General features: G+C 69.8%; 54 protein-coding genes (2 of these 54 running past the window's edge). 10 read left to right on the forward strand and 44 right to left on the reverse strand.

What is annotated here, in order from left to right:
• From OIU81_RS40940 to OIU81_RS40980, 9 genes are all read right to left on the reverse strand, one after another.
• On the reverse strand, window positions 1-94 hold the 5' portion of the coding sequence (locus OIU81_RS40940; RefSeq protein ID WP_329156035.1) for a hypothetical protein. It extends 620 nt beyond the left edge of the window; 94 of the gene's 714 nt are visible here — the first part of the coding sequence; the start codon lies at window positions 92-94; its stop codon lies beyond the left edge, outside the window.
• An 83-nt stretch (window positions 95-177) separates the two neighbouring features.
• A complete protein-coding gene (locus OIU81_RS40945; protein WP_329156037.1) occupies window positions 178-1,386 on the reverse strand; it encodes an acyl-CoA dehydrogenase family protein in 1,209 nt (402 codons plus the stop codon).
• Between the two features lie 54 nt (window positions 1,387-1,440).
• A complete protein-coding gene (locus tag OIU81_RS40950) occupies window positions 1,441-1,968 on the reverse strand; it encodes a GAF domain-containing protein (RefSeq protein ID WP_266554951.1) in 528 nt (175 codons plus the stop codon).
• Window positions 1,965-2,582, reverse strand: coding sequence for a GTP-binding protein (locus OIU81_RS40955; protein WP_329156040.1), 618 nt, complete (start codon window positions 2,580-2,582; stop codon window positions 1,965-1,967). The genes OIU81_RS40950 and OIU81_RS40955 overlap by 4 nt, the downstream gene beginning before the upstream one ends.
• Window positions 2,560-3,030 carry a DUF742 domain-containing protein gene (locus OIU81_RS40960; protein WP_329156041.1) on the reverse strand — a complete coding sequence of 157 codons (471 nt, stop codon included), beginning with the start codon at window positions 3,028-3,030 and terminating at the stop codon, window positions 2,560-2,562. The genes OIU81_RS40955 and OIU81_RS40960 overlap by 23 nt, the downstream gene beginning before the upstream one ends.
• Window positions 2,927-3,385, reverse strand: coding sequence for a roadblock/LC7 domain-containing protein (locus OIU81_RS40965; RefSeq protein WP_329156042.1), 459 nt, complete (start codon window positions 3,383-3,385; stop codon window positions 2,927-2,929). The genes OIU81_RS40960 and OIU81_RS40965 overlap by 104 nt, the downstream gene beginning before the upstream one ends.
• Before the next feature lie 46 nt (window positions 3,386-3,431).
• Window positions 3,432-4,961 (reverse strand): ATP-binding protein, encoded by a 1,530-nt coding sequence (locus OIU81_RS40970; RefSeq protein ID WP_329156043.1) that lies wholly within the window; start codon window positions 4,959-4,961, stop codon window positions 3,432-3,434.
• Window positions 4,954-5,412, reverse strand: a complete 459-nt coding sequence (locus tag OIU81_RS40975) for a hypothetical protein (RefSeq protein WP_329156044.1) — start codon at window positions 5,410-5,412, stop codon at window positions 4,954-4,956. Before OIU81_RS40975 ends, OIU81_RS40970 begins: the two co-directional genes overlap by 8 nt.
• Window positions 5,413-5,529: 117 nt before the next feature.
• Entirely contained in the window at window positions 5,530-6,045 is a 516-nt protein-coding gene (locus OIU81_RS40980) for a DUF6302 family protein (protein ID WP_329156046.1), read from the reverse strand.
• An 850-nt stretch (window positions 6,046-6,895) separates the two neighbouring features.
• On the opposite strand from OIU81_RS40980, the gene OIU81_RS40985 reads away from it, so the two are divergent.
• From OIU81_RS40985 to OIU81_RS40995, 3 genes are all read left to right on the forward strand, one after another.
• Complete coding sequence (locus OIU81_RS40985) at window positions 6,896-7,384, forward strand: ATP-binding protein (protein ID WP_329156048.1); 489 nt, start codon at window positions 6,896-6,898, stop codon at window positions 7,382-7,384.
• Entirely contained in the window at window positions 7,381-8,439 is a 1,059-nt protein-coding gene (locus OIU81_RS40990; RefSeq protein ID WP_329156050.1) for an aldo/keto reductase, read from the forward strand. The genes OIU81_RS40985 and OIU81_RS40990 overlap by 4 nt, the downstream gene beginning before the upstream one ends.
• A gap of 576 nt (window positions 8,440-9,015) precedes the next feature.
• Complete coding sequence (locus OIU81_RS40995) at window positions 9,016-9,312, forward strand: hypothetical protein (RefSeq protein ID WP_329156051.1); 297 nt, start codon at window positions 9,016-9,018, stop codon at window positions 9,310-9,312.
• Window positions 9,313-9,371: 59 nt separating this feature from the next.
• Here OIU81_RS40995 and OIU81_RS41000 read toward each other — a convergent pair whose 3' ends face one another.
• From OIU81_RS41000 to OIU81_RS41030, 7 genes are read right to left on the reverse strand one after another with little or no spacing between them, the layout of a single operon-like run.
• The gene (locus OIU81_RS41000; protein WP_329156052.1) at window positions 9,372-10,256 is read right to left on the reverse strand and encodes a bifunctional diaminohydroxyphosphoribosylaminopyrimidine deaminase/5-amino-6-(5-phosphoribosylamino)uracil reductase RibD; all 885 of its coding nucleotides are present in this window, start codon (window positions 10,254-10,256) and stop codon (window positions 9,372-9,374) included.
• A gap of 11 nt (window positions 10,257-10,267) precedes the next feature.
• Complete coding sequence (locus tag OIU81_RS41005; RefSeq protein WP_329156054.1) at window positions 10,268-11,671, reverse strand: hypothetical protein; 1,404 nt, start codon at window positions 11,669-11,671, stop codon at window positions 10,268-10,270.
• A 34-nt stretch (window positions 11,672-11,705) separates the two neighbouring features.
• Window positions 11,706-12,464 carry a 2'-5' RNA ligase family protein gene (locus OIU81_RS41010; RefSeq protein WP_329156055.1) on the reverse strand — a complete coding sequence of 253 codons (759 nt, stop codon included), beginning with the start codon at window positions 12,462-12,464 and terminating at the stop codon, window positions 11,706-11,708.
• 9 nt (window positions 12,465-12,473) lie between these two features.
• A complete protein-coding gene (locus OIU81_RS41015) occupies window positions 12,474-13,856 on the reverse strand; it encodes a hypothetical protein (protein WP_329156056.1) in 1,383 nt (460 codons plus the stop codon).
• 29 nt (window positions 13,857-13,885) lie between these two features.
• Window positions 13,886-14,350 carry a PPC domain-containing DNA-binding protein gene (locus tag OIU81_RS41020; protein ID WP_329156057.1) on the reverse strand — a complete coding sequence of 155 codons (465 nt, stop codon included), beginning with the start codon at window positions 14,348-14,350 and terminating at the stop codon, window positions 13,886-13,888.
• A gap of 23 nt (window positions 14,351-14,373) precedes the next feature.
• Window positions 14,374-15,384 (reverse strand): asparaginase, encoded by a 1,011-nt coding sequence (locus tag OIU81_RS41025; RefSeq protein WP_329156058.1) that lies wholly within the window; start codon window positions 15,382-15,384, stop codon window positions 14,374-14,376.
• A gap of 48 nt (window positions 15,385-15,432) precedes the next feature.
• Window positions 15,433-16,935 carry a transcriptional regulator, XRE family protein gene (locus OIU81_RS41030; RefSeq protein ID WP_329156059.1) on the reverse strand — a complete coding sequence of 501 codons (1,503 nt, stop codon included), beginning with the start codon at window positions 16,933-16,935 and terminating at the stop codon, window positions 15,433-15,435.
• A 203-nt stretch (window positions 16,936-17,138) separates the two neighbouring features.
• Here OIU81_RS41030 and OIU81_RS41035 point away from each other — a divergent pair, with 203 nt between their 5' ends.
• From OIU81_RS41035 to OIU81_RS41050, 4 genes are all read left to right on the forward strand, one after another.
• A complete protein-coding gene (locus OIU81_RS41035) occupies window positions 17,139-18,008 on the forward strand; it encodes a helix-turn-helix domain-containing protein (protein ID WP_329156060.1) in 870 nt (289 codons plus the stop codon).
• Window positions 18,005-18,235: a DUF397 domain-containing protein gene (locus tag OIU81_RS41040; RefSeq protein ID WP_329156063.1), complete on the forward strand. Its 231-nt coding sequence runs from the start codon at window positions 18,005-18,007 to the stop codon at window positions 18,233-18,235. The genes OIU81_RS41035 and OIU81_RS41040 overlap by 4 nt, the downstream gene beginning before the upstream one ends.
• Window positions 18,236-18,298: 63 nt before the next feature.
• Window positions 18,299-19,084, forward strand: a complete 786-nt coding sequence (locus OIU81_RS41045) for an SAM-dependent methyltransferase (protein WP_329156303.1) — start codon at window positions 18,299-18,301, stop codon at window positions 19,082-19,084.
• Window positions 19,085-19,204: 120 nt separating this feature from the next.
• Complete coding sequence (locus OIU81_RS41050) at window positions 19,205-19,987, forward strand: hypothetical protein (RefSeq protein ID WP_329156064.1); 783 nt, start codon at window positions 19,205-19,207, stop codon at window positions 19,985-19,987.
• 300 nt (window positions 19,988-20,287) lie between these two features.
• Here OIU81_RS41050 and OIU81_RS41055 read toward each other — a convergent pair whose 3' ends face one another.
• Window positions 20,288-21,022: an A24 family peptidase gene (locus OIU81_RS41055; protein WP_329156066.1), complete on the reverse strand. Its 735-nt coding sequence runs from the start codon at window positions 21,020-21,022 to the stop codon at window positions 20,288-20,290.
• Window positions 21,023-21,251: 229 nt separating this feature from the next.
• Between OIU81_RS41055 and OIU81_RS41060 the strand changes: the two genes are divergently transcribed.
• Window positions 21,252-22,661 carry a DUF2637 domain-containing protein gene (locus tag OIU81_RS41060; protein WP_329332125.1) on the forward strand — a complete coding sequence of 470 codons (1,410 nt, stop codon included), beginning with the start codon at window positions 21,252-21,254 and terminating at the stop codon, window positions 22,659-22,661.
• 39 nt (window positions 22,662-22,700) lie between these two features.
• Here the strand turns inward: OIU81_RS41060 and OIU81_RS41065 are convergent, their stop codons facing one another.
• A complete protein-coding gene (locus tag OIU81_RS41065; protein ID WP_329156070.1) occupies window positions 22,701-23,087 on the reverse strand; it encodes a hypothetical protein in 387 nt (128 codons plus the stop codon).
• Between the two features lie 445 nt (window positions 23,088-23,532).
• Between OIU81_RS41065 and OIU81_RS41070 the strand changes: the two genes are divergently transcribed.
• Entirely contained in the window at window positions 23,533-24,300 is a 768-nt protein-coding gene (locus OIU81_RS41070) for a hypothetical protein (RefSeq protein ID WP_329156072.1), read from the forward strand.
• 173 nt (window positions 24,301-24,473) lie between these two features.
• On the opposite strand, the gene OIU81_RS41075 is transcribed toward OIU81_RS41070, so the two are convergent.
• The 10 genes from OIU81_RS41075 to OIU81_RS41120 all read right to left on the reverse strand — a co-directional run bounded on the left by OIU81_RS41075 (window position 24,474) and on the right by OIU81_RS41120 (window position 38,575).
• Window positions 24,474-25,352: a M48 family metalloprotease gene (locus OIU81_RS41075; RefSeq protein WP_329156074.1), complete on the reverse strand. Its 879-nt coding sequence runs from the start codon at window positions 25,350-25,352 to the stop codon at window positions 24,474-24,476.
• A gap of 101 nt (window positions 25,353-25,453) precedes the next feature.
• Window positions 25,454-26,773: a hypothetical protein gene (locus tag OIU81_RS41080; RefSeq protein WP_329156076.1), complete on the reverse strand. Its 1,320-nt coding sequence runs from the start codon at window positions 26,771-26,773 to the stop codon at window positions 25,454-25,456.
• A gap of 103 nt (window positions 26,774-26,876) precedes the next feature.
• Window positions 26,877-28,112 carry a hypothetical protein gene (locus tag OIU81_RS41085; protein WP_329156078.1) on the reverse strand — a complete coding sequence of 412 codons (1,236 nt, stop codon included), beginning with the start codon at window positions 28,110-28,112 and terminating at the stop codon, window positions 26,877-26,879.
• 151 nt (window positions 28,113-28,263) lie between these two features.
• On the reverse strand, window positions 28,264-32,001 hold the full coding sequence (locus tag OIU81_RS41090) for a hypothetical protein (RefSeq protein WP_329156080.1): 3,738 nt from the start codon (window positions 31,999-32,001) through the stop codon (window positions 28,264-28,266).
• A gap of 432 nt (window positions 32,002-32,433) precedes the next feature.
• Complete coding sequence (locus tag OIU81_RS41095; RefSeq protein WP_329156082.1) at window positions 32,434-33,351, reverse strand: aminoglycoside phosphotransferase family protein; 918 nt, start codon at window positions 33,349-33,351, stop codon at window positions 32,434-32,436.
• Window positions 33,352-33,399: 48 nt separating this feature from the next.
• A complete protein-coding gene (locus tag OIU81_RS41100) occupies window positions 33,400-34,239 on the reverse strand; it encodes a DUF6292 family protein (protein ID WP_329156084.1) in 840 nt (279 codons plus the stop codon).
• Window positions 34,240-34,486: 247 nt separating this feature from the next.
• Window positions 34,487-35,242 (reverse strand): hypothetical protein, encoded by a 756-nt coding sequence (locus tag OIU81_RS41105; RefSeq protein WP_329156085.1) that lies wholly within the window; start codon window positions 35,240-35,242, stop codon window positions 34,487-34,489.
• 5 nt (window positions 35,243-35,247) lie between these two features.
• Window positions 35,248-35,619: a fic family toxin-antitoxin system, toxin component gene (locus OIU81_RS41110; protein ID WP_329020759.1), complete on the reverse strand. Its 372-nt coding sequence runs from the start codon at window positions 35,617-35,619 to the stop codon at window positions 35,248-35,250.
• 14 nt (window positions 35,620-35,633) lie between these two features.
• Window positions 35,634-35,855 carry a hypothetical protein gene (locus OIU81_RS41115; RefSeq protein WP_329156088.1) on the reverse strand — a complete coding sequence of 74 codons (222 nt, stop codon included), beginning with the start codon at window positions 35,853-35,855 and terminating at the stop codon, window positions 35,634-35,636.
• Between the two features lie 209 nt (window positions 35,856-36,064).
• The gene (locus OIU81_RS41120) at window positions 36,065-38,575 is read right to left on the reverse strand and encodes a hypothetical protein (RefSeq protein ID WP_329156089.1); all 2,511 of its coding nucleotides are present in this window, start codon (window positions 38,573-38,575) and stop codon (window positions 36,065-36,067) included.
• Window positions 38,576-39,270: 695 nt separating this feature from the next.
• Between OIU81_RS41120 and OIU81_RS41125 the strand changes: the two genes are divergently transcribed.
• The gene (locus OIU81_RS41125) at window positions 39,271-39,705 is read left to right on the forward strand and encodes a hypothetical protein (RefSeq protein ID WP_329156090.1); all 435 of its coding nucleotides are present in this window, start codon (window positions 39,271-39,273) and stop codon (window positions 39,703-39,705) included.
• A gap of 95 nt (window positions 39,706-39,800) precedes the next feature.
• Here OIU81_RS41125 and OIU81_RS41130 read toward each other — a convergent pair whose 3' ends face one another.
• From OIU81_RS41130 to OIU81_RS41205, 16 genes are all read right to left on the reverse strand, one after another.
• A complete protein-coding gene (locus OIU81_RS41130; RefSeq protein WP_329156091.1) occupies window positions 39,801-42,011 on the reverse strand; it encodes a hypothetical protein in 2,211 nt (736 codons plus the stop codon).
• Between the two features lie 165 nt (window positions 42,012-42,176).
• Window positions 42,177-43,481 (reverse strand): helix-turn-helix domain-containing protein, encoded by a 1,305-nt coding sequence (locus tag OIU81_RS41135; RefSeq protein ID WP_329156093.1) that lies wholly within the window; start codon window positions 43,479-43,481, stop codon window positions 42,177-42,179.
• Between the two features lie 299 nt (window positions 43,482-43,780).
• Entirely contained in the window at window positions 43,781-44,737 is a 957-nt protein-coding gene (locus OIU81_RS41140; protein ID WP_329156094.1) for a hypothetical protein, read from the reverse strand.
• A 56-nt stretch (window positions 44,738-44,793) separates the two neighbouring features.
• Window positions 44,794-45,189, reverse strand: a complete 396-nt coding sequence (locus OIU81_RS41145) for a hypothetical protein (protein WP_329156096.1) — start codon at window positions 45,187-45,189, stop codon at window positions 44,794-44,796.
• Window positions 45,186-45,827: a hypothetical protein gene (locus OIU81_RS41150; RefSeq protein WP_329156098.1), complete on the reverse strand. Its 642-nt coding sequence runs from the start codon at window positions 45,825-45,827 to the stop codon at window positions 45,186-45,188. The genes OIU81_RS41145 and OIU81_RS41150 overlap by 4 nt, the downstream gene beginning before the upstream one ends.
• 180 nt (window positions 45,828-46,007) lie before the next feature.
• A complete protein-coding gene (locus OIU81_RS41155) occupies window positions 46,008-49,805 on the reverse strand; it encodes a LysM peptidoglycan-binding domain-containing protein (RefSeq protein WP_329156099.1) in 3,798 nt (1,265 codons plus the stop codon).
• Between the two features lie 8 nt (window positions 49,806-49,813).
• Complete coding sequence (locus OIU81_RS41160) at window positions 49,814-50,269, reverse strand: pilus assembly protein TadG-related protein (RefSeq protein ID WP_329156100.1); 456 nt, start codon at window positions 50,267-50,269, stop codon at window positions 49,814-49,816.
• Window positions 50,266-50,700 (reverse strand): TadE/TadG family type IV pilus assembly protein, encoded by a 435-nt coding sequence (locus tag OIU81_RS41165; RefSeq protein WP_329156102.1) that lies wholly within the window; start codon window positions 50,698-50,700, stop codon window positions 50,266-50,268. The genes OIU81_RS41160 and OIU81_RS41165 overlap by 4 nt, the downstream gene beginning before the upstream one ends.
• A complete protein-coding gene (locus tag OIU81_RS41170) occupies window positions 50,697-51,101 on the reverse strand; it encodes a TadE/TadG family type IV pilus assembly protein (RefSeq protein ID WP_329156103.1) in 405 nt (134 codons plus the stop codon). Before OIU81_RS41170 ends, OIU81_RS41165 begins: the two co-directional genes overlap by 4 nt.
• A complete protein-coding gene (locus tag OIU81_RS41175; protein WP_329156105.1) occupies window positions 51,101-51,328 on the reverse strand; it encodes a hypothetical protein in 228 nt (75 codons plus the stop codon). The genes OIU81_RS41170 and OIU81_RS41175 overlap by 1 nt, the downstream gene beginning before the upstream one ends.
• Window positions 51,329-51,351: 23 nt before the next feature.
• Window positions 51,352-52,251, reverse strand: coding sequence for a type II secretion system F family protein (locus OIU81_RS41180; RefSeq protein WP_329156107.1), 900 nt, complete (start codon window positions 52,249-52,251; stop codon window positions 51,352-51,354).
• A complete protein-coding gene (locus tag OIU81_RS41185; protein ID WP_329156109.1) occupies window positions 52,248-53,147 on the reverse strand; it encodes a type II secretion system F family protein in 900 nt (299 codons plus the stop codon). The genes OIU81_RS41180 and OIU81_RS41185 overlap by 4 nt, the downstream gene beginning before the upstream one ends.
• A 2-nt stretch (window positions 53,148-53,149) precedes the next feature.
• On the reverse strand, window positions 53,150-54,688 hold the full coding sequence (locus OIU81_RS41190; protein WP_329156110.1) for a CpaF family protein: 1,539 nt from the start codon (window positions 54,686-54,688) through the stop codon (window positions 53,150-53,152).
• Window positions 54,675-55,538 carry a hypothetical protein gene (locus OIU81_RS41195; RefSeq protein ID WP_329156112.1) on the reverse strand — a complete coding sequence of 288 codons (864 nt, stop codon included), beginning with the start codon at window positions 55,536-55,538 and terminating at the stop codon, window positions 54,675-54,677. Before OIU81_RS41195 ends, OIU81_RS41190 begins: the two co-directional genes overlap by 14 nt.
• Before the next feature lies 1 nt (window position 55,539).
• Window positions 55,540-56,220 carry an SAF domain-containing protein gene (locus OIU81_RS41200; protein ID WP_329156114.1) on the reverse strand — a complete coding sequence of 227 codons (681 nt, stop codon included), beginning with the start codon at window positions 56,218-56,220 and terminating at the stop codon, window positions 55,540-55,542.
• Between the two features lie 28 nt (window positions 56,221-56,248).
• Window positions 56,249-56,284, reverse strand: the final stretch of a protein-coding gene (locus tag OIU81_RS41205; protein WP_329156116.1) for a hypothetical protein. 966 nt of this gene lie beyond the right edge of the window; the window shows 36 of its 1,002 coding nt (coding positions 967-1,002); its start codon lies off the right edge, out of view — the gene reads right to left on this strand; its stop codon occupies window positions 56,249-56,251.

The following is a 56,284-nucleotide window of genomic DNA, read 5'->3' on the forward strand; positions in this document are numbered from 1 at the left end:
CCGCATAGGGAGCGATGAAGAGCAGGGATTCCGCCCGCCCGCGGTCAACGGCGGGGGCCTTGTGTGCGGCGGCGGGGAGGGCGAGGTGCGGCACGTGCTTCTCCTGGGAGGCTGGAAGGCCACCGGGCGAGGGGATCTCAACTCGACCCGGGGCAGGACGGCTTACTGCGAGCGGTGTCAGGTCAGGGCAGTGGGGGCCGGGCCGGGAGAGAGCACGGTGGCGAGCCGTTGCGACCACTGGCCCTTGCTCTGGCCGAGCGCGACCTCGGCGAGGCGCAGCAGCTGGATGTCCGAGGTGCCGGCGGGGGCGAAGATGTGGTGGGCGTCGCGCAGGTAGCGGCCGATGGGGACGTCGGCCAGCAGTCCGGCTGCGGCGTGGATCTCCATCGCGGCCCGGGCGGAGTCCAGGGCCAGCTCCACGTTGATCAGCTTGGCGTTCATCAGCTCGGCGTCGCAGGCCGCACCGGTGTCCAGGAGGCGGGCGGCGTGGTAGGCGGTGAGCCTGGCTGTCATCACGCGCGACTGGATCTGCCCGATCTTGATCTTGATGTTGGGCAGGTGGTGCAGCTGGTTGTCGTAGCGGACGCGTTCGCTGGCGAAGGCCGTGGTCTGTTCCAGGATCGCCTGGTGGATGCCGAGAGCGACGGCGGTGAGGTTGGGGCGCCCGTACAGGACGCTGGAGGAGTAGGCGACGTCCCGGCCCTCTCCCTCGCTGCCGAGGCGGTTGCCGACCGGTATTCGGCAGTCGTTGAAGTGCAGCTCGCCGAAGCTGAAGCCGTGGAGTCCGAGAGTCTGGCCCGGTGGGGGCAGGGTCAGGCCGGGGCGGTCCGCTTCGACGAGGAACGCGGTGAGCCCCTTGGAGCCTTCGCCGGTGCGGGCGACGACCCCGTGTAGGTGCCCGATGTGGGAGTTGCCGATGTAGATCTTGCGGCCGTTGAGGACGTAGTGACGCCCCTCGCGACGTGCCGTCATCTGCATGCCCAGCACATGGCTGCCGGCTTCGGGTTCGGTGACGGCGATGGTCGGCAGGCACGACCCTTCGGCGATCTTGGGGAGCCAGTCGCGCTTCTGCCGTTCGCTGCCGAAGTGGATGATCTTCGCGACGCCGAGCTGGGAGGCCTGGACCATGGCGCCCATGGCGCCGCTGATCCTGGACAGCTCCTCGATGATGATGGTCTTGGCGAGGTGGCCGGCGCCCATGCCGCCGTAGGCCTTGTCGACGGTGACGCCGATCCACCCCTGCCGGGCGATGGCCGCCGCGAGCTCTGTTTCAACCGCGCCGGTGCGCTCCATGTCCGCCACGCGCGGTGCGACCTTGGACTCCGCGAAGGCACGGACCTGTGCGCGGAGTTGATGGTGGCGCTCTTCGAGATAGGCATCGGACACTGTGGGCTCCCCTCCCTGTTAGTCGCTCGTGACGTGCGGCGGCGCGGGTTCGGGCTACGGCTGGATGCCGGCGCGCTGGTAGAGGAAGTTCATGACGTCGTCGCGGCGCTGCTTGATCAGGGCGAGGGACTCCCGCCCGGTGCTCAGGTCCCGTTCCACAGGGCCCACGAAGCACACGGTGCCGAGCACCGTGTCGCCGTGCAGGAGGGGAGCGCCGGCGTAGGTGCGAATTCCGATCAGGTCGACGACCGTGTTCCCGGCGAACCGCGGCGAGGAGAAGACGTCCGGCAGGACCAAGGCCTTCTTACGGTCGACGACCTCGGGGCAGAACCCGTGGTCGAGGGGCATGCTTCGGCCGACGGTCGGCAGCTCGCTGTCGTCCCCGGGCGTGTGGAGTCCGAAGAACTGCTGCTCGGCCCCGAAGATGTTGACCATGGCGTAGGGGACGCCTGCCTCCTGGGCCAGCTGCGTGGCGAACGCGTCGAGCTCCGGCTCGGGGCCGGTCAGGCCGAGGGCGCGCAGCACGGCGTCCCGTTCGGTTTGCGGCGTGCCCGCGTGCGGGGTACCGGTGGGGAAGGTCATGCGAGGGCTCCAGAGGTGAGGTGACGGCGGCGCCGGAGACTGTGTTCCACGAGGCGGATCAGAACGGTCATGGCGGACGCGCGATTGCGGACATCGCAGGTGAGGACCGGGACTTCGGGGTCGAGCTCGAGCGCCTGCCGCACTTCGGCAGGCGTGTAGCGGTACGCGTTGTCGAACTCGTTGACAGCGACGACGAACGGCGTCTTGAGCTGCTCGAAGTAGCTGACCGCGGCGAAAGAGTCCTCAAGGCGCCGGGTGTCCGCCAGGACCACCGCGCCGACCGCGCCGTACGAGAGGTCGGGCCAGGCGAACCAGAATCGCTCCTGTCCTGGCGTGCCGAACAGGAAAAGAATCATGGGGCGGGGCGGCTCGTCGAACGTGATCCGGCCGAAGTCCATGGCCACGGTGGTGGTCGTCTTCTCCGCCACGCCGGTCAGGTCGTCGATGTCCCGGCCGGCGTCGGTAAGGACTTCCTCCGTCATCAGCGGCTCTATCTCGCTGACTGTGGCGACCATCGTGGTCTTGCCGACGCCGAAGCCGCCGGCCACCACGATCTTCAGCTCCGCCACGGGGAGCGCCGCGCCCCCAGGCTCAGAGCCGAGTGTGTAGGCCATGAAGAAGTGCCTCCAGTAGGTGTACGTCGGGATCGGCTCCGGCGCCGACGGGGTTGGCCCGAGCCAGCGCGTCGCAGTCGAGAAGGTCCCCAATCAGGACCTTCACCACTTGCACGGGCTGGTGCGTCCGGGCGGCGAGTTCGGCAACGGAGCGGGGGACGCCGCTGCAGTGCAGCAGCAGCGCCTCTCCCTCGGGACTGGGGTGGGCCGTCCCGGGGGCGGCAGGTCGGGTGATCAGGCAGGTGGTGAGATGCAGGGTGTGGTGCGATCTGGTGCGGCCTCCGGTGATCGTGTAGGGACGGACGTCCGCTAATGAGCTGTCGGCCCATCCGCCGGCCTCCACGTCACAGCCCCTGCCCGCTGAATGAGTTGGGCCGGGCCGCCACGACCAGGTGCTCGTCCAGGCCTCCGATGAAGGTCTCCATCTCGTAGCCGACCTGGCCGGCATCCGCGGTGGGCGTGGCCACGACGGCCAGGACGGTGTTCACCGCCTTGTTGTCGGTGAACTCGGCGCCGGCGCTCATCACGAAGAGGCTGCCGCCGTCGTGCTCGACGACGACCTGGCGGATGCCGCCCTGCGTGTCCTTGAACTGCTGGCGCCCGAGCGAGTACAGCCCGGAGATGACGGCCGCGAGGTTGTCGGCGTCGTCGATCGGCTGTTCGGTCCAGGCCAGCTTCAGCCCGTCACCCGAAGCGAGGAGGGCACGGGTCGTCCCGGGTGCCTTGTCGAGGAGCCCGGCGAGCAGTCCGCTCAACTGGTCTCGGGCGGACGTGGCAGGGGTCGGGAAACCGTCGCTTTGCATGGATTCTCCTGGTAAGGGATGGGGGGTGGGCTGGACGAGATATGTCTCAAACGGCGGGTGGCTGAGACTCGGGGGAGTCTCCAGACGGTCTGCGAGAGCGGAAGTTCGCCATCAGCCCGCCGGTGGCGCGTCCCGCCGGTGCTTGCTGAACCAGAGGCGGGATACGCGTCTCGGCCTCGCCACGCCGGGGCAGTTGCGGTCGGCTTCCGTTCTGACCGGGAGAAGCCGCGGGTGCGCTGCCGCCCTGCAGAGCAGGCCGGATGCGCCGGGGCAGCTCAGCGGTGTCGTCCGGGTGAGGCATCATGTGCTCCCGTCGCGCCGGGCCGGGCGTGTGCGCGGAAGGACGTGGCCTTTGTGGAGGGGGCTTGGGTGAGGGCTGCCGGTCGGCGGGGACGAGCAGTTCCCTGGGGAGGACCACGACGGCCTGGGTCCCACCGACGATGTTGGGCCCCAGCTGAATGGTGATCTTGTGTCGTTTCGCGAGGAGGGCAGCGACCAGGAGGCCGATCTTGCCTTCCCGCAGGCGGGCGCGAGGGTCCTCGCTCTCCGGCGCGGCCAGCAGGCGGTTGAGTGATTCCCGCTTCTGCTGCGACATGCCGGCGCCGCGGTCGAGCAGTTCGATGGCTATCCCGCCGGCGGCCTCATGGGTGTGGACCTCCACTCGGTCACTCGAGAAGCCGGTCGCGTTCTCCATCAGGGCAGCGAGCAGGTGCACCACGTTCGGGCTGACGTATCCCGGCAGGGCGGCAGCCGTGTGCTGGGACGAGGCCACGCGCACGCGGTGATACTCGGGGATCTCCGCGACAGCGCGCCGGATCGCAGTGGCCAGCACCACAGGTGCGCTGTCACGGGGAGGGGTGTTACCGCCCAGGACAGCGAGGCTCTCGACCGCGCGCCGGATCTGGGTCAGCAGGTGATCGACCCGGAACAGCTCGGCCATCAACTCCGGATCCTCGATGTCCCTCTCGACCTCGGAGATGACGGTGATGCTGCGGTTGACCAGACTCTGCAAACGCGGCGAGATCGACTTGAAGATCTCGGCGAGCTCCGCCTGCGCGTTGAGGTGCTGGTGCTGGCGGGTCGCGGCCAGCATCACCGTCTTCCACGCCTCGTCGAAGGCCTCGTCCAACAGGACAACGGCGTCAGCGCACGGGTTTCCTGTGCGTGGCGGGGCAGCGGTCGGCGAGAAGTTGGTGTGTGCGGTGCCCTGTTCAGCTTGCTCCGCTGCCCAGCGGACGTGCTGCCGGCCTCTACCGATGGCGGTGATGACCTCATTCAGAGCCTGAAGAGCGGCGTCTCGCTCCCCGCGGACTTCCCCCATCCGGGTCAGGCCGCGGCGCGCGCGAAGTGACCGTGCTCCGGTCCACCACAACGTGCAGGCGGCCGCGGCGACAGCTGTCGCGATGCCGAGCGGGGTGGGCAGTACGTCGAACCCATCGAGCAGCCAGCCACCGGCCACCACCGCTCCCGTGAGAACGCTCCCCGCGAACGCGGGCGGAAGAGCCACGCTGTCACTGGCGTGAGCGCGGTGACGCCGGCTGGAGGGCATCGAGACCTCGGCTGTGTGATCAGACATGGCACATCTCCCGAGCACGAAGTCCGTTTGGCTGCCGGGCGACGTCACGCATCTGGGCCCGCATCAGGCTGAGGCTGTCGTGCAGTACCGCCGCGTCAGTGGTCGGGTGGGCCAGCGGGTCGGGCGGGACGGCCCAGAAGCGGTCGTGGCAGAACGACTGGGGACCGCCCTGTGTCGAACACTGCAGCGACGGCCCGGCGTCGCAAACCGAGTGCGCGGCCCCCCACAGGTAAGCGGTACCGGAGACGACCGGCACCAGCAGCCTTCGGTGGGTGATGCAGCACAGCAGCGGCCCGACCCGGTGTCCCGAGTCCAGCATCGTGTCGAGCGTGGCCATGCCGAGTCCCATGCTGACGCGGACGGCATCGGTCGTCCGCGGCAGCATGGGAGGCAGCGGGGTCTCGCCGAAGTGCAGTCGCCAAGGATGGCGAGTGCTCAGTAGGGGAGTCATCAGCTCTCCGGTCAGGACGGTCTGTTTCCGTCGGGGCTTCAGGGAGCCGTCCTGGTGCCGCGCCATAGCGGGGGTGGCCGGCGCGGCACCAGAACGGGGACGTGACGTCGCGGGCGGCTAGGGGAGCGCCGTCGCCGCGACGGCCGGCACGGTCTCGCGAAGAAGCGGGATCCAGCCGGGCGGCTGCTCGGGGGCGGGAGGCCAGCGTCCCGTCCCCGAGCCGTGCCCCCTGTGTCCGGCAGGGGGCCACGTGTGACCAGTAGGTTCTTCGGCCGGATCGCGCAGGCCGTAGAACTGGTGGCATTGATCCGGGCGGCAGTGCGCTGGCCGCTTGTCGCCCCATTCGACGATCGGGCCGCTGTACGACAGCTGCTCGAACCCCGGCAGCCCCTCCAGGGCCAAGGCGGCTTGCTGGGCGAAGACTTCTGCGCCCATGTGCAGCTGACCGCCCTGTCGAGCGGCTCCTGTGGGTACGGCGAGGAGCGGTGCTTGAAAGATCGCCACTGCCACGGCCCCCAATAGGAGCTCGGGCTGGATCAGGCGTCGAGCCCAGTACTCATAGTCGTAGGCCTTCTGCGGAGGAAGGAGCCGAACTTCTGGAACCTTGGGAAAGGAGACCGTGCGCGCGCTCATGCGTTCAATCGCCTCCGGGGAAGGGGGAGCGGCCGGCGCGAAAGGCCGAACTCCCCATATGGCTGTTTCGAATGCGGAACTCTTCTGGAACTAAGCGTGATTGCCTCGGCGCCGCACCGGTACGCCAAAGCGTGGCCACTTCATGGCCATGTCGAAGGCGCCCGACAGTGCGTCCCGGCGGCCTTATGGCCTGCGTCAGGGGTGCGAACGAGGTGAAACCGGACCATATTGCAGCGGCCTGATGGCTCGCATGGAGCTTGGCCATCTCGTGGCCATCTTCCCGGAAGCGCTTGACAACATCGGACGAACTGCACTCGCGGGGTATCTATTTGTGGGTATTTGGTCCCTTTGGTGCCGCTGTCCGTCGTGCTGCCAAGCCATCGCTGGGTGCAGAACACGGTCGGTAGTAGCCCCGAGCGTGGTCTCCGAGGACATGACGAGGGCATCACGGAAGAGGCAGGTGACAACTGCCGGCATTTTCGACGTCGGGAACGCCGTCGATCTTGGTGCGGGCCCCATCCGAGCGGCGCAAGGAGCCAAGACGGCGAATCTCCTCCACGTGGAGGGAATGCTCGGTCCACCGCCCCGCCAGCCTGCTGCCGGCCCGCGTTGTGGCAGGTCGTCCCCCAAGAAGGCCAGGTGCCGTCATGTTGCTGTCGCTGCCGAGCGCGCGGTCGATGGCGGTCGCCTCAGCTCTCCTGGGCGCCACGAACTAGATCCGGACAGTCGAGATGGCCACAACGTGGCCAAGGTTTGGCGTACCGGTGCCACTACCCGTCGCGGCAGGGTTAGTGCCGGGTCGGATTTCCGGCCCGCGCCACAAGGCGTCTCGAACCGCAAGGAGACGAAGGTGCCGCCGACAGCAGCCGAACTGATCCGGGACCTGACCCTGGGGCCACTGGTCGACCACTACGCCTTTGCGCTCGTCTCCAAGGAGGAACCACTGGCGTGGGCCCGCGAGACGGTCCGCATACTGCTGAAGGGCCGGACCGATCAGGGCCGGATCGACGATGCCGTGTTGGTCGTATCCGAGCTCCTCACCAACGCAATCCGGCACGCGGGCGGGCCTGTGTCCCTCACCCTCGACCTCTACGAGAAGGGCGTCACCGTGGGCGTCGTTGACCGCGGAAGGGATACCACTGTCATTCCGACTGTTCCCGTTAGCCTCTTGGCCAGTCTGCAAGACGAGGAGGCCGCCGAGATCAGCGGAGAGGACCTGCCCGAGAATGGCCAAGGTCTGTATCTGGTCTCCTCATTTGCTACCGCCTGGGGGGTCGAGCCTGCCTACGAGGGCAAGGTTGTGACCGCCGCCTTCTGCCTGGCGGGGAGCACCGCGTGACCGCTCACGACCTCGGAGTCCGCCATTTGTGCCGTGGCATCCTCACCCACCCGCTCGGCCTCCACTGCGACGTCTCTACTGGGCACGCACCCCCGGATCAATCGAACAGGATCAATCGGTTCCTTGGCGGTCTCCACCGTGCGGTCGAGCAGGGTGCAACCTTCTTCGACACCTCCGACTCCTACGGCAGCGGGCACTCGGAACGCGTCGTCGGCCAGTTCTTGCGCGAGTACCCGGACCTGTCTCTCCAGTTGAGTAGCAAGGTGGGGCAGATACGGGGCAGCGCAGAGCATCCGTACGCCGGTCGGCACATCAACCACCAGCTCGAGCAGACGTTGGAGAATCTCTACGTCGAGCAGCTCCACCTGTATACGTTGGACAGCTTCGACTTCGGCCCTGGAGATCGCTACCTGGGCAATGCCATCGACGCGATGCGCACGCTCCGGGAAGTGGAGTCCATCAATGCGATCGGGATGCGGGGACCTTTCACGCACTACGCGGCTTCTCCTGAGGAGTGGGCAGCTGAGGCGGAGAGGTTTTTGTACCTTTTCCGTCTGATCAAGCCGGACGTGGTCTGGACCCGGTTCAACGCTTTCACTCCCGCGGTCTTGCTCGAAGGGGAGGACCTGTTCTCCTTCACGGCTCGGCACGGCGTCGGCCTGGTGCTGGCGGCTCCACTGGCCCATGGGGTGCTTGCTGGAAAGAACGCGGATAGATCACGGTCACGCGCGAAGATGATCTACCCCCGACGTACAGGGGCGATGCCTCCGCTCATGGAATGGGTCGATGAGGGACTTCATGTTCTCCGCAGCCACTTCGGTGAGGGTCCCGGCACGCTGACGCGGTTGGCCCTTCGCTCGTGCTTGCAGCGCGGCGATCAGTGCGTGGTCGTCGTCGGCTTCAGCAACGAGGAGCAGGTGGAGGAGAACTACAGCTGCTTGGGCGATCCGCTCACGGCGCCGGAGCTCGCCATCGTTGACGACGTCTATGCAGACCTCCGGGGTCATCTCCACGAGGTAGCGACACGTTCGCCCGTCAAGCAACTGCAGCCATGAGCAACGCCTTCCCGGTCGGCGAGGTCCCGATCGGCGCTGCGGAGTCCGCTCCGCGCAGCCGGCCGGGCCGGCGAGAAGCATGCCGCACAGAGACCTGACCGCGCCGCGAGACACAGGACCTTCCATGAACGAACCGCCAGAGCCGAAGCGCTGGATAAGCCTGGGACTACTGTTCGGAGGGCCCACCCCGAGCTGCGAAGTCTTGTCGCCCACGTCCGCGGCGAGCAGCCAGCCGGTTCTGCCCGCGCCGCCCGCCCCGTTGACCACTGAGGAGCGCGAGGGCGAGGAGGCGATGCGCGCCGCGGGCTACGAACCGAAGGTACGGTTCCCCGGCGCCCGTTCCATGCCCTGGCCGAGCGAGTGCACCACCTGCGGCGCGCCCCGCAAACCCTCGCTCCAGGACGTCGAGCGAGGCGTGCGGTGTCAGCACGTCCGGGGGCGCAGGTCCGCCCCCTCCCGCGCATGAGGCGGGCCCGCGCGCCCGAGCGGCACGAGGTATTCGAGTGCAAGCTGTGCCCGTGTAAGGGGACCAACCAACAGATTCGCGGCGTCGGCGCGCGGATGGCGGCGTACCACGTGTGCAGCTCATGTGACTTCTGGCTGACGTGCCTGGGCTACTTGATGCTCGGCGACCAGGACCCCGACGGGCGTCGCGTGCTGAGGATCGACAGCCGCCACTACCTGACCTGGACCGAGGAGCAGGGCTTCCCGCCCGAGATCGGCTACGCCGGGGCAGAGCGGCGGCACTACGTCCTGCTGAACGACCCGGAGGGCACCGCGCACGCGACCCATCGGGTCTGGCTCATGGGCACCATCCCGGGTGCCTTCCGGGACCGGATGCCCGACAATGCCGTCTTCGTGCCAGCACCGTAGGCGTCGCCCGGCCGCGCGTCGGCCCGGGGGCCCGGGGCCGTCCGTGAGCATGGCGCCGGTCAGCGCCGCTCGGCGGAGACGACAAGCTGCCCGCCCGCGCGACTGATCCGGGACAGGACGAAGCCGTCGGGGAACAGGGGTGAACCGGCAGTCGTGGCCTGCGAGGACTCCGGAACCGGTTGGAGGAGGGTGAAGCGGTCCACCAATGCCGCACTGAGCAGCCGCTCGCCCAGCTTCGAGGGCCCGACGAGCAGTACCGTGCGGGCGCCGGCCTCGGCGAGTGAGGCAACCGCATCCCCTGGCTCGTCGGGCACCGGACGGGCGGGCACGCTGAAGGCGCGCCCATGACTGCCCGTCCGGCCCTCTTCGGCCGAGCCGTCGACGGAGATCACCAGATCGTATGCGTGGCGCTGGAGCTCGATCTCGGCGAGCGCCTCTGACGCAGGGGCGATGGGATTGCCCGCGGCGTCCGCCTGGATCAGCAGGTGCAGGACGGGACGCTGGCGCGACAGGGACGCGTGCCAGGGCCCAAGCACGGCCAGGGCCTCCTTCTCCAGGACACGCGTTTGGACATCGACGCCCGCCTGGCGCAGTCGCGCGGCTCCACCCTCGCCCCGCGAGGTGGGGTCCATGACAGCAATCAGCACGCGCGCGATCTTGGCGTCCAAGAGGGCTTGGTGGCAGGCCGGCGTGAGACCTTCGTGGTTGCAGGGCTCCAGCGTCACCACGGCCGTGCCGCCCACAGCTCGGGTGCCGGCGGCCGTGAGCGCGTTGACCTCGGCGTGCGCGGCCCCCTTGCGGAGGTGGTACCCCTCGCCCACCGTGCGGCCCGCGGCATCAAGGATCACGCAGCCGACGGCTGGGTTCGGACTGGTGGCGCCAAGCCCGCTCGCGGAGATGATGATGGCGCGACGCATCGCCGCCAGCTCCACCGACGTGGGCATCTGCCCCTCCCTCAGATCTGCGTGACGGCCCGGATCAGCTCGGCCACCCCGGGGGTGTCAGGGGCGGAGCGCATTACGTCAACGGCAGCGATCGTCTCACGGAGGGTTCGCGTTGATCCTCCGCTGCGGGCAACGACCAGCGCCTGGCGGGCATGGTCGACGCCCTGGTCGATGTCGCCGGTGCGAGCGTGGGCGGTGGCGAGTCGAGCGTGCAGGAGACCGCGGTCGCGACGGTAGACCTGTGGCATGGCGGCGAGCGCGGTGGACAGGATCGGGACGGCGCGGTCCGAGCGTCCCAGGAGGAGCCAGCAGTTCGCGCGCTGCCCCTCGAGGTACGCCGCGGTTGCGAAGTCGCCGTGCCCGCTGCGGCCGTCGCCGGCGCTCTCGGGTCGTGCGGCCAAGGTCTCGGCCTGATCGATGAGCCGGTGGCAGGCTGCTTCTTCCCCGGCAAGAGCGTAGCCGTGGGCTTCCTGTTGGAGGGCGGCAGCACGCATCTGCGGGGTGAGGATGTGGTCGTAGCGTTGGACGGCGCGGGAGAGGCTGATGCTCGGGGCGGCATGGCCGCTGGCGGTGGCCTGTTGGGCACGCCGGAACAGGGTCCAGGCGGTCATCGCGTCGTCGCCGGCTTCGACTGCCCATGCCATGGCCTGGTTCGTCCAGTGCGCGGCCTGTGCGGTGCCCGCGGCGTCGGTGGCGCAGTCCTCGTGAAGCCAGGCCGCGGACTCGGCATAGCGGGCGGCCAAGACCAGGACATCGGCGCGCAGGTGAGGACCGGCGCACTCGAGAAGATCTTGGAGCACGCCGAGGTTTTGATGGACGCCGTCAAGAGCGTGCCGAGGGCCCAGGAGGTTGTCGCTCTGGACGAGCATGTGCCACATCTCGCGCAGATGCATGAGGACGGCTTCTGCCTGGTCGGGCGTCATCCGGTCGAGGTGAGGCCGGGCGGAAGCCCCGGCGTGCCCGGGAAGGAGAGGGAGTGCTGCTGCGCTGCCGGCCAGGAGCAGCTGGCGTCGGTCCACGTCTGCGCCTTCCTGCGGGAGGAACGGGCTTGGGGTGAGGATTCCCCCATGCCCTGATCCCGACCCGAGAAAGGCGTGGGCAGCATCCAGCTTGTCCGCTGCCGGAAGCTCCGCTGCACCACCCTCAGTGAGCGCGGGGGGAGTGGCGAACAGCAGCGCGACGGGCTGTTGGAAGAGGTGTTCGAGGATGGCCCGAGTGTCTCGCTGCGGTAGGCCCTTCAATTCGCCGGCCATCCACCGGTCGAAGGTGCGCCGGGCGACTGACACATCCGCGAGCCGGGGCTTCCCGGTCTGTTCGGCGAGCGACCGTCCCGCTTTGCAGAAGTGGGTGCTGAACGTCTCGATCGTGGTCCAGCCCCGTTCCTGAACCAGCTGGCGGAACTGCGTCATCCGCATCGTGTGCACCTTTGTCCCCACCAGATTGACCCCGTCACCCCTGCTGCCGGTCGGACAGGACGGGCAGATCCGGTTGCGGCCGCATGGGAACGCTCCGCACGACGCGCCAGCGGTAGGCCGGCGAAGTACCGGTGGTGCGCCAGAGTTCAACGAGCTCCACGCTGCTGATCTCCAAGGTGACAGGTTCGAGGGTGCGCAGGAGCGCAACGCTTTCGATCACAGGCGCAGCAGGGCGCTCCCGGTTGCTGTACTGGACGCCCAGGTGGGGCCGGAAGGCGACTGTGGGCTTCCCGCCGGGTACCCCCGCGTGCTGGCCGATCTCGCTGAGCGCGATGTGTAGGCAGACCAGCGGTGACCACGGCGCGAGGGTGAAGCGCACGGCTCCCCGTGAGCCAGCCAGGGGATGGGCGACGACCTGAAAGGTGGTCAACGGCAACTGCTGCGCCAGGTCGGCAAGGAGGCAGACCTGGTCATTCGACACCAGGTCAGTGCTTCCGATGCGGGTCATCGTCACATGGAGCCCGTCCTCGGGGACGGGGTCCATGCCCAGGTGCGCGAGTTCGTCCTGGCAGCGCTTCGCGCGGCGTAGCAGGTCGGTGGCATTGGGGAACGTCAGCATCCAGTAGTAGGCACGGGTTCCCTCGGACCAACCAGGGCGCGCCCAGTGGTTCGTCATCTGCTCGATGGCGGTGAACGCCCGCCAGTCGTGGTCGACGAGCAGCCCGGTGCTGTCGAGGTCTGGTGGCGGGCGGTGCGGAAACGCTCCGGGGTAGACGTCCAGTTCGGGCGTCACGACTCTCCTTCACTGCTGCAGCGCGAGCTCCGTACCCGAGCCGCTGACGATCGATTTGGCCTGAGGGTGTGAGCGCCAGGTCCGAAGTTCCTCGGCATAGTCGCTTACATCGGGCTCGGCGTGCCAGCGCCCAGCGCGCTCATACAACTCGTTCGCCCTCTGCCACACGGACGTGATGGGGGCGGTGGTTCCAGCGTGGAGGGCGCGCCGCCCCAGAGCCATGGCGTGTTCCACTTCCGGCTGCTTGTGCTGGAGAAGGGCCGCGGCAACATCGAGACGGACTAGGGCTCGGCTCCACTCGGAATCGGACTCCTCGATCAGGCCGTCGATCTGCTCTGCGCAGGACAGAACTTCACCCGTGTCGTCGAGGGACAGCCGCGCGGTGATCTCATTGGCCAGGGTGCGGGCCAGGCTGTAGGGCGCGAATGAGATGCACGACGTGATCCCAGAGGGCAGGGATGCCTGCCGCTCGGACAGGTCCATCGCTCTCCCCATTGCCCGTTCCGCACCCCTCCGGTCCCCAAGGCGGGCCAGGGCGCGCGCTCGTCCGTTGGCCAGGAGCCGGATGGCCTGGCCGTCATTGGGCGCCAGGTCGACGCCGGCGGCCGCGGCCGTGTCAGCCTCGGTGTAACGATGCTGGTAGTACAGGCTCAGCGACCGGGTGCCAGCGGCCCACATCTGGAGCTGAGTATCTCCGATGTGCTTGGCGAGGGCCTCGGCCTCCGCGCAGTACGCTTCCGCGACGGCGGGCTTGGCTCCGGCGTTGACGGCCATGTAGGACAAGAGGCCCGCAGCGCGCCCGGTGAGCCTGAACAGCTCGGCATGCACCGCCGGTAGATGCTGGCCGCCCAGCAGGGCGTGCAGTGTGCCCCGGAGACCACGCGCCTCTCCGGCCAGCATCTGAGGGCCGCTGGTCTCGTAGCGGTCGACGATCCCCTGGAGCTGTCCGCCGAAATGTTCCAGTACCGCTGCGTCGGTACTGGAGCGGGTCAGTAACTGCGTCTGCGTGATCACTGCCAGCGGGTCGTCGAAGGCGCCGTTGGCTGTGCCATTGGTGGGGAGGGCGGTCGGCGGCGAGTCCAGCGGAGCTATGGGCCTGGAACTGGGACTGGTCGAAACCTGAGTCGTGCTGTCTGGAGTAGCGAACAGCAGCACGACGGGCTGCTGGAAGAGGTGCTCCAAAATGGTCCGGGTGTCCCGCTGCGGCATCCCCCTCAGCTCGCCGGCCATCCATCGGTCGAAAGTGCGTCGGGCGACGGTGACGTCCGCGAGGTGCCGCTTACCGGTCTGCTCAGCCAGCTCCCGTGCGGCTTTGGCGAAGTGCGTACTGAAGGTCTGGAGCGTGGTCCAGTGCCGCTCCTGAACCAGCTGGCGGAACAGCGTCATCCGCATCGTGTGCATCGTGCACCTCCAGGAGCGTGTCAGTCGAGCTCGTCGAACGTCAGCATTGGCACGTCGTACAGGTTCGCCAGTCGGGGCCGCGTCAGCGCTGGCTCGGCGACCTCGGTTACGAACATCTCGGTGACGAACTGCACCTCGGCTCCCAGTAGGTGACTCGTGCGCCCATCGGCGGAGGACTCCTTCAGACCCGCTGTGACATGGATATGTGGAGCGAGCCGGTCTCGGCCGGTGTCCCACGCGAGGGTTCCAGCGCCGAGTACCTCAAGCGTTTGGACTTCGACCTCGTCCCACAGCGGAACCTCCGGATTGGGCATGGGCCCGCAGGTGCCGACGAGCCTGGCCCGGCGGAACCCGCCGATGAAGTTGAGATATCCGGATCGGACCCCGTTCTCAGCACAGAACTTCTCCAGGGCGTCGAAGAAGTCCTCGCCGTGCTCCAGGGCGACGACGAACTCCCGCCCGCGGATGACCCTCGTGGCGCGCATGCGGTGTTACCTCCAGTGGCACGTCAGCAGTACGGGGCGAAGGCGCGCACGATGGCATCCTGGTCGGAGCCGGCACGCAGGTGGGCAAGGAGCAGCAGCCGTGCCTTGCGGGCGTCGAGCGACCCACCACGGATCACCCCTCGGCTCAGAAGATCGCGCTCCGAGCCCGGAAATGTGTACGTGCTGCGCAGGACACTTCCCGCGTTGGTGCGGGTGGAGAGCACCACGGGGATGTGGGCGGCGATCTTCTCCACGCGGCTCACCCAGGCAGCCGGTAGGTGGCCAGCCCCGAAGGCAGCGACGACGAGTCCGTCCACCTTCTCGTCCAGGCCGTCGAGTAGGACACCGCCGCTGCCCAGCGACACTTCGATGAGCTCCACCTCGGCGGGTCGCCGAAACGTGGACCGGACCCCAGCGCTCCGGCCGGCGTCGAAGTGGAAGCGTGCTACTCCCTCGACCACGTGACCGATCGGGCCTGCGCTCGGCGAGGCGAAGGCACTGATGCTGGTGCTGTGAACCTTGCGGACGTGGCGTGCGGTGTGGATTTCGTCGGCGAACACCACGAGTACCCCTCGCCCGCGGGCCTGGGGGCTGGCGGCTGTACGGACTGCGGCGAGGAGATTGGCCGGACCGTCGGCACCGGCCAACGTGGGGTTGCGCATCGCGCCGGTCAGGATGACCGGGGTGTCCTCTTGATAGAGGAGGTCCAGCAAGAAGGCCGTTTCCTCCAGGGTGTCGGTGCCCTGGGTGACAACGATGCCCTGGGCGCCGTGCTCCGCCTCCAGGCGAAGTCGCGCCGCCAGTTCGGCTACGTCATCGATCGTCAAGGACGCTCCGGGGCTCTGCCGGAAGTCGATCGACTCGATCCCACCCACCTGCTGCAGCTCGGGAACCGCGGCGGTCAGATCGCGGGCGGTGAGCCTCGGTTCCACCCCGTCCGATCCGTGACTGGCCGGGGAAGCCGTCATGGCGATCGTGCCACCAAGAGCAACGACGAGCAGACGCCGAGAAGCGGGTGCGTCGGGTGCGGACAAGAGGGGAGCCTTTCGCTGAGCGGACGTGGAGGGGGCTCATAGAGCCTGTCATCGGTCCGGGGGGAGAGTGCCGACGAAATGCAGGACCTGGGTGAGGGCGTCGAGCGTGATCAGACGGCTGCGGGGGCGCGCGAGGCCTGTCACTCCGCTCGTGCTGAGGCCGAGACAGCGTCTGACGAGCCACGGCCAGTCGATCTCCAGGTATCCCGCCAGCGCTCGAAGCCTGTCAAGCGGTGACGGACCGTCCATGACGCTGGTAGCCGCAGCGTCCATGAAGATCTCCTGATACGACCTCAATTCCGGTCGGGCGGTGATGGTGTCCGCCCGCCAAAGCGACTCGGAGCGAAGCCAGTTGGCGACCACGGCGCGCTGCCCGGTGGCTAGGGCGAAGCCATCGATGGTGGAGTACTCCGGGTGAATCGTGACCCGCACGTGGATGCCGTGCAATTCCATCAGAGCGATGGCGAGGAACAGCAGGATCCGCTCGTAGTTACTACTCCGCGACACTTCGCTCTGCGGAATGCAGAATGTCCGGGACATCGCCCCTGCTCCTGCGAAGCGGTCGGCCAGCGACCTCAGGTATGCGTGCTTGTGCTGGAAGAACAGCCAGGTGGCAGCTTCCTCGCCGGTCTGCTCGCGGGTCCAGAACACGGGCGGTTCCGTGACGCCGTCCAGGCGCCGCTGGATGTGTTGGGCACAGAAGGCGCTACCAAGCCAGTTCGATCCGACTGTGGTCAGGCCCGGTTGTGTCTCCCGGCTGAGCGCGGACCGTGGCAGGGAGAGAAAGGTGTCCATGAGCCGCGACTCTTCGTCGAGAACCTGGTCGTCGGCCAGCAGCCCGTCATCGATCTGGATGAGAGACCACAGGATTCCGTACGTGAGGTCGTCGAGTTCATGGGCAGCCGGGAGTGTCAGTGCGCCGTCCGGGCTGGGAAATGAGGCCAGGGCCCTTCGGGCGCTTGCCGCGTCGGTCACGTAGAGCTTGAGGTCTTCGCGCTCGTCGACGGCAACGAGGATGCCGCGGCGCACGGGCCGCAGGAAGCGCACGAGCGAGTCGTTGTCGGCCGCCGTCACGCGTACGGTGTCGCCGACCGTCACGGCGGAGTGGAACTGGACTGCGGCGGTCGTTCCGTCGAGAAGACGCCGGCCCCGGATGTGCCAGGAGTCCGCGACGTCGCCAGTCGCGGACATGAAAAGCCTCGAGGTCGGCCATCGATCGCTGATGGCGATCGAGGCGGCGAGGCCGCCGCGGTCGTGTACGGCCCTTGCCGCACTGAAGACGTCAGGGGGCGGACCGAACAACTCGGTGCACGGGAACCCCAATAGATGCTCCAGGACCACACGGGTGTCCCGTTGCGGCATGCCCTTCAGTTCGCCGACCATCCACCGGTCGAAGGTGCGCCGGGCAACAGAGACCCCCATCAGTCTGGGGGCGCTGGTCTTCAGCGCCACGTCTCGGGCCGCCCGCCCGAAGTGACCAGCAAACACACTCCAGTTGTCCCATTGGCGCTCCTGCATCAGGAGGCGGAACAACGTGAGGCGGGCGGGCATCTCGGACCTTCCTGGGGGTGAAGGTGGTGGAGCGTGCATCCGGGCTACGTGAGCTTGCTCACCACGCAACTATGCTCGCCACGCAGAGGTGTTGGCAAGCCTCACTCTGCAACCTGCGTAGTTCCAGCTGCAGTCTGTTGTCCTTGCGGGTGCCGTGGCACACTGCACGGGACGACCGCAGCCGGACGCGAGAGGGATCCGACGTGAGTGAACCGAAGTCGGCCCCGACCGTTCTCGCCATCGTCCTCGGCCGACGGCTGGCCGCCCTGCGTGACGCGGCCGGCCTCACGGCGGCACAGGCCGCCAAGCATCTGCGCATTGTGGCAACGACGATCACACGGATGGAAAAGGCCGAAACTTCACTGAAGTACGCGACCGTCAAAACACTGCTCGAAATCTACGGCGTTAGCCAGGCCGAGATCGAGGAATTCCTTTCCCTGCTCGACAAAGCCAGTACGCCTGGCTGGTGGCAGAGCTTCCGCGACGTGCTGCCGACCTGGTTCGGCGTGCATGTCTCGCTGGAAACAGCCGCAACTCACATCCGCAGCTACGAGCCTGCAGTACCCCCTGGCCTACTGCAGACGCCGGAATACGCTCGCGCCGTGCTGGAGCGTGGACTGCCCCACATATCTCCTGATGTCCTCGAGCGGCGGGTGGCTCTGCGCACCGCACGCCAGGAACTCCTCACGCGCACAGACCCGCAGCCTCCCCAGCTGTGGGCGGTGCTGGACGAGACCGTCCTCCGTCGCCCAGCGGGCAGCCCGGATGTGATGCGGGGCCAGATCGATCACCTGCTGGACATGGCCGGCCTTCCGAACGTGACGCTGCAGGTGTGCCCCTTCGCGGCAGGGCTTCACCCTGCCGCATTCGGACCGTTCACCATCTTCCGGTTTGAGATTCCAGAACTCCCAGACATCGTCTGCACCGACAGCTTGAGTCGCGCCTCCTATGGCGAGGAAAAGGACGAGGTCGCTCTCTTTCGTGAAGCATTGGGGGAGATGAGCGTGTACGCGCTGTCAAAAGACGACACCAAGCAATTTCTTGGTGACATTCGCAAGGAGCTGTACCCATGAGTTATGTCCTGCGCGCCAACTCCGACCTGGGGACAGGGGAGTGGGTGAAGCCCTGGAGTGGCACCAACGGTGGGAACTGCGTTGAGGCAAAGAAACTTTCGGACGGGCGCGTGGCCGTGCGCCAGTCGACGGAGCCAGACGGACCTGCCCTCATCTACACACTGGGGGAATTCTCCGCTTTCATCGCCGGGGCTAAGTCTGGTGAAGCGGACTTCCTCCTCACCTGACCCGGGCAGGCTGTGAGCAGCGGCAAGGTGAGTGAAGAGCACGGAGAGAGTGAAGGTAGAGAGATGACCTTAAAGCCGATCGATACCAGCCGTCCCCACCCGGCCCGCATGTACGACTACTACCTCGGTGGCAAGGACAGCTACCCGGTCGATGAGGAGGCTGCTGAGAGGGTCATAGAGTTCCTGCCGGCTATCAGGACCGCCGCCCGCACCAACAGGAACTTCATGAACCGGGCTGCCCGGCTCCTGGCCGCGCGAGGTGTGAATCAGTTCCTCGACATCGGAACCGGTATCCCGACCGAGCCCAACCTCCACCAGGTCGTCCAAGCGGTCAACCCCCAATCGCGCGTCGTCTACGTCGACAATGACCCCGTCGTTCTCCGCCATGCAGAGGCCCTCCTGCGGAGCACGTCCGAGGGGGCGACGAAGTACATCGAGGCAGATGTCCGCGAACCCGAGAAGATCATCGAAGCCGCCAAGGAGATCCTCAACTTCGAGGAACCTGTCGCCCTCTCGCTCGTGGCCCTCCTGCACTTCGTCTCCGACGAGTTCGGTCCCTACGATCTTGTCAACGACCTCTTGGCACCGCTCCCCTCAGGCAGCTTCCTCATGCTCTCGCACGTGACGGGCGATTTCGACTCCGCTGGGTGGGCCAAGGCCGTCGAGATCTACCGGAAGAGCGGCATACCCGCGCAAGTGCGATCACGAGACGAATTCGCCCGGTTCTTCACGGGACTTGACTTGATCGACCCGGGCGTTCAGGTCGTCACCAACTGGCATCCAGAGCCTGATCAGGAGTTCGCCGACGATCAGGTGCCCCTCTACGTCGGCGTCGCTCAGAAACCATAGGCGCTCGGTGGCGTAATTCAAGCACAGTGCTGCTGGTGCCGTGCGGAGAGGCACTTTGATCGAATGCAACAGGGGGTACGTCTGATGGGCGACCGAGGCCAGGAGGACGGGCAGGCCAGCATGCTGGTCGCCGTCGATGAGCGTGACCTTCGCTTCGTTCCCGGAGCCCAGGTTTCGTTTTCCGCGTACTGGCGCGACGCTCATGATCGTGCGGTCCGCGCCTTGGACACCGGAGAGCGGGTTCTGCTGGCCCCGCTTGTCGATTTCGCCTACGTCCGGAGCTGTGAGGAAGCCAGCCTGAATCCCCTCTCGGAGAAGGGCTTCCGCGACTACGCGCGCCGACGGTTCCGGAAGAACGAGCTGTGGCCTTTCGCGGGTGAGACGGCCGACGAGATGCTGCTGCAGATGAAGCGGGAGCAGCACGCATGGGCTATGGCGGTTCGTTGTCGGAAGGTATTCGATGCGGTGAACGCGCAGCATCCCGGCGCGGAGGCGTGGGCGAGGACATATTCGGCAGGCGTCGTGACGATGCTGGTCGAGGAGGTAGGGCGGGGTGCCGCCGTGGCGTGCGGCGGTGAGCGCAGCCTGCTCGCCTTGGCGACCAAGGCGGGTGACCTTGAGCTTGGTCGTTACGCGGTGCCGGTCGGAGTCGTCGGCCGACAGACCGATGTGCTGGATCGCGACCGAGAACGCTTCATCGCACTCCTGGGTGCCTCGCTCATCGCCGCGTCGAGCGGAGTTCTGACGCTGACGATGGGTGACGGCGGCCCGGTACAGGTATGGACTGTGGGAAAGCAGGGCCTGATACCGAGCGAGCACGGCGAGCTCATCCTCGAGCCGAATGACGCCAACGGCCGGTCGGCGACTTACGTGCCCGGGTTCACGCTGCCGGCGCCGGTGTAGTCGAGCTCTCCGGTCACGACCGCCGAAGTCAGTGGGCTGTGTAGGCGATCGAGGCTGCCACGAACCGGCCCCATTCTGCCGCTGCCGCTCAGCATCCGTCCGAGATCATCCGTTAGGTGGACGGCTTATCCCATCCTGTTCGCGAGGTAGCCCTAGCGTGGCGGCACCTCGCCCGGCAGCGTGAGCGGGGCTCATCTCACCCGGTGTGTGGACTTCGATCCCGAGAACGATCTACGCGGTGCTGGGTCGCTTCAGTCGGCCCGAGCAGCCGGCGGAGGGCCGCTGCCCGCCGTCAGACGGCTACGACACGCAGACCGATACACCGAGGGCACCGATGATCATGTAGGGGCCGAAGGCTATGCGGCCGCGAGTGCGCCCCTGAAGCAGGTTCACTGCGGCGCCGAGGGCGAACATCGTGAAGGTCCCGAGGAAAACGCTGGTCCAGCTGTGCCAGCCGAGCAGGGCTCCAAGGGTGGGGGCGAGTTTCACGTCGCCGAGTCCTAGGCCGCCGAAGGTCATGAGGGCGAAGGCGATGCCGAGCGCGGCCGCGGCAGCGAGGGAGCGTGGAAGGCTGCCATGTTCTCCGGCACCGCCAGCGGCTGCCAGCAGGGTGGTCGTCCCGGCGAACGCGGGGACGGTGAGGATGTTGGGGAGCCGGTGCACCTCTAGGTCAATCAGAATGAGCGCGGTGCCGCAGGCGGTCACCCAGTAGTGCGCGGCGGCCAGCCAGCCGGTCAGGCCGGTGGCGGCGATGAAGGCGAAGGCGACCGCGGTTATGACCTCGGGGAGACCGCGGTCGGTGGACCAGGGGGTCCGGCATACCGCGCATCGGCCGCGGGGCGGGGCGAGCAGCCGAACTGCTGCGCGGGCCGGTGCGTCACAGGCGGGGCAGGAGTGCCGGAGCGGTGCGCCGGCGGGAACGGTCCAGGCGAACAGCAGGGGCCGCGTGGCAGTGCCGGCCAGGAGGCCGGCGAGCAGAGCGACGGTAGTCGTCAGCGCGGTCATCATGGCGGCCCCCGGGCGGTGTTGTTCCATCCCCGGCATATGCCGAGATCTTGGAGCCTAGGCGAGTCGCGCTGTCGGTTCGACCCTGTATCGGCCCGACCGTGAAGACAACGACCAGGTCACAGGGTGCGCCCTGGGGCAAAACGCGGTGGATGGAGAGGGCCCACGCTCCTACCGTTCAGATTCGGAAGCGCGATCGCCGAGAACTGCGAAGGGACGGAATGTCACACGGTCGCCGCTGAGCACACCTCTATGGGCGATGGCGCTGCGCGCACTGGCACGACGAAGGGGGCATGGGTCCATGACGACGACCGCTGATCTCGGCAAGGCGGTGCTGGCCGGGCAATCCGGGCGCCGCCGGGTCGTCTGGACCCGCGGGCGCCGGGTGACGTTCGGGGTCATCGGGTTCGGCTCGCTCCTGATCGCCTTGACGGGCTTCGTCGGCTCCTACACGGCAGTACGCGATCTGGCGGTGGAAAAGGGATTTGGTTGGTTCGCAACTCTCTTTCCGCTTGGCATAGATATCGGCATTATTGTGATGTTGAGCCTCGATCTCGCCCTCACCTGGGTGGACTTGCGGTACCCACTGCTGCGGCACATCGCGTGGCTGCTGACCATCGCCACGGTGGCGTTCAACGCAATGGCCGCATATCCGGACATACTTGCCTCGACCATGCATGCGACGATTCCGCTGTTGTTCATCGCGATCACTGAGGCTGTCCGGCACGCGGTCGAGACCGCGACGGCCCGTGACGCGGGGCGGGAGGACTTCGCGCTCTCGCTGGGCCGCTGGGTACTCGCCCCGTGGTCGACATGGCTGATCTGGCGCAGCAGGAAGCTCTGGCCGAGCACGATTCCCTCGTACGAGGTAGCGCTTGAGCTGTATCAGGAGAAGCTGGAGTACCGCCAGGAGCTGCGCGACGCGTACGGATGGCGTTGGCGCAGGAAGGCGAGGCGTGAAGAGCTCCGGCCGCTGCGCCGCAGCCGTCTTGGGTACGCGGTCCGTCCTGCGGGGGTGCCGGCACCGGCACCTGTGCAGCCGACTGTTCATGAGCTCGTGCCGGACGCCGCACATTCTCCCGAGGGCCTCCTCCCTGGCCGGGCCCTGTCGGCTCCTATGGAGTCCGGCGCTGCGCAGGCGCCGGAGAGTCCCGTCGGCCACTCCCGTTCGCAGTCGCCGGGAGAGTCCGGGGCGGCCGTCACGGAGCCCGAACGGGAGACCGCCCTCGGCCATCCCGGCGAAGACCTGCTCGCGGATGACACTGCCACGTCTGAGGAAGCTGAGGATTCCGCGGACGAACTGGGTGCCGAGACGAACAGCGGTGACGCGGTGGACGACGAAGAAGAGGCCTCCGAGGCCGATGAAGACGCGGACGAAGATGCCGACGAGGAGGACGACGGCCCGGACGATCCCCTGCCGGCGATCGACTTGGGAACCGCCCCGGAGAACGAGAGCAAGCGGCAGCGGGCCGAACGGATCTACCTCGCCCACCAGGACGCGGGTGTCGAGCTCACACGCAAGAACCTCACCCGGTGGGCCGGATATCAGAAGGCGGGCTCAGGCCGCACCGCCTATGTCGAGCTGGAGCGGAAGTACGGGCCGATCGTCGTCCGAGCCGATGAAGCGAACCACGCCCTGCATGAGGAGCTGTCCCCCGCGCACTCCTAGCCGTCGGCCGGTGACGATCTGGCGGCAGGCAGCCTGCGTTCAGTCGTCGTCGGGAGCGGTGCCGAGCCATGCGATGGGCCGGCCGTCCGCGGTCTTGCCCCAGTGCGGGCCGCCGTCGGCGTCGTGCTCCCTGTCCAGCAGGCAGGCCCGGCCGTGAGCGCCGTGCTTACCGGAACAGATCTGGCCGAACAGGTCGGTGTCGCCCTCCCGTAGCGCCCGCTCCCACCGTTCCGCTTCAGCCTGGTACATCTCGCTCATCAGCGTGCCGAGGTGAAACTCGTGTTCCTGGATCTCCTGGCCGAGACGCCGTACGGCGGGATCGGACATCACGAACTCGAGCCGTGCGTGTGCATCGCGGCGGGTCCGGGTCTGGCGCCGCAGGGTCTCCGCACTGCCCGGAGCCGAGGAACTGTGCTGGCTCTCCACCCGTCGTTGCCTCTCTCGCGCCGATCCGGGCCCTCTGGGCCCCGGTTCAGTGTGGCACTCGCCGCCCGGGCCGGCGCCGCGAACAGGTCATCTCGCCGTGCTCGGCCGGGAGCCGGGCTGACGGCCGCGATTGCCGACCACGCACTTCCACGCCACCGCCAACAGGCGTGGAGCGGCCTGAGTGTCTGCGCTGAGCTTCCGCCGGTCGGCGTGCCGCCGTACGGCGGCACGCCAGCGCACTTCCGCCGAAATGATCCAAAGTGCGGCGGTGCGTGTTGTACAGTTTTGTCGGCTGTCCACGCAGCCGTGCTGGGATGCCGCCCCCGGAGGCCGCGGCATCGGGAAGGCAAAAGCCGACGTGGGGAAGGCCTGACCGATCGGCCGGCTCGACTCCTGTTTCCTCTTCTTCTTGTGCATTGGCCGGGCAGTGCAACAGGGAGTCTTCATGTACGAGACGTCGGCCAGTCCCGAATCGGGCGAGATGGTCCGTCTGCGCCAGCTCGCGACCAACGAGACGTACGCCCAGAGTCAGCAGGGCCATTGGGAGAATCCTCGCCCGGAACTGGCTGTGCCGAACCCTTCCCTGGAACAGCAGCGGTGGGAAGTGCAGATCGTCGAACTCCTGGCTGAGGAATTCGGGCGACATCCGGTAGACGCCGACATGGGCCTGTTCGGCATCCGTAGCATCAGCCCCCATTGCGACCGCCTGGTCATCCGCGTGGACCGCCGGGCCTTGCCTCGCTGGGCACGCGCCCTGGTCGGCACCCCGAACCCCCATGGTTCGCAACGGCTTGAGAATCTCCAGTGGAGCGCCGAGGCAAAGGGCGTTCATCTGGTGGACGCGGGCAGCGGCGCAGTAGTGGTCCTCGACCGTGCATTCCCTCGCGAGTGGCAGTCGGCTCTCAACGACCTCAGCGACCGCGCGCCCGACAGGGCCGCGGCACACGTCAGCACGCTCGCTGACTCGCCTTACGGGTTCGAGGCCTCCGTGCTCCTGCGCCGTGCCCATCTGGCGACGCAACTGGCCGGGGCGCAGGATGGAGTTCTGCACCTTACGGTCCGCGACGCAGGAGACGGTCGCGCTCGCCTCTTCGAAGTCTCGGTGGACGAACCGAACCGGGCGGCGTGCTTCTTGGCACTCGAGGACGCCCCGAAGTCCTTGTGGTCGTGGCCGGGAAGCGACCGTCGCGGCCATGTAATCCGGCTCGGGTAGCCGCCGAGCCCGGCGTGCATGCGCGTCGGCTCGTCCGCTACCTGTACCGGTCGCTCCCTCCGCCGCTCAACCGCGTCGCCGTTGAGGTCGGCTTCGTGTTTCGGTCGCTCTCGGGGCCCGAGAGCCGGGGATGTCCGGCCGAGCCCACGGCACAGGCGTGCGGAATCAGATGGTCAGCCAGCGGCGGGCGCGCGCAGCGGGTGGGCGGTCGGCGCCAGGGACGCAGGCAACGGTGTGTGCACCGCGCAGAAGACCCGCAGGCGCAGCGGCGGGTGCGTGCGCAGCGCGCGCAGCGTTCCCCAGATTCGGAAGGCGAGCGGCCGGGAGCGGTCCAGGACGAGGTCGGCGCGCCACAACTCGGCGACCGCTTGCCGACCGCAGGCGCGCACCGCGCGGAGATCGCAGGCCACTTCGACCCACCAGTGGTAGAGCGTGGTGAGCAGCCATGCGCTCAGCGCGGCCAGAGCGAAGGAACCCGTGGGAAGCAGCCCGGCGGCCAGCGCGGTCGCCGTCACGGCGGCTGTCTCGACGACCACCCGCTTGCCGGTGTCGCGGCGTGCCAGGTGGGCGAGCTCGTGTTCCAGGACAGCGGGCAGGTGGCAGGTGTGCTTGGGGCTGAACCAGCGCATCCCGAGCCACAGATGGCCCCGGGCCCGGTAACGGGTGGAGCGCGCGTCACTGTAGCCGCCAAGCTCGCTGGAGGTGGCCATGGTGACGCGCTCCAGGCCGTGGCTGCCGATGGAGGCTCGCACGTGCCGGCCGGTCAGCTCCATCCGGGCGGTCATCTCCCGATACAGCTCGCTCTCGGACGGCGCAGGACGCCGCTTGACGTGAATATCCCACGTCAGCGCCTGGACCATCGAGCCGTCGATGACCGAGGCGCGCTGGGTGGCCCGGCCGTGCCAGGCCCAGACACTGCCGGCGATCAGCGCCGCATAGAGAGCAAAAACAGGATCAGGCCCTCGCAGGAGCGTGACGATGCCCTGCCCGGCGATCGCGGCCGCCACCGTGATGTGGGACCCGTGGCGTCCCAGCGTCTCCCCAATTGCCATGATGATCACCGTAGTCGGGCGGACCGCCGTAGCGCGCCCCCTTTCCCTCCCGCCCGGGGGTGTCCATGTGGTCGCTCGCCCGCCGTGAACGGCGGGCGAGTTCAGGGCAGTTCGCAGCCGTACTTTTCCAGCACCGTGCGGGTGGCACTGTCCCTCGGACCCAGCGGGTGCGTACCCCCGTCCTCGGCCGGCCCGAGCCGCAGCGTCGTGTCCCCGCTGATCGGGCGGACCACCAGTGTCTTGCCCACGGTCACGGACTGGATCTCATCGAGCCGGTAGGGGCTGGCGGCCAGACAACTGCTGGTGAACTGGTGCTCGAACCGGTCGAGAGGATCGGCGAAGAAGTATCCCGCGACAGGGCCCTGGACCTGCATCACCAGGTAGGCCACGGCCGCCGCGGCGAAGCCGGGTATCGCAGCAGTGTTCCCCGGCAGCCGCATCAGGCGCGGACCGAATCGGTACACGACTCCGGCGCCCAGCCCCGCCACCGCGAAGGAGGTGAGCAGGAACGGCGTCGGATGGTCGGTGAGGACCCGTGCCTTCATCGCCACCGACCACGGGATGGCGGCGAGCATGAGCACCAGCCAGCCGAGCCCGCCCACCGTGATGCCTTGAGCCGCACTCAGCTTGTCCGGCCACTGGTCCAAGGACGGCACCGCCTGCTGCTCGCGACCAACCCAGCGGGCCGCTCCCCGCCAAGCTGCCCGCCCTGACGGCGCGGCCACGGGACCATGGTGGTGTTCGAGCAGCCGCAGCACTACGGCGCCGAAGTTCTCCGCGCGTTCGTGTACGGCTCGCTCATCGCTCTCCAGCTGGCGCAGTTCCGTCCCACGCCCCGGCTGCACACGCCGGCCGCTCCCGCGGGCGAAGGACTGGTTGACCCAGTGCCCGGGGTCGGGGAATCCCGGCACCGTCGGCGCGGTCCTCCCGGCGTCAAACTGCGACGACGAGCGGTCCGGGATGTACGCCTCGTAGAGGCGGGGGCGCGTCCGGTGGCCGTGCAGACTCGCCTGCAGCGCCCTGATCGCCTCGGCGACATCGTCCAGCAGGACGTCGGAACCGGCCGCCTCGACCTGGGCGAGCAGCTTGGGTCCGGGCAGTGCCCGCCACACACCACCACTGCGGTCCTGCGCCCGTGCCTTCCAGAGCTGGCGCAGCGGACGCGGCCACACCACGGCGACCGGCATCCGTACCGGCGGCCGGCCCTGGGAGAGGTGCGCGCGCAGCAGCGCGACGGCACACCGAAGGTAGTCCGCTTCGCACACCCGCCAGAGCGCCACGGCCGTGGTCAGCCGGACACGACTCGCTTCACCCGCGACGACGGCCGCCTGGCATTCCTCGACACGCTCATCCGCCGCGCGCACCGCTTCGCCCTGCGCGCGCAGAGCCTCGATCGCCTTCCCCCATCGGGCGTGTGCCATCTGCGACTACCCCTCCCTCACCGTCTGCCAGAGGCTACCCAACGACGCCGACGTGCGTACGGGCAGTTCACGGCCGACCGGCTGAGCAGGCCGGGCGCCGGGATCACGAACCTCCGCGCCGCGGGATCCGGAGCAGGCGCTGCCATCGCCGTACCAACGGGGTCTGGGCGGCGGGCGCCGCGGGGGCAGGAGCGGGCGGCACGAACGGCGGGTTCACGGGGCGCGGAGGGATCACCGTGTACGTCGGGCCGCCGTTCTCGTGCTCGCCGGACGTGGTCTGCCCGGAGTCCACCGGATCCGGCTCCGCCTCCTGTGACACGGAGAAGGCTGTCTCCGGAGCGGGATCCGCGGCCCGGGCGGCTTCTGTGGGCGCCGGTGCGGGTTCGGCTTCCGACACAGCGGGGGGCGGAGCGTGCACGGCGGCGTACACCTCCCGGGCGCGCTGGTTTCGCCAGTTGAAGCGGCTCTCCTGAACGGTGTAGAGCTCGTCCATCACGTGGTGCGCGTCGGCGGGCCGGAAGGTGCCCCGGGTACGCGTGAGAGAGGCGAAGGCGATGGGCACCAGGCCCCAGGTGTCGGCGTCGGGCGCAGGGCGCGGCTTGCTGATCCTCCAGTCCTCCCGCGGATCCGAGCGCCACCGCGGCCAGTTGGTCCAGTCCTGCCCGCTCTGTACCGGGTGACGGAAGCGACGAATGCCGTAAGGGACGAGGACGACCTTCCCGTCCAGCCAGTACACGTGCCCGCCGGCCGCGAGGATGGCCTCCTGCTGCTCGTTGGGAGCCACCTGCTCGTGCGCCACGTCCTTGCCGCGCAGCCACACTGGATGCGGGTCGAGTTGATTGAACTGGGAGAGGTCCCGTTTGAGGAACCACACGTGCTGCGCGCCGGCATGCTCGTCCCGCACCGCTCGGATCCTGCGCCGGATCGCCTCCGTCCCCGGCAGCGCCTGCGTCGGAGCCTCGAAGACCACGGTGATGGTGCCGCACTGGGCGATGACCGCGGGTGGCATCCCGGACGGGTCCGTCGGGTCCTCACCGGGCGACGTGGTGGTGCAGTGCGCGATGCCGGCAAGAGCGCGGATCTGCTCGCGTAGCCGGATCACGACTTCGTCAGCGGCGTCGAGCAAGGCCTCTTCCTCCGGCCTGCTGCAGCCTTCTCCGCCGCGATGGGCGAAGTGCGGCTGGACCTTTGAGTCGGTCTTGGTTCCCTTGAAGATCAGCCACTCCCGGCAGGCCCGGCAACGGTAGCGGCCGCCGGCCAGGCCCGGCGGCAGGCCCTTGATGTCGTCGTCGGCCCAGACGACCTTCTTCGCTTCTTTGTCCCAGGCGCTCCTACCCATGCGGCTGATCATGTACGGCCGCGGTACCCGGCCGCCAGGGTGCCGCCCGCCCGGCGGGCGGGAGCCGGCAACGTGCCCTGTCCGACGGGAAGGACCTGGCCGCATCCTCCCGCCCTGCGGGCCGCGTTCGGGTACCGCGGCGATGCCCGGGTCAGTGTGCCGGTTCGGTGGCCCGGATCCAGCCGGGTTCGGGGTCGGCTGGGTCGGCCAGGACCGCGGTGAGACGCTCGGCGGTGACGTACGGGACGTGGGGGTCGGCGAGGAACGCGGCCGGCTCGATGGTGCGGGTGACCATCAGGGGCAGGACGCGCCAGTCCTGTTCGCCGGTGACGCCGCAGGCCGCGGCTGCCTGGCCGGGGTGGGCGGCGACGGTGGCGGCCTTGGCCAGGAGCTTGTCGCGATAGCGGGTCGTGAACTTCTGGATGTGCTGGAGCAGCGCGTGGGGTGCGACGGCCCCGGTGGGGTTCTTCGCCTCGATCACCCACAGCCGGCCGGTTACCGGATCGGCAACGAGGAGGTCGATCTCCCCGACCAGACCAGGGATGCCGAGTCCAGCGGCTGTCTTCTCCAGGAGACGGAACCGGTGCGGCAGCCCGGCGGTACGGACTGCTTCGCTGATCTCGCGCTCGAGGTGCTGGTCGAGCTGCTGGCGGTGGCGGAGCAGTGCCTGCGTGACCGGGACGGGAAGGTCGGGGTGCGGGAGCCGGCCGTCGTCGAGATAGGCCGCGTACGCCTCGCGGGCGGCGCAGGCGAGCCAGGGCAGGACCAGGAGCGTCTCGCCGGCGTCGATCAGGGGATGGGTCAAGGGCCGGGACCGGCGTTCGACTTCGGCGTAGGCGTGCGGGCCGGTGCCGGCGGCGTTGCCGGGGTGCAGGCGGAGCCGGTCAATGGCCGCGCGGATGTGGTCGGTGGGCAGTGTGGACCAGGTGGCGGTCTCGGCCACCAGGTCCTCGGTGGTGACGGCGGCGGTTCCGTCCGGTCCGGTGGGCCAGTCGGACGCGGTGGCGAGGACGGCGCCGAGCCCGGCGATGCCGCAGCCCCAGTGCTGGTGAAGCAGCCGGTCGGCGTGCGCGAGCTGGCTGCCGGCGGGCAGCTCGGGCGCGGTGAAGGCAGTCTCGGTGCGTGCGGCCGGGGCGGCGAGTACGGAGGCGGCATCGGGGAGTTCAGGCTCCGCGGCGATGGCCTGGGCGATCAGGCGCTGCTGCCGGGCGCGGTGGTAGGCGTGGGCGTCGAAGCCCAGGTGCTCGCCGCTCGCGGTGTCCTGTGCCGGGCCGGCCTCGGTTTCGCCGGGGTCCGGGCCGGAGGTGAGGGTGAAGACGCCGCTGGGGTCGATGTCCAGGTGGAGGTCGTGCAGGCGGCGGGCCGCGGAGACCGCGGTGATGCCGCTGTGCAGCACGAGTTCGGCCAGCGCCACGAGCTCGGCGACAGCGAGGACGTCGACGGGCCGGCCACCGGCGGGCGGACCGGCCAGCGCCTGCTGCAGCAGCAGGTGCAGAGCGGAGGTGGCCCTCGCCCCGTCGACCTGGCGCTGTCCGGCCTCGGGAATCCACTTCGCCGCCCAGGGGGCGGCGAGGTTCACCGCGCTCTGCTGGGCCGAGCGGGTGCGATCGGCCCAGGCGGCGTTCAACTGCCGCGCCAACTCGCCGACCAGAGAGGGCTGGTAGGCGCGGGTCTGCTCGTCGAGTTCACGCTCCAGCGCGTGCAGCAGCTGCTCGGCGGGCCCGCCCCGGCGGTAGGCGTCGGGGCCGCGCCAGGTGCCGGCCGGTACGCCGGCGCGTCGTACGGCGCCGGCCGCGGTGCGCAGGGCCCGGGCGTGCACGTGCCGGGATCGCGGCAGGGTGAAGGCGGGGGCCGTGGCGGGCCACGCGTTGGTGGCGGCGGTCAGGCGCAGGACCGGGAACGCAGAATCCCAGGCCACGGTGAAGGCGTCGGCGTCGGTGCCCGGTCCGGCGCCGCGGCCGCGGCGGACCTGCTCGATCAGATGGTGCAGGAGCCGGCCCAGGATGTGGTGCCCCTGGCTGCCGTCGCCGGTGAACGCGGCGAGCAGCGGCGGGTCGATGTCGATGCTGATCCGCCCGGCCTCCGGGTCCGCACCGGCCCGCAGCAGCAGCCACTCCTCCATCGCCGCGTCGCCGTCCGGATCCGGGCCGTCCGGGTGCGGATGGGCCTGGTGCGCGACGGTCACCTGCACGAGGAGCGGCGCACCGCCGGGAAGCGCGGCGTGGGCGGCGGCCGGCGCGATGGTGGTGAGCGCGGTGCGCAGCGAATCGGCGAGCCCGGCGATACCGGCCGCGTCCAGGACGGCGCCCGGCTCGCGGGAGGGAACGGCGACGATCACCAGCGGCGGGACGGTAGCCGCCCGCACCACCACCGGCCCTCCCGACGTGGCGTCCTCAAGGTCGGCGTGGACGCCGGACACGCCCGCCTCCGGTTCGCTCAGCCGTGCGTGCCGGAAGTCCCCGGCGGGCGGGAGCCCGGCGGCGGCCAGGGCCTCGTCGACGCCCACGCGCGCGGCGGCCCGTTCCCAGACCTCGTCGCGTACGGCCTCGGGGACCATGGCGACGTCGTCGCCGTCGGGGCCGGGCGCCAGCAGCGTCCCGCCGCGGTGCCAGGCCGACCAGGCGTCGAGCGCGTCGCGGTAGAAAACGCCGTGCACGCCGGGATGCTCGGTCAGCTCCAGGACGAACAGCGCCAGCACCGCGAGGTCGCCGTCGGCGTCGTGCAGGATCTCGGCCACCTCCTCCACGTGCAGGAAGAGGGTGTCGCGGATCAGTTCGGGCCCGAGGAACCGGGGGCCGCCGTAGACCACGAGCCGGCCGCGGCCTGCCGGCACGTCGGCGTCGGCGAGCGCGGCCCGGCCTTCCTCGACGCGCGCACCCAGGGCGCCGTCCGCGACAGCGCTGACGACGGCGATGTCGTAGCGATGGCTGGGGGAGGAGAGCAGGCACACCGGGCCCGGCCGGGCGGGAACAGCTTCCAGGCCCAGCAGTTGGGCGAGCCGGGCGACCGTCACCTCCTGCATTCGTGCCTCGGCCGCCTCCACGCCGGCCGGAGGCAGGCAGGTGAGCAGGCGGGCGACGGCCGGGGCGGCGGCCTCCGTCGCGGCGCAGGCCGGTACGGGCAGACGCCGGCCGTGCGCGGTCACCGCCAGGACCGGGCCGAGCAGCGGCATGTCCGGGTGGTAGCGCAGCGGCAGATCCTCGACGCGGCACGTCAGCCACTGCAGTGCCCGCTCGGCGCGTTCCGGGCACCGAGCGGCCTGCACGAGTTCCGCGGGATCCGCGCAGGCGATCGCCGGGGCCGCGCGGACCTCGGCGGGCGTGACCCGGCAGGAGACCTCGCGCCCCTCCTCGCTGTCCGGCGCGGTCCCGGGCTCCGGCCAGGCCTCGGAGAGCGCGGCGAGGCTCCGGTCGGTCAGGCGCAGCACCAGCTCGAGGACGTCCTCCGCCCCGAATCCGAGAACCTCGTGGAGAGCCTCGTCGACGGCCGCCGCGGTCAGTTTCAGGGTGCGCAGGACCAGCAAGGGGTGGGCGAGTTGCCCGGGGTGGACCAGCAGTTGGTCTCCGGCCACGGTGAACCGCACCCGGTCACGGACATCCCCCGGGTCCCGATCGGTCACGACGCCGCGCCCGGGTGCGGCCCTTACGGAGGCCTCCACCAGTACGGGCAGGTCGGCGGCGCCGGCCGGGATGCCACCGCGGGCCGGGGTGCGCAGGACGCGGGTGAACAGCAGCAGCAGATGATCATGAAAGCGGGCGCTGTCCGGCGCGACGAGCGCCGCCTGGAGGAGCACGATCAGCGAGTCGGTCGAGAACCGCGCCATAGCCCGGTCGAGGGCCTTCCACTCCACGCGGCGGTGCTGTGCGGAGGTGAGGTGCCTGGCGGTCATCGTGCGTCCGTTCCCCGAACCGGCTGATCTGGAGTGACAGCCTCGCAGGCAACTCCCCGACTGCGCGCCCGTTTTGCTCCGATGACGCCCCCGGATGCCGGCCGAGGCTGTCCCGCAGGGGCGGGCCGCCCGCCATCACCTGGGTTGCGGGCGCGAAACGGCCCCGGCCGCCACGCACGGGGGGACGCGACGGCCAGGGCGCGTTGTCGCCAGCCTAGCGACGAAATGGTGTGAAGAAGGTGTGATCGAGCAGACTGGGCCGAGTCGTCGACAGCCGATGGTTGGCTCGAATGACGATGTACAACGACGATTCGGCAGCAGTTCGGACTCTGGCTCACTTTCTCTCGTGGTCGTCCATTCCGGGGAACGGCCACTCAGTTCTCCCGACACGTCAGGGAGTCGGGCATCGCGGCGCGGATCCAGTTGGTGGAGTCATCGCAGGGCCTTCGCGAAGACGGATCGGTTGGCAGCTGTGTAGCTGTGTTCGCGCAGGGACCATGCGATGCGGGAGCGGATCTGTTCGTCATCGGCCACGCGCGGTTCGGGCACGTCGAGGTGCTGACGCCACCAGTCGGCGTTGCGGGCCTGGCGGTCGAGCATGGCGTCGAGGAGATCGGCTCGATCAGCTGCGTAGAGCCCGTAGGCGTCGGCGAGGATCCGTACCTGGGCAGCCTGGGTATGGGCATGTGGGGCTTGTGGCTTGGAGGAGACGCACCAGGTCCAGGCCATGTAGCCGAGGTCCTCCAGGGGATGGCCGGGAGCGGCTGTGTCGAAGTCGATGAAGGCTGCGGGCCGGTCGTTTCGGAAGACGACGTTGTTCGGGCCGGGGTCGTGATGGCACACCACCGGGTGGCCGGCAGCGAGGCGGCTGCCACGCGTGGCCTCGTGGAGCGATCGCAGAAGTAAGCCGGCGACGGCAACCTGCTCGTTGCTCCACGTCTGGAATCTCGTCGGAACTCGGCCGGGGAGGTAGCTGAAGGTGTCGCGCCCGCTGTCGTCGAGACCGAGATAGCGCGGTGCGCCGGTACATCCCCTCGCTTCGAGGTGGCCGAGCAGTTCGGCGACAAATGCCGACCTGGCTGTCACCGGCCGCCGGACGGTGTCGCCCACACGAACTACGCCCGGGGTGATCCGTCCACCGGACAGCGGTTCTTCGCCCTCTGTTCCCTGCATGGCTCCAGATTCCCCGATCTCTCGGCTGTTCGGGCCAGTGCACGTTAGCTCCACACCATGCACCTGTGTGCTCGTCATCTTCTCGGTTCGCCCCCTGGTCAGCGCCGCCATCGGTGCCACCGGGCGATCGACGCCCAGGGTCGCGTCAGTCGTCACCTGGTAGATGCCGGCGGCCACCGACGGCTCTCTTCCGACGGCGGCCGCCACCAGCCCCTGGCGTCACATCTACGCGGCCTGCCGCGCGCCGGCATCCGGGTGCGTGAGGTAGGCGGACAACGACCGCTCCAGGTCCAGGATCACGTCCGTCGGGTCACCGGTGACGGGCGGGTCCAGCACGTACCCGTGGGGCGCCCGCCACAACCGCCCGGGCTCTTCCAGCCCAGGGATCGGCTCGACTGCCGGTGCCCCGCCCCACAGGTGGGCCACCTCGGCGGCGACGTGCTCGGGCAGGGACATCAAGGGGCAGGCCAGATCGCTCAGGCAACTGCCAAGGGACTCGCCGTGGGCCGCTTCGAGGAAGGTGAACCATCCGCGGGTGTCCATCCACCCGACCACCCAGCGCCGCGGCTGTTCCTCATCGGCTTCGCGGTCCTCGTAGTCCTCTCCGAGCGTGATGTAGATCCGGCGGTCCTCGTCGACCTGAACGTCCCAGTCGGCGATCCGCCCGCCACGGGCCTCGATCGCGGCGGCGACGGCACAGGCGTAGGCGTCGGCAGTCTGGGAGAAGGGGACCGTCCCCCGGATCTCGGCGGCCTGGTCCTCCAGCATGCCGCGCACGCTGCGGGAGACCGGCAGTTCACCGCCGCTGGGAAAGAGGTCATGAGGATCCTGGCCGCGCGCCATCTCCCAGCCCTCCCAGTACAGGGCGTCGCTCAGACTCCGCACGTTGTGCACGGTCCGTGTCCAGTTGCCGAGCGTCATGTCCAGGGAGCCGCGGCAGCTCGGCACCAGGACCGCGGTGATGGTGTGCGGGCTGCGCTGCTGCCGCAGGGCCGCCGTGTACTTCGCGCCGTGTCGAGCGGCGGTGCGGGACTTCTTGGAGGTGGTGGGCTGCTTCTTCGGCATGACGTACTCCTGGTGCGACGACCCCACGCTGCCGCCGGCAGTCAGCACTCATACCGGGCAGGGGAACAGAGCACGGGCCCCGGGAGACCTTGGCCAACTGAGTCACCGCGCGGCGTGGGCGCGGGCGACGGCAGCGGACGGCAGTACGCGTCTAGCCGTTCACACCGACGCTACCAAGCACCACTGACAACACCCCGTGCAGCAGGAACCGGTCCGCCCAACATCGAGAACAGGCAGGTCAGAACGCTCAGGCCCGTGAGGAGCGCTCGGTGGCACGGGAGGGAGGAGGGTTCACGGCCGGGATCTCGGACGACGGCCGCGGAGGCAGCGAACTGCTCAGCTCTGAACGGCCGTTGGGCCGCTGCGCTCGCGGGAAGAGGACCGCCAGATCCTCGGCATCCGCCCGGCCGTGCGCGAGCAGATGGCCGGCCACCGAAGCGATGTACGGCCAGTACCGCTCGACCAGGCCATCCACCCGGGCGTAGACCGTAGCGAGCTCCACATGGTCCCAGCCGTCCGGCACCTGCTGCGGACGTCCCGTCCCGTAGGTGAACAGCACCGGCTGCGCGGCATCGACCGACCGGAGCTTGGCCTGATCGCCTACGCCCGCGACCACGTCGTTGAGGAACGCCGTCGCCGGGGTCAACAACTGCTCCTGGTCCAGCCAGCGGTGCGCGGCACGCACTCCCGCAACGTGGAAGGCGAGCACGCTGTCGAGGGGCGCCACCGCGAACGGGCCGACCGAGACGTTCCCGGATTCGGCGTACGCACCCGGCGGGGTAGGGTTTTCCGCCGAGCCAGCACCAAGGACCGCGAGGGACACCGGCAGGCCTTCGGCCATGCCGATGACCGCGTGCCCGGCTTCGTGGTGCGCGTCGCGTGTCCGCACCTGCGCGGCGTCCAGGCCGCCGGTCAGCACGTCGGGCTGCAGCGGGCCGGGGGAGAACGGGCTCGGATACTGCGTGAAGACGTCCAGGCCGTTGATCTGGACCTGCGTCCACATGCGGGTCAGCTGGTCCAGCTCTTGAGCTGGGCGGCGATCTGCCGGACATCGACGGTCCCGGCGAGCGTCGCCTCGACGAGGTCCCCGACCTCGTCGGCCTTCGCCGACACGGTCAACCCGCACATGTTCAAGAAACCGTAGGCCACGGAGAGGGCGAAGATCTCGTTGGAGTGAGCGAGCGCGGGGATCCTCAGCAGACACTGGAGCAAGGCCGCAGCCCGGTGATGCGGCTCCGGGTAGACGACCTGATCCATGATCGTGTCGCTGTGCCGGGCCACGGCCGCGGCTGTCGCACCCCAGTCAGTGATGTCCGGATGGTCACCGAGGCGCTGCTCGATGATTTCCAACAGCCAACGGCGATCGATCGACAGCTGCACGAGGGTCTTTCTGCTCAGGCGACCTGGCGGCCGGGGCGGCTCGGGCCGAACCGGACGGCGAAGGACTCTCCGAGCTCGTCGATGCACGCCTGTGCGCCGGTGAGGAACAGATGCCGGGGCATGTTCGCCTCGACGAGGGCAGTCGCGAACGTGTCGGGGTCGACACCTTCGGCCGCGGCGGCGCGCCGGAGCCTGCCGCCTGACTCGTCGCTCATCTCGACCTGGAACCTCGTCATGAGACCACGGTAGCGGTCCGGGGCCGGGCGGGGGAAGCCGATCCGGTTCTTCCCGTGACCCCGGTCTTCAAAGCGGCCCCTGGCCGGTGGGTGGATCGGACGGTTCACGCGCGGGTCGGCGGGCCGCCGGACAGGTCCCCGACAGCGGCGGCCATCTGCTCCTGGATGAAGCTGCCCAGCTCGCGTACGGCCTCGGGGCCGGGATCAGATCAGACGTGCCGACCCTGCGCTGCTTCCCGCACGCCCAGTGCCAGGCGGTCGTGCTTGTCGGCCAGCGTCTTGAGCTGGTCCGCGAAGCAGACCCAGTCCGCGGGCGGCTGGAGTTCGACGACGGCTGTCCCGTTCCAGACCGGGCCCGGGACATGCAGCTCCCGCATCTTGCGGACCAGGTCGCGCTCCTCGTCGTCCATGGCGCGCATCCGCGACCACGGGCGCCTCCACTCGCCTCCGACAGGGGTGACGAGGTCGTGCTGCAGCAGGTGTCCCATGCGCGACTGCCACCAGTCACGCTTCCGGTAGAGCTCCTGCGCGTGGTCGATACGGTCCATGTCGGCTGCCGAGATGACGCCGTTGACGGTGATGGCTTCGAGGATCTGCTGGTGGAACGCGGTCAGGCGCGGGAGCCTCCGCTTCCTCGTCGGCACCGTGAACGGCTCGAGCCCTGCCTCTTCGCGCAGGATCGCGTGCATCCCCGTCAGGCAGGCGGACTGGTGGAGCTCCCTCCACTCCTGCTCACGCTCGCGCCGGTCGGCCAGACCCAGCAGGCCCGGACAGACCTGGCAAAGCCTCAGGACTGCATCGGGTTCTTCGCTTCCGCTCCACTGCTCCCACCACTGGTGCCCTGTGGCGGGCAGGCGCCCGCAGAGCGCGCACCCCGTGCCGTGGAACGCACCTCCTTCCCGCAGTTCCTTCAGCGCCTTGTAGCTCGCGTGGGGGTAGACCTCCTGGTAGTCGTCGGCGCGGCCGGACACCCCGCCCAGGCCCCGGCAGTCCTCGCACAGGGCGATCGGCGAGGACTTGCGCGGCTCGCCGGGCCGCGAGATCCGGGTGGCCGGCACCTCGCGCCGGCACCAGGAGCAACGGCCGACGGTGCCGGGCTCGGGCTTGCGGTACCGCGGCGTGGTGCGGCTGACGGTCAGGTCGCGGTCCTCCCGGAACAAGACCGTTCCCTCCTCGGAGTACAGGGGGAGCATGAACAACCGCACGGTGGTGCCCTTGCCGGCCAGGGCGAGCCTGGTGCGCCAGTGGCCGTAGCCGACCATGTCGCGGACCAGGCCGGTCATGCCCGCGTCCCTGGCGTCGTCCTCCATCCGGGCCTCGGCCTTGGCCTGCTCGGTCTGGTCCGACAGCCGCGGAGACAGGTGGACGGCGAGGTCGACGTGCAGGAGCTGCTCACGGCCGGGGTCGGAGTAGGGGCCGGCGGCCCGGATCTCCTTGACCCACCAAAGCGAGTCGGGGTCGGCGTTGATGTCGCGTGCCGCAGTGACGACCTTGGCGGCCAGGGCGTCGGCCCTGGCGCGGGTGACCACCTTGCGGCCGGTGCCGCGGCCGAGCCCCACACCGTCTGCTGTGATCTTCCAGCGTCCACCGTCCCGGTCGGCGGCGGTGCCGGAACCGGGTGCGATCAGCAGCCCCTGGCCGGCCATCGCGCCGAGGTAGGCCAGAGCCTGGGGATCGTCCATCGCGAGGTGTTCGCGGACCTCGCGCAGGGTCAGGCCCCAGGTCCCGGCGCGCTTGAGGAGGTCCCTGGTCTGCCGGGTCGGGTGGCCGAGGAACGGTGCGTCGAGGTCGAGGGCCACCTCGCCGCCGCCCATCCCCACGCCGCCGAGCGGCACCAGTGCGGGGCGGTCGGGGTGCGCCGAGGCGCGCAGCAGGTTCTCCTCGTCCTTCCATGCCCGGTAAAGGGCGCCGCGGCGGGCACCGTCGACCCGTTCGAGGTCGGGGTTCTGCACGCTGGCCGCGAGGGCCTTCGCCCGGTCGTCGGGATCGACGGGGGCGGTCTCGTCGTCGTCACCAGGCAGGCTGAGGGCGGCGATGTCGGCCAGCATCAGCGCGAAGTGGTCCCGGCCGTCGTACGCGCTCAGCCAGGGCAGGTCCCGCAGGCCGGCGCTGCGCGGGTGCACGCTGGTGACGTCGACGTTGATCCACTCGGGCTCGGCGAACGGCGCACCGGGCCGGGCCCACAGGATGCGGACCTGCGTCCATCCCCTGTCGCCGAGGTACTGCTGGGCCTGGCGGACGGCGTGAGCGGCGTGGTCCGACGGGATCCAGTGACCAAGCTCCCAGCAGTGGTCCGCATCGGCGCGCCGGGCTCCGGCGCGGTCGATCAGGAACTTCGCCATGTCCTGGCGCAGCCGGTCGCGGACCGCGGCCACGTAGTGGTTCGAGGGAGCGGTGCTGCCCAGAGTCCCGGCGTCCGGCCACGTCACAGCTGCTCCGTCCCATAGCGGGAAGGCCGGCGAAGCGACGGGGGCGGCCTCGCCGACCCCCTGGGTGATGCGCGCAGCTTTGCGGTCGGCCGGCTGGGGTCCGGTCGGGGCGGAGAGGATCCGGACGGCCTCCGCACGGCCGGCCGCGTCCAGCACGGCTGGGAGAAGGCCCTTCTCGGCGGCGTCGACTACGCGCTCCAGGGCACGCTGGTACCCCATCCGCGTCTCGGCGTTGAGAGCCCTGGCGATGTCCTGGCGGTTGCTGATGTTCGTGCTGTTCTTCGGCGACACGACGGCTCCTGCACATTCCGGCCCGGGCCGTCCCACCACGACCGGCGCCGGAGTGCATACAGGGCGGTCAAAGAAAGGCGGGAGCGCCAACGGTCACCACTGCATCACGCTCCCAGCGGCAGCTGGATTCACCACAGCCCGGAGGTGGGTCCGGACACGGCACGCCCGGTGACAGACGCAGCCCCGATCCTATCGCCCGCCCGGCCGCCAGTCCGCGTGGTCCAGCACGTTGTGCACCGACCGAACTCTGCGAGCAGTGGTTATTCACCCCGCTGCCGGGAGCGTCTCCCATCCTGTCGGAGATCCGTTCCCGCTGGACCAAGTGCCCGATTCGTCGACCGGTCCGCCTCGGTGACGTTTCGGCGGTGACGCTTCGGAGCCGTCGGTGCACCCAGCTGCTTCGGGGAAAATTCCCGGCACCCACCCGCCCGCACCTCGCCGCTACGGACGCATCCGAGCCAGCCTGGTTCGCCGAGGTGCGGGCAAGCATCTCGCGGTCCGCGACCGGCGCCTTGGCCTGCCCTTCGGACGTGGGAGGAGCGGGCTCGGCGGCGGGAGCGGAGTGACGACGTCGGCGGAACTTAGCGAACATCCCTTGATCATGCAGAGCCGCCCTGGCCTGCGGCTATCGCCGGCTGGAGCGGCCCGTCTCGTGTCCGCCACACACCGCTCGGGTGAGGGCCTACGCTGGCGGTGTGCCGTCCTTCGCGAAAGATCCCCGCTGCGTCGCCATGGCCGAGGTCCTGATGCCGCTGCTCCAGCGCAGCTGCCCCGACGGCGGCGGCGGGTACGGCGGCGGGTACCAGATGAACCTGGACGATGAGGAAGCGGTCGGGCTGGGTGGAGTGGAGCTGATCCGGGCCGCGATGCGCAAGGCCGCGCGCACGCTCGGCTGGAAGGTGAACACGCTCGGGATGATCGGCACCCGGCACGGCACGATCGTCGTGATCCAGGATCTGCGCGAAGCACCCGAGGAGTTCGCGAAGGCAGTGAACGACGACATGAACGAGCGGTTGATGGCAGCCCTGCACCGGGTCTGGGGTGAGGACGGCGAACCGCCCGCCCAGCGCCGTACGGTCGCTCTGCAGACCCAGGAGTTCCGCGCCGCCGTCGCCGCCCTGACCAGGTAGGCCGTCCGGCGGCCGTGACGGAGGCGCTGCGAGCGACCGTACGGCGGCGCCCCTGCCGCACCGCTGCGGGGCGCGGCGCAGCATGCGCTTCTGCTTCAGGTGCCGGTTGCGATCTGATCCGGATCGGCCTGGGGCAGCGGCCAGTAGTAGCGGTCACGGCCGCTGCCAAGGCATGCGAGAAGCACGTCTTCGGGCATCTGCAGCACCGGGGCGCAGCGGACGAGCTGGGCGGGCGAGATGGTGCCCGTGCCGTCGAGCCATGCGGCGACCAGTGTCTCGGGCAGGATCGCCGCGTCGGCCAGGTCGGCGCAGGTCATCTTGTGTGCGGCCAGCTGGTGGCGCAGGGTGCCGCGTGCGGTGTCCGGCTCGGCGAGTTCGTTCAGCCGCGCGGTGATCTTGCCGGGCAACTGCGGGTCGGGCGCGGGGCGCGCGGGCTCGCGGTGCGCCAGGTAGGACGGGACCGGGGCCGCGAGGGCCCGCAGCGCGTAGGCGGAGCAGTCGTCGAGGAGCTTCAGGGCCCAGGTGCGGGCGTGACGCTCATTCTGGTCCGCGTGCAGCCTCCAGACGTGGGTGCGGCCGGCAAGGCAGAAGTCGCGGTCGACCAGAAGCGGTCCGGCCTGCTCGGCCTGAGCTCGGTCGTGACGCGGCCATACGTCGAGACCGAGAACGGGGGTCGCCAGGAGAAGGGTGAGAAGCCGGTCGAGGCTGGCGGCCATGGCTACCGCGGTGGGTTCGTCGAAGAAACGCCGCTGCGCATAGCCGATGAAGGTCTCGAACTCGTCGCGCAAGTCCGGTGCGGTGGAGGGGCTTTCGGGCACGGTGGCGGTCAGGGCGGGGGTGCTCGCGAAGAACGCGTCCGGGTCGGCGGTGCGCAGCTGGTCAAGGACGTCCGGATTGAAGCCGCGGGCCGCGTCGCGGGCCCGCAGATTGCCGAAGGTGACGAACCAGGCGTTGGGGCGCAGGTCTCCGGTGCCCAGCTGCTGGCTGGCGGGATGGTCGGGATCGGCTGCGACGTGAGCGAGGCCCTCGTCGTAGTGGAACAGCACGTCCTCGTCCTGGAGGAAGGCCTCGCGCCAGAGGCCGAACTGCCGGTGCCGGGCGGTGAACTCCTCGGCTGGCGGGAGCCCGTAGCCCTCGGCGAAGTCCTCGTCGTCTTCGAGGAAGTCGAACAGCACTTCGGCTTCGCGCAGCATCAGGTGGAAGGCGAGTTCCTCGGCGGTGCAGCGCGGCAGGGGTGCGCGGCCGGCCCGCAGGTCGTCGGCGAGGTCGTCGAGCGCGCGGACCATGGCCAGGCGCCAGCTGGCTCCCTGTCCGTCGCAGATCCGGGGCAGCTCCAGCAGGAACGAGTCGTGGAGCCGCCATTCGTCTTCCTCGGATGGCCGGTCGAAGACGCGGTCACCGTAGTGGAGGAGGTCGTGGTAGCCGCGCTCGGCGACGATGCCGGCGGCCACCGCCAGGACCTGGGCCGCCTGCGGGGTGAGGACCTCGGCGAGCTCCTCGTACTCCGCTTGGCCCTCGTAGGCGTCCCACGCCGTGGTCCGGGACCCGAGCCGCAAGAGCTCGGCGCTGCGTTCGGCGGACAGCGGGCCGACAGGGACCAGGGGTGCGCCGTCGAGGTGGGCCTGCGCCCATGCGGGATGCCCACGGTGCGGGTCGCGGGGCGTGGTGATGGAGTAGGGCGAGAACCAGTAGTCGGGCCCGTCCCAGCCTCCCTCGGGCTCGGGAACCGTCTCGTCCTCGATGTCCTCCGCGTCCTCACCGGTGTCCGCGGGCTGGGCTTCGGGGATGGAGTACTTCGCGCCCTCGACGATGAACTGCCAGGCGTCCTCCCAGTACGGTGGACGGTACGAACCCTCCTTGCGCTCCTCGGGCAGGGGGACGCCCAGGGCGCGAAGTTCCCCGTCGGTGGCCGCGCACGCGCGTGATGCCAGGGTGAGCATCTGAGCGAGGGCCCAGTCCTCCGCCGCACAGCGCGGCAGCGGGGCCTTTCCGGCGTCGAGATCCTCGGCCAGATCGTGGAAGGCGCGGGCCGCCCCGGCCCGGAAGGCGCGGTCGCGGGTGTCGCAGGCTTCGGGCGCCAGGTGCAGAACGGTGCCGGTTGCCTTCGGGGCGGAGCGATCGAAGGACCGGTCTCCGTAGGTGGCGGCGTCACGGTAGGCGAGGGTGGCGAGCATGCGGCCGGCCGCCGTCAGAAGACCACGGGAGAACGCGGGCAGTGATCTGTCCAGGTCCTCTTCCGGGAGCTCGTAGTACTGGGCGTCCTCGGCGTAGGCACTGAACGCGTCGGTGTCTTCGGGCCTGCTCAATTCGTCTCTCCACCCCGTCCCGCCCGGGGCGGTAGGGCGGCGACCGGTTCAGTCTTCCACGCCGAGTCGGGCAGCGGCGCCGCGTGCGGGCGACAGCCGGACGCCCGGCGCCAGCGTGGCGTGCCTGCAGCTCCGGACGTGGTCAGGAACAACCGCATGGCTGCCTCAGCGGCTGAAGATGACGGTGAGCACCGCGACTTTCGACAGCGCATCGGCGACACCCCGCTCGGCCGCGGCCTCCAGGTCCGACGAAGGGGGCTCTTGGCCGAGCGAGTGCAGCAGGCGGGCGTGCTGGTAGGCAAAACCCAGCTCCGCGGCTGTTTCCAGGGCCGCTGCGACGGCCTGACCGTCGGGACGAGTACCCCGTTGACGCGCCGCGACCTGCCGGGTCGCGTGATCGCCGAGCGGACCGCTCGTCTCAAGGAGGAACATCGCCCAGTCCGACCGGTGCATGAGCGCCGACAGTGACACCGGCCCGAGCACGCTTCCGGATTCGGGGGCGGACCTGGGGATCGTGCTGGGACCCGACCGCCGGCGCCGGGCGCCAGCGTCATCGGTGTCGTCCTCGTCCTGGAGGATGTCGATGAACCATCCCCCGATTCCGGGCAGGCCGTCGACGTCGTCCTGCCAGACGGGGTACGCACCCAGCCGGGGTGCCTCCTGGGTGACCCGGCGCTTCTGCACATCGCAGTCGTCATGCGGTACGTCGACCCGGTCGGAGGCAGCACCAGGGTCGGGTTCGGCGGGTTCGCGGGAGGGTGCGCCACGGCGCTCGGGCGGTCCGGTGCGGTCGAGGAATCGTACGAACTCCTCTTGCGTGAAGCCGTAGGCGTCGCACAGTCCGGGCCAGTCGTGACGGTGGGGGATCGTACGCCCTGACTCCCAGTTGCTCACCGTGCTCACGGACGACACGTTGGCGGTGGCGGCGATCTCGGAGCGGCTCTTTCCCGCACGAACCCGACGTGTCATCAACTCGCGGGCCAGGGGCGGCGCGTCCACGGCCCAGGTGAGCAGGTCACGGGCGGCCGTCAGGTGCTTCTCCTCGCCGGTCACCTGCTGCAGGATGCGCAGCACCATACGCGCGACCAGCCGCCGCGGATTGGTCTCGGGATCTTCCGGGGCCCCGGCGTAGGGGCCGCGGCGGCTGTCCGGGATCTGGTAGTAGGCGCCGTCGATCAGGAGTTCGCCGTCGAAGATCTCGTCGGTCTCGCGGTAGCCGTGGTCGTTGGACTGGCTCATCATCCCGGCGAAGGCGAGGACTCGCAGGTCATCGTCGCTGGGCGTGCTGGTCGGGCCGTTCGGCAGGCAGATCCGGGCGAGATCGGCCAGGCACACCAGGAACGCCCGCTGGTCAGGGGTAGTGGGCGTAGGACGGTGTTCGAGCGCGGCGGCCATGGCGAGCACGGCGGCGCTACGGCGCTTGCGTACGTCGGGGTGGAGCGGACGCGATTCCTGTCGTTGTGCGGTCACGGAACACAGCGTGAAGGGCCTCGACCAGCGAAAACAAGGCGCTCCGGAAACGTTGACATCAACGGTTTCGGCCGCCGGACGCGTCTGCGCGGACGGGCTTTCCGCGGCCGGTGAAGCCGGTGGCGCTGCCGCCCAGGACCTCCGGAGCCGCAAGCGAGGCTCCATAGGGGAGCCGGATCCTCGGCGGCTTCACCAGGCGAGTGAGTCCGCTGTCCCGCGCCAGAATGAGAGACTCCTCGACCCCCACGACGCTCGCCATCGGAGAGTCCCCGCTGGGCAAACATCGCATCGAGTCATGGTCACTCCCTCTCCTTGGACCGGGGCATCTTCCAACGGTCAGCTCGATAGCTGGCCGGCTCATTGTTGCCCGGCCGCGGTGGGTTGAGGCTGCGGACCATGGCACAGTCAGGCGTCAGCGTGAAGGTCACCTTCTGCCCGGTGACGGTGATGCACTCCGGGCCGAGGACCACCTGACCTTTGGTCGGGGCCCGCAGCAGCTTGTCGACGACCTTGCGGATCGCCTCGTGTCGCTTTTCCGGAGCAACGTTCCGGAAAAATGGCGAGTTGAGGGCGTCTGCGTGACACAGGACGTAGGAGCGGCGGCCAACGCGACGGATGGTGCTCTCGTCCCTGATGGGGCGCCGGGGGGTCGGCAGAGGAACGGACTGACCATTCTCGTCGTATGCCTGACCAGCGGGAAGCAGGGGCCAGGCTGGTGCGGGGATCGCCGCGGCACGACGGGCCTCCGCCTCCGCGCGTTGCGTGCGCATGCGCTGCTCGTGCGCCTCCTGCCGCTGCTCCTGCGCCTCTCGCTGGTGTTCCTTTCGGCGCTCGGCTTCGAGTTCCTTGCGGCGTCGTTCGTCCAACATCGCGAGCAGGTCACCGACCGGGACGTGGATCTCCTTGTCGAACCAGGAGGTTGGCGGTCCGGAGTACTTGATGACTCGTCGGCACCCGCGGTCCAGGATGAAGGTGTACGAGTCATCTCCCTCACCGTCGGCCTTGTGACTGCGGGCACGGCACCCCGACTGTTTAAGGGCGAGCCTGCCGGTCTGGAGGATACGCGCGAGGAGTTGCCGGATCTGCTGCTCAGCGGTCGCGTCTGAGACGACGTGCGCGGCGATGTACGCACTCCGTGCGCTCTGGGCGATCTCGACTTTCTGCGCGAGCGCGTTCGCCTGCTCCGGGGAGAAGCGGTCGGTGGCAGTCCAGGCTTCAGGCCTCCCACCAGGCTGGGGCGGCGGTTGATGACTCATGCCCCGAGGGTAACGACGCGCCCTCGGCGTGTGGCAGTCCGTGGCCTTTTGGGCGGTCATCGTGGCGCCCGGCGGTCATTCGGGGCTCCCCTTTGTGGATAGCTCAGGGTGACATTCACCGCCGGCCCGCGCTCACGAACGGCTCGGAGCAGCTCATGGAGCTCTTCATGCGCTGGGTACTGGGCGAGGAGCCGGTCCGCCTCGATCCACAGGACACGGTGTCCTTCATATGTGTCCGCGAACGGGCCGAACCGCACTTCGGTCGCTGCCGAACCCAGCTCTCGGCACTCGATCGTGTGGAGGGCTCGCTTCAGCTGATTGACGAACAGCCGAACGTCGGAGTCGGGCGGCAGGTTTGCCTTCCCGAGAGTGACCGGCCCGATGAGGATGCGCTGTCCCTCCTCCAAGGCAACGGCGGAACGCTTCGCGGCTGGCCACAGACGCAGGTTCAACCTTCTCCACCTTTCCCGGTTCCAAGGCCGTCGTGACTCGGATGCTCGGATGTCGTGTCGTCATTCGCCGGCCCGATCCCGAACACAGCACGCATGTGGGTTGTGCGGCGCCGCAGTTCGGACCATTCCTCGTGGCTGCGCTGGTCCGGGGCCATGGCGGCGAGCAGCTCGTCGAGCGCCTTGAGGGCGTCTCGGCCGCGGCGGCGACGCAGGGCTTCTCGTGCCTGGACGAGCAGGGCCGCGCGATCGTCGGCGCCGGCGGTACGCCGGTGCAGCGCGGTGAACTGGGTCATCAGGGGAGAGAGGAAGTCGGTGAGCATCCGGTCGGCCCACGCGCGTTGCTGGCTGAGCCGGCCTCGGCGGACGGCGAGAACCACTCCGGCCAGCCACAGCGGCTGCATCACGATCCGTACGAGCGGTGAGTCGGCCTGCGGTATCAGCCCGGTCATCAGCAGCACGCTGTAGAGCACGAGCGCGCCGCCCAGGACCATCATCCAGCCCAGCATCGACCGGGGTTGAACAACCAGGTAAGGACGCCGCTGTGCTGCGGCTGCGAGCAGCATGGTCCGTTCGACGGCGAGGCCGGCGAGGACGAGCCAGGCGGCCTCTGCGGCGAGCGGCGCAGCACCAGGGGGCACAGGTCTCTCCTACTCGGGGCGCGGACAAGGCGGGCGGGCCGCTCAGAACAGCCGAGGTAGTAGCCAGATGCGGGCTGTGACCGCCGAGATCACGGCGAGGACCAACGTACAAGAGGCGATCAACAGGCCTCTTTTCTGAAGCTGGTCCGTGCTCTCGCAGCCTGGTGAGTAGGTCGTTTCTCACGCACTTGCGGCCCCCAGCGAGTTGGCGGCCAGCAGCGTGTTGAGGAGGGCCACGGTCTCGGGCGAGCTGTCGAGCCCGGTCTCGGTGGAGATCCTGTTGAGCTGGTGGGCGGTGCGCTCGAGTCCGGCCCGGTCGCCGGTCGCGCTGTAGATCTGGAAGAGGTCGCGGTAGAGCAGTTCGGCCTGGATGTCGCAGGTGAGTCCGACGGATGCGGCGTTCGCCGCGGCCCGGAAGTCACGGACAGCCATCCGGCGTGCGGCGAGTTCGTGGGCGACGTCGACGGTGGCGGAGATCATCTCCTGGATGTCGTGTTCGGCCCATACGTAGCGGCTCTGGTCGATGTCGGCGAAAGGGCGGCCGCGGACCAGGGCGAGGGCGTGGGCGAGGGCGGTGTCGGCGTCCTCGCCCTGGTGGTGCATGCCCCTGAGGTAGAGGTCTTTGAACTGGTGCCAGTCGGCGGTGACGTCCTGGTTGAAGGCGTAGACGCCGTTGTTGATGGGCGGCAGGTAGGAGCTGTCGGGGGCGTCTGCGGCCAGGCGCGGGTCGCGCCCGAGCCAGGTCCGCAGCTTGCTGATGGCGGTGTTGCGGGTGCCTGCGTACACGCGCTGGCCGGGCCAGACCGCTTCGTCGAGCTCGTGGCGGTTGCGGCCGGGGTGCAGCACCAGCCACGCCGCGATCTCGGTGAGGGAGTTGCGGCGGTTGGACTCGACGCGGCCCAGGGCACCGACCACGTCGACCGGGCCCAGGACGCGGATCTGCGGAGCGGCCGGCGGGTCGGGCGGTGTGTTCAGGGCCGCGAGAACGCTGGAGGTGACGGCGGTGACCCGGGCGAGGAGCGGCTCGGGTGCCTGCACCTTCGGGGCGGCCTCGGATGCCGGCTCGGGGCCGGCGTCCGTGTCGTCGGCGAGGCCGTCGGCGCCGGCGTCGGGTGCCGGACCGACCGGGCTGTCATCGTCGGCGCCGAGGTCTTCAGGCACATCGAACGGGGAACGGTCGCGCTGCTCGCTGAGAACTTCGGCGAAGACGTCGTCGAAGTCCGCCGTGGATCCGTTGTCAGGATCGTGAGGGGCGGCCGGCTCGTCGAGGTCTGCGGGGACGGAAGGGGCGTTGCTGACGGCAGGGCTCAGGGCGCTGTCCTCGTCCGGCGCCCACGGCTCCGGCCCGTCGGTGTACGGCGGGTACGCCGTGGAGGCTGGGTCTTCATCGTCGACCGGCGTGTCCGTCGGCGGCAGTTCGGCCTCCGGGGACTGTTCCACCGGGAATTCGGGCCCGTCCTGCGGGCCGTATCCGGCGGCTTCCGGCGACAGACCACTGTCGAAGTCCGATTCCGGGTGGGCCTCCAGTCCGGCTTCGGGCGCGGTGCCGGTTGTTGCCGGGGCGAGAGCGCTGAAGTCGGGGAGAGCCACGGCGGAGTCGCTCGCGGACGTCGTGGTGACGTGGACCTGGACGGGTGCCGGCTGGCTGCCGGTTGCCTGCGGGGCGAGCGCCGAGCCGTCGTCGTCCCAGAGGTCGAGGTGAGATGCGGCGTCGGGTTCCGCGGTCCACGGCGGTGCGGGGACGTCGTCGGTGCGGTTGGCCGTCGACAGCAGGTCCAGCAGCGGCGCGTACGCCTCGGCCTCCAGGCGCTGCAACGTGACGGTCAGGTCTAGGCCCGGGAGTTCGACTTCGGCGCCGGGTGCGGCGGGCACGAGCCAGGTGCCCGGCAGCTGGAGAGCCCCGTCGGCGGCGGTGATCACGGCGAGCGCGGTGCGGGGCCGGGAGGAGAGCAGGTCGGCCAGGTCCTCGGCGTGCTGTTCGGTCGGCACGTTCGGGCACATGAGGACCTGGGGGATCCAGGTGTCGCCGCCGTCGGCGCCAAGGCGTGCGGCAAGGAGGCTGTCGGCGCCGGCTGCGTCCAGGGCGCCGCGCTGGAGGGCGTCGTGCGCGCGCACTTCGTCCAGGGCGGAGCTGAGCGCCGGATGATGCTGGACACGGGCGGGGAAGACGTCCTGGAGTTCGGCGCCGAGGCCGGACAGCTGCAGGGAGGTGTCGTCGGTGAGCGCGGAGGAGGCGAGTTCCACCGCCATCCCGAGCATGACCGCGGTCACGTCCTGCGTGCTGCCGTGCAGCTGGAGCAGGCCGATGGTCTCGAGGTTGATCAGGACAGGGTCGCCGTCGGGTGTCTCGCCGATGCTGACCAGGGCCGGGTAGGGGGCGTTGGTGTCGCGGGCCTCGTCGGAGGACAGCAGTGCCGCGCCGCGGCCGGGGCACCACCACACCGCCGGGTTGGACTCGCTCTCGGTGAAGGGGGCGAGGGCCGGGGCCGGTGCCGAGAGGTGAACTTCGAGTCCACGCGCATCGAGCCGGGCCGCTTCGATCTCGGGCAGAGGCCGGCCGGTGCGGGCGCAGTTGGCCGCCAGGGCACGCAGGGCCTGGTGCAGCAGGTCGAGTCCGTCGGCAGAGGCGTTGTTGCGCATCTCCTGCTCGAGGTCGGCGCTGGCCGTGTTCTCGTCGGGCATCGGGATACGCCGCTTGTGGCGACGGCGGCGCTGCTGGTGGGCGCGGCGCGCGCCGAGCACGGCCAGTACGGCCGCCGCGAACAGGCTCGTGACCGCGGCCGCGGTGACGGCGACGCTCGGGCCGTCGTCCTCGCCGGCGGTCTCGGCCGCAGGCGTGTGCTGGTCGGGGGCCGCCGGGGAGGAGCGTTCGGGCGCGGGGGTGGCGGGCGCGGACGGCTCGGAGGCAGAGGGCATGGGGTCCCGGTTGGTGTCGGAGCCGGCGGCATCACGGTCAGGGGTGTCGGGCTTCTGGGGCGGAGCGGTGGGCGACGTCTCCTTCTCACCGGTGTCCTTGCCCGTGGAGGAGTCCTGATCGGCGCTGGGGTGCTCGTCGGCGGGCTTGTCCTGGGAAGGCGCGGAGGCGGCGCCGGGCAGGACGAGCTTCCACCCGGGGTAGATCTCGTCCGGGTCAGTGAATGTGCGGCCGTCGTCCTGCTTCTTGCCCTGGTTGAGGCGGGCGATGTCCATGTAGTCGCCGGCGTCGCCGAGTTCGTCTTCGGCGATCGTCGACAGGTTCTCGCCGGAGCGCACCGTGTGCTCGCTGTGGCGGGCGCCGGAGGGCTCCGCAGTCTGGTCCTGCTGCTTCCAGTCCTTGGGCATGGACAGTTTCCAGCCCGGCTGGAGGACGCCGCGGGCGGAGAACTTCGTGCCGTCGGTCATGGTGTGCCCGTCGTTGGCCTGGGCGATCTCTGTCCAGCGCGCGGCGTCGCCGAGTTCCTGCTGCGCGATCTTGCTAAGGCTGTCGCGGGGCTGGACGGTGTAGTGGGTGGTGGTCGCCGCCGCGGGCGCGGAGCGGGGTGCGCTGGCGGGTGCGGCCTGCGGCGCCGCGGCCGCGGAGACGTGGGTGGGGGCGTGCGCGGGGGCCGCGTGGGAGGGGGCGGCCATGGCGGTGCCGGCGGGCAGCAGGAGCAGTACCCCGCCGACGAGGGTGGCGGCCAGACGCTGGACGCCCATCGACGGCATGGACAGGCTCGGCCGGCCGCGCAGCTGGGCGGGGATCTCCAGCACGGTGCACACGGCGAAGACGGCCCAGCCGATCCATCCGCCGGCCATGACGACGGCGAAGAACGGTGCGCCGAGGTTACGGGAGGTCAGCAGCGTGGTGACCTCGTCCAGGGAGACCCCGTGGGGCAGCAGCACGCCGGTGAGGAACCACAGCAGTGCGGGCAGCCCGGCCAGCAGCGCGAGCAGGATCAGGAGGCTGGCCAAGCCGCGCAGGAGGTTGACGGCGGGGCGGCGGGAGCGGCGGGGTGTCATGGCGGGATTCACTCCTCAGGAGCGCCGACGCCGTGGAGCAGCTCGGCGGAGGCGTGGCCTTCGACGTCCAGCGAGGGCTGGCCGATGACCTGCAGGAAGACGGTGGGGCGCCGGGTGGTGACGTCGACGGTGATGGTGGTGCCGTTGCCGTCGACGGTGACGGTGCCGTCCACTCCGGCGGCCGTCAGGTAGCGGCGGGCCTCGGCCGCGGCCTGGGCCGGATCGAGGACGACGGCGTCGCCCGGTACGGCCTGCGCGGGGTCGATGGCCTGCGCGCCGGCCCGGGCGGCTTCGGCGGCGATCGCGTCGGCGTGCTCGATGTCGCGGAGCTTGCCGCCCAGGTCGTAGGTGATCCCGAGCATGATCAGCAAGGGGATCACCATGAGGATCCACCACAGGGACAGGGAGCCGCGGTCGTCGCGCAGCGGGGTGAGGAGCGTGCGAAGACGCGTCAGTGGGTTCATCGCTGCCGGTACCTGTCGATGACGGAGGTGAAGGACGACTCGACGGTCTTGGATCCGAACCCGGCGCCCAGGTCGGCGAGCGAGACGGTGCAGCGGACGCGCGCGGTGACCGCCCCGTACTGGCCCAGCGGTGCGGAGAAGCCGGAGGTGTCCACGGTGACCGACGTGCTCGCGCAGTGCAGTTTGCTGTCGTCGAACGCCGACTGGGCCGCCGCCTTGGCTCGCGGGTAGGCCTCGTTTGCGGTGCGTGCGAGGGAGGCCTCGCGGGCGGCGTCGGCGGCCGCGGCGTCGACCGCGTTGCTCGCGGTGATGACGCGCCCGGCGACCATGGCCAGCGCGAAGAACAGCAGGACGGCCGGCACCCACATGACGAACTCGACCGCGATGCGGCCCTCGTCGTCGTCCGGGTTCCAGCGCGCGGGCAGGGTCACGGGTTGGACCACCTTTCCACCGGGCCGCTGGCGTGCTCGGTCACGGTGATGTTCAGGCCGAGCACGGACTGGGCCTTGCCGGTCACGGTGTACTCGATGCGTTCGGCGCTGCTGTGGGCGCTCACCCGGGGGGCGAGCAACGTGGAGCCGACGCGGTCGAAGACCGCGTCGGCCCGCTGGACGCCCTCGCCGGGGGTGCTGCCGTAACCGCGGGCGCCGGCGATCGCCTCGCGGGCGGCGGTGGTCGCCGCGGTCTTGGCGAAGTAGATGTTGCAGGCGTCCACCACCAGGAAGACGAGCAGGAGGGCGGCGGGAAAGCACATCAGCATCTCCAGCGACGCGTCTCCGTCGTCCTCGCGCAGCCGTCTTCCCAGGCGGCGGGCCCAGTCGGGGCAGCGCATCACAGGCCCTTCATGCCATCGAGCTTGTTCTGGCCCAGGACCTTGAACGCGGCGATGGCGATGGCGGCGAAGGCCACGACCCCCACGATCCACATGATCATCGAGATGTTGTTGTCGCCCCGGTCGTCCTCCTCGCGCAGTGTGTCCAGGTGGCCGTGGACGAGCGCGGTCAGTCGGAGCACGGCGGCGTGGGCGGTGGCGGCTATGCGCAGGTTCAGGTCGTTCACGGTGGTGCTCCCTTGGGTGCTGTTCAGACGGAGAAGATGCGCGCCACGGCCGGGAACCCGAAGAACACGAGCAGCACCATGGACAGCAGGGTCACGGGCACTACGAGGCTTTCGGAGGCGGCGTTGGCGCGGGCCTGGTCATCGGCGGCCTGTTCGTCGGCGAGGCTTTCGGCGCGGCTGCGCAGCGTGGCGTAGATGGCGGCGCCGTCGGTGCCGGCGCTGCTGACGATGTCGGCGATGTCGGCGGCGGCCGGCACGTCGAGTTCGTCGGAGATCTGGCGCAGTGCCTCCCAGGCGGGGGCACGGTCGAGGCGGGCACGCAGCAGGGCGGCCTGGATGCGCTGGAAGACCCAGCCGCTGCCGACCTCGGCGGGCCGTTCCAGGGTGTCCTGGGCGCCGGCGCTGGAGACCCGCTCCATCGCGGCGAGTTCGGCGTACGCCATGACCGCCTGCGTGGCCTCGGCGCGGGCGCGGGCGGCGCGCTTGGCGAGCTGGGCGTCGGGCACGAACCACATCCCCGCGCCGGCCAGCAGGCCGACGAGACCGGACAGGACGATCGGGAACTGGACGCCGGCCATCGCGACGATCAGCGTGAACAGGGAGGGCAGCAGCAGCCCGACGGCGAAGTGCAGCAGCTTCGCCCCGAACAGCTCCCCGACCGATTCGCCGACCAGGTTCAGGTTCTTGACCGGGATGGTGATGCCCGGCCAGTGGCGCACGCGCTCGGCGACCGCGTCCCCGGCGCGCGTCAGGGCAGGGGGTTCGTCGTCGGTCTTGTGGGACCGGGGAGCGGCGGCGGTGCCGTGCAGGCGCTCCAGGGCGGGGCCCAGGGCGGGCCCGGAGGGGAAGAGCTCGCGCACGAGCAGGAACAGGCCGGCGCCCATGCCGGCACCGATGAGCAGGGCCAGAGCGAGCGGTGTCATCGGACCCCCTCCATCTGCTCGGCCGGCTTGGCCGCGGGTGAGGCGGGAGCGCTGTTGCCCATGAAGCCGGGCAGCGTGACGGTGGCGCCGAGCCGGTTCATCCACCAGAACAAGGCGACCACGGCGGCCATCAGGACCAGCATGACGATCATCCCCAGGGGTGTTCCGTACGGCTCGACCTGCTCCTTGTTGAAGGAGGTGGCGATGACGACGACGACGGTGATGGCACAGATCCAGCGGACCGTGGTGCGGTGCTTGGCCCGGTAGGCCTCGGTGTCGCGGCGGCGCCGGACGATGTCCTTGGTGCGGTTGCCCAGGTCGGACAGGACGTCGGCAAGGCCGGGGCCGCGGTCGCGGATGCGCAGGAGGAGCGCGGCGGCGACCAGGTCGGCCCGCGGGTCGCCCAGGGCCCTGGCGAACGCGGTCAGGGCCTCGCGCGGCTCCATCCGCGAGTGCAGCCGCACGGCAAGGTCGGCGACCTCCCGCTCGATCGGCTTGGGCGCGGTACGCACCGAGGTGGCGATCGCGTCCTCGATCCCGATGCCGGTCTTCACCAGGTCGGACAGGCGCTTGGTCCACTGGGCGAGCGCTTCGAGGCGCTCGATCTGCTCGGTCGCGCTCTTGTTGGGGTTCAGCAGCCACGGCAGGAAGAAGACGGTGAGGGCCATGAGCAGCGCGGAGGGCAGCCACCCGGTGACGGCCCAGATCAGCATGGCGCCCGCGGCCGCGCCGCCGATCTGCAGGCGCAGCATGCGGCGGGCCCTGGGCGGCCGGGCCTGGCGGACTTTCACCGGGCGGGCGGAGGCCGGGGCGGCGGAGCCGCGGAATCCGGCGAAGACCAGCAGCAGGCCAGCCACCATGCCCGCCGTGACGAATCCGGCGATCAGCATCCCCATGGTCAGGCCACCTTGCCGCTCGGGCGGGACATCCAGGTCCCGACGTTCTGGTACGTGGACAGCCACTCCGGGTTGAAGCCGGCGCGGAGCAGGTCGTCGAGGCAAGCGGGCTGGGTGCCCGTGGGCACGGCCCGGCCGTCGGGGCCGGGGGTGAAGATCCGGTTGAACGCCGGGGCTCCGCTCAACTCGCTGAACTCGCCGGTGACTTCCAGGACCTGGTGGACGAACCGCTCCTTGGTCCCGCCGTGTTCGGTGCGGTCGTCCATGTGGATGTGCACGACGAAGTCGAGCGCCATGCCAGAGGTGAGGTAGGCGAGTTCCTGCGTCATGCCGCCGCCGTGCTGGATGCACAGCTGGGCGATGCGGGCGAACACCGCGTCGGCGCGCTTGACGTGGATGGTGCACATCGAGCCGCCCTCGCCGGCGCTCATGGCCTGCAGCATCGGCACGATCTCCCGCGACCGGACCTCGCCGACGATCATGCGGCGCAGCATCATGCGAAGCGACGGCGCGATCAGGTCGGCGAGCTCGATCTCGCCGGCATCCCGTCCGTCGACCCGCTCGCCGTTGCCCTCGCGGGCCTCCATGGGCACGACCTGCTCCAGGTGCCCGACCTCGTGGAGGAAGAGTTCGAATTCGGTTTCCAGGGTGCCGACCCGCTCCTGGGGGTCGATCTCCCGGGCGAGCGCGATGAGCATGGTGGTCTTCCCCACGCCCTGCGTGCCGCTGATCATGATGTTCTTGCGGGCGGCCATCGCAGCCTTGAGGAAGTGCATCAGGCTCGCGTCGATGGTGCCGAACTCCACGAGCTTTTCCAGGCTGGCGTCGCGCACCCGCTGCTTGCGGATCACGACGTACGGACGGGGCGTGACCTCGATCATGGCCTGCAGACGCGAGGTGTCCGACAGCCGCAGGGCCAGGGTGGGAGAGGCCTTGGACAGGCTCCGCTCACCAGCACCGTGGCGCCGGGCGAGCATCTGCAGCAGCTCGACGAGTTCCTCGTCGGACTCGGCGATCGGCGCGACCCTGCGGTTGGGCTGGCTCGCGTAATCCACCCACACGTTGTCGCAGCCGTTGATCAGGATGTTCTCGACCTGGTCGTCGTCCAGGTAGGGCTGGAGACGGCCGTGCGCGAACTGCAGGTCGAAGACGGCCTGCGCCAGGCCGGTCTCATCGGCGGAGGTCGGAGAGATCTGCCGAGATGCGGAGAAATCGGCCGCCCAGCGGGCCACGAGGTCCTGGATGATCTCCCAGCCGCGCTGCTCGGCCTCCTCGGCCGTCATCTCCTTGCCGGCCGACTCCTTGTATGCCTGGTACTCCGGCGCCATCAGCGAGCTGAGCTCGTCGCGCAGGGCGCGCACGGTGCCCCACTCCCACAGGGCCGCGCGGCCGGCGGCCGAGGGCGCGCCCGGCAGCGCCGCCGTGCCGGGGGCAGGGCTGCCGGAACCCTCGGCGCGCGGTGCGGCGGCCGGTGGAAGGGGCTGGAACTTCCCCGGGCCGGAAGAGTCGGGCCCGGGGAAGAGCGGCCTACCTCGCGTCATGAGCGGCTCCCGTCTTCAGACGGCGCAACAGGGTGGTGGGGCGGTGCTCCGCCGGGGCATTCAGCCGCAGTTGCTCCTGTACAGCGAGGGTCTGGAGGGTGCGGGACATCTCCGCGGCCTTGCGCATCAGCGGCGTACCGCCGAAGCCCCGGCCGCCATCGCCGCCGTGGGTGAGGACGCGGGCGGTCTTCTCGTCGAAGGGCAGCTCCGCGAAGATCGGCAGCTGGAGTTCCTCGGCGAGATCGCGGGGGCGGAACGGGCCTTCTCCGACCACGACGAGCCCGATGCGGCTGCTGTCACGTCCGTGCATCTGCAGCGCGGCACGCAGGGCTTCCACCCGCGGTTTGGCCGCGTGGGCGGCCCGCAGCGTGCCGCGGACGACGACGGCGGTCAGATCCGCGCTGCGGGCCAGGGCGCTGGCCGCGCCCGCGGCCCCGGAGCGGCCGAGGTCGACGAGGATGTCGTAGCCGCTCTCGCGCTGTTCGAGGTCGCTGAACAGCTGGCTGAGCCGGGGCCAGGTCTGGTGCAGGCCGGCCGCCTGGGCGGGGCTGATCAGTCCGGGGAGCAGCAGCCGGTTGGCGTCGGCCTCCGGTTCGGACAGGTTCAACAGCTGCTGCCAGAACACCTCTTCGAGGTGGCCGCGCCGGTCGGCGATCTGCAGGTGGTGCAGGCCGCGGTCGCCGAAGACCCTCGACTCGAGGTAGCCGGCGGCCACCGACCCGCCGTCGGGGTCGCACTCGGCCAGCACGACCCGCCGTCCGCCGGCCAGCGGCCACGTCAGCAGGGCCGCGAGCGCGGTGGTGGTGGCGCCGGGACCGCCGCTGGCGCCGCAGAACGCGATGACAGCCATCTCAGCCCTCCGCCGGAACGATCACCAGGGAGACATCGCCGGACGCGGCCCACGTGGCCAGCCGGGTTCCGTCGAGCTGAGTGACGGCGAGGTCGACCACGCGGTCGCCGGAGTTGTCCGGCCCGCCGACCTCGATGACCGTGGCCTGCAGCGTCTGCCCGGCCGTGTTGTCGTCGGACCCGGTCGCCGACTCCTTGGGCGTGTGGATCACCTTGACCTTCTGCCCGGGGGTCAGCCGGGTCGCCGGCAGCCGGGCGGGCGTGAGCGAGACCCCCACGAGCTGCTCGCCGGCCTTGACCAGAGGCTCGTCGGTGACCGACGAACGGGTCAGCAGGCTGCCGCGGGACAGGCCCACCGTGGTGCGCTTGCCGATCAGCTTCTTCAGGTCCCCGGCCGGAACCGGCTTGAGAGCCGGATCGGTGGCGATCTGCGCCTCGATGAGGTCCTCGGCCTTCAACTCGGCGCCCATGGGCACGTCCCGGGCGACCGCGATGACCGGCTCACGGTGACTGGTCACCGTGTACAGCCAGCCGCCTGCTGCTCCGCACACGCAGATCACGGCCGTGCCCAGCGCGATCCAGCTGGACCTGCGCCGGCGGACAACAGGCTGGCGCACCAGCGGCTGCGGAGCCGGGGCCGGGTGCGCGGTGTCAGGGGCTGAGGGGCTGGGTGCGGTGGTCATGAACGGCTTCCTTCGCGGTGCGGGAGCATCAGGGCTTGGCGACGGCCTGGGCCTCGCCGATGGT

It is taken from the genome of Streptomyces sp. NBC_01454 (assembly GCF_036227565.1).
In the GTDB taxonomy this organism is placed as follows: Bacteria; Actinomycetota; Actinomycetes; order Streptomycetales; family Streptomycetaceae; genus Streptomyces.

What these genes read in the sequence shown, in the direction of transcription:
- OIU81_RS40950 (WP_266554951.1), bottom strand. Translation starts at nt 1,968, where the DNA reads ATGACCTTCCCCACCGGTACCCCGCACGCGGGCACGCCGCAAACCGAA.
- OIU81_RS40955 (WP_329156040.1), bottom strand. Translation starts at nt 2,582, where the DNA reads ATGGCCTACACACTCGGCTCTGAGCCTGGGGGCGCGGCGCTCCCCGTG.
- OIU81_RS40960 (WP_329156041.1), bottom strand. Translation starts at nt 3,030, where the DNA reads ATGCCGGCCAGGTCGGCTACGAGATGGAGACCTTCATCGGAGGCCTGG.
- OIU81_RS40965 (WP_329156042.1), bottom strand. Translation starts at nt 3,385, where the DNA reads ATGCAAAGCGACGGTTTCCCGACCCCTGCCACGTCCGCCCGAGACCAG.
- OIU81_RS40970 (WP_329156043.1), bottom strand. Translation starts at nt 4,961, where the DNA reads ATGTCTGATCACACAGCCGAGGTCTCGATGCCCTCCAGCCGGCGTCAC.
- OIU81_RS40975 (WP_329156044.1), bottom strand. Translation starts at nt 5,412, where the DNA reads ATGACTCCCCTACTGAGCACTCGCCATCCTTGGCGACTGCACTTCGGC.
- OIU81_RS40980 (WP_329156046.1), bottom strand. Translation starts at nt 6,045, where the DNA reads ATGAGCGCGCGCACGGTCTCCTTTCCCAAGGTTCCAGAAGTTCGGCTC.
- OIU81_RS41000 (WP_329156052.1), bottom strand. Translation starts at nt 10,256, where the DNA reads ATGCCCACGTCGGTGGAGCTGGCGGCGATGCGTCGCGCCATCATCATC.
- OIU81_RS41005 (WP_329156054.1), bottom strand. Translation starts at nt 11,671, where the DNA reads ATGCGGATGACGCAGTTCCGCCAGCTGGTTCAGGAACGGGGCTGGACC.
- OIU81_RS41015 (WP_329156056.1), bottom strand. Translation starts at nt 13,856, where the DNA reads ATGCGGATGACGCTGTTCCGCCAGCTGGTTCAGGAGCGGCACTGGACC.
- OIU81_RS41020 (WP_329156057.1), bottom strand. Translation starts at nt 14,350, where the DNA reads ATGCGCGCCACGAGGGTCATCCGCGGGCGGGAGTTCGTCGTCGCCCTG.
- OIU81_RS41030 (WP_329156059.1), bottom strand. Translation starts at nt 16,935, where the DNA reads ATGCCCGCCCGCCTCACGTTGTTCCGCCTCCTGATGCAGGAGCGCCAA.
- OIU81_RS41040 (WP_329156063.1), top strand. Translation starts at nt 18,005, where the DNA reads ATGAGTTATGTCCTGCGCGCCAACTCCGACCTGGGGACAGGGGAGTGG.
- OIU81_RS41045 (WP_329156303.1), top strand. Translation starts at nt 18,299, where the DNA reads ATGACCTTAAAGCCGATCGATACCAGCCGTCCCCACCCGGCCCGCATG.
- OIU81_RS41050 (WP_329156064.1), top strand. Translation starts at nt 19,205, where the DNA reads ATGCTGGTCGCCGTCGATGAGCGTGACCTTCGCTTCGTTCCCGGAGCC.
- OIU81_RS41055 (WP_329156066.1), bottom strand. Translation starts at nt 21,022, where the DNA reads ATGGAACAACACCGCCCGGGGGCCGCCATGATGACCGCGCTGACGACT.
- OIU81_RS41060 (WP_329332125.1), top strand. Translation starts at nt 21,252, where the DNA reads ATGGCGCTGCGCGCACTGGCACGACGAAGGGGGCATGGGTCCATGACG.
- OIU81_RS41070 (WP_329156072.1), top strand. Translation starts at nt 23,533, where the DNA reads ATGTACGAGACGTCGGCCAGTCCCGAATCGGGCGAGATGGTCCGTCTG.
- OIU81_RS41075 (WP_329156074.1), bottom strand. Translation starts at nt 25,352, where the DNA reads ATGGCAATTGGGGAGACGCTGGGACGCCACGGGTCCCACATCACGGTG.
- OIU81_RS41080 (WP_329156076.1), bottom strand. Translation starts at nt 26,773, where the DNA reads ATGGCACACGCCCGATGGGGGAAGGCGATCGAGGCTCTGCGCGCGCAG.
- OIU81_RS41085 (WP_329156078.1), bottom strand. Translation starts at nt 28,112, where the DNA reads ATGGGTAGGAGCGCCTGGGACAAAGAAGCGAAGAAGGTCGTCTGGGCC.
- OIU81_RS41090 (WP_329156080.1), bottom strand. Translation starts at nt 32,001, where the DNA reads ATGACCGCCAGGCACCTCACCTCCGCACAGCACCGCCGCGTGGAGTGG.
- OIU81_RS41100 (WP_329156084.1), bottom strand. Translation starts at nt 34,239, where the DNA reads ATGCCGAAGAAGCAGCCCACCACCTCCAAGAAGTCCCGCACCGCCGCT.
- OIU81_RS41105 (WP_329156085.1), bottom strand. Translation starts at nt 35,242, where the DNA reads ATGTGGACGCAGGTCCAGATCAACGGCCTGGACGTCTTCACGCAGTAT.
- OIU81_RS41115 (WP_329156088.1), bottom strand. Translation starts at nt 35,855, where the DNA reads ATGACGAGGTTCCAGGTCGAGATGAGCGACGAGTCAGGCGGCAGGCTC.
- OIU81_RS41140 (WP_329156094.1), bottom strand. Translation starts at nt 44,737, where the DNA reads ATGAGTCATCAACCGCCGCCCCAGCCTGGTGGGAGGCCTGAAGCCTGG.
- OIU81_RS41155 (WP_329156099.1), bottom strand. Translation starts at nt 49,805, where the DNA reads ATGACACCCCGCCGCTCCCGCCGCCCCGCCGTCAACCTCCTGCGCGGC.
- OIU81_RS41160 (WP_329156100.1), bottom strand. Translation starts at nt 50,269, where the DNA reads ATGAACCCACTGACGCGTCTTCGCACGCTCCTCACCCCGCTGCGCGAC.
- OIU81_RS41170 (WP_329156103.1), bottom strand. Translation starts at nt 51,101, where the DNA reads ATGCGCTGCCCCGACTGGGCCCGCCGCCTGGGAAGACGGCTGCGCGAG.
- OIU81_RS41180 (WP_329156107.1), bottom strand. Translation starts at nt 52,251, where the DNA reads ATGACACCGCTCGCTCTGGCCCTGCTCATCGGTGCCGGCATGGGCGCC.
- OIU81_RS41185 (WP_329156109.1), bottom strand. Translation starts at nt 53,147, where the DNA reads ATGGGGATGCTGATCGCCGGATTCGTCACGGCGGGCATGGTGGCTGGC.
- OIU81_RS41190 (WP_329156110.1), bottom strand. Translation starts at nt 54,688, where the DNA reads ATGACGCGAGGTAGGCCGCTCTTCCCCGGGCCCGACTCTTCCGGCCCG.
- OIU81_RS41195 (WP_329156112.1), bottom strand. Translation starts at nt 55,538, where the DNA reads ATGGCTGTCATCGCGTTCTGCGGCGCCAGCGGCGGTCCCGGCGCCACC.
- OIU81_RS41200 (WP_329156114.1), bottom strand. Translation starts at nt 56,220, where the DNA reads ATGACCACCGCACCCAGCCCCTCAGCCCCTGACACCGCGCACCCGGCC.